Consider the following 55,224-nt stretch of genomic DNA (forward strand, 5'->3'; position numbering starts at 1 on the left):
GCTTCGGCGGCGCGCGCAGTGTTCATGCGCCCCGCCACCTCGGCCGCGACGGCCGCCAGCGACGGAAAATAACGCACCGGCGCGCCCGCGGCGGCCAGCATCAGGTCGGTGTAAAGACGCTGCAAGGCGTCGATCCACTCGGTGGGCGCGATCTTCTCCAAGACCTCGGCCAGGGTGCCGACGTCGGGCGTCTGGCCTTTGGCCAGTGGGCCGACCAGTTGCGTGAGCCACGGCGGGCAGGCGGTTTCCGCATTCTGCGCCAGGCGCAGCGCCGCCAGCGGCGCGCCACCGGCGGCCGCCAGCCATTCCCGCGCCGGCTCCACGTTCTGGTCGCGCAGCCATTGCAGCGCGGCATCGGGGTCCGGCGCCGGCAGCGGCAGGCGACGGCAGCGCGATACCAACGTCGGCAGCAGGCGGTCGGGCGCGTCGGCCACCAACAGGAACACGGTGTGCGGCGGCGGCTCTTCCAGCACCTTGAGCAAGGCATTGGCCGACACCACATTCAACGCGTGCGCCGGATACAGCAGCGCCACGCGCCAGCCGCCCCGGTGGGTGGCGGTGTTGAACCAGGATTCCAGCGAACGGATCTGGTCGATGCGGATTTCCTTGGATGGCGCCTTCTTGGCGCTGCCGGTGGCCGGCTCGGCGTCCTCCGCGGCATCTGCGGCGTCGGCGCCCTCCTCGACCGCCACGGCCTCGGGCCGGATGCGGCGCAAGTCCGGGTGATTGCCGCTGGCGAACCAGGCGCAGGCGGCGCATTGGCCGCAGGCCAGGCCATCCCGCGGCGTCTCGCACAGCAGGCTGGCGGCGGCGGCCACCGCGAAATCGAGCTTGCCGATGCCGGCCAGGCCGTGCACCAGCCAGGCGTGGGCGAAGCGCTCGCGGTTGCCGAGCCAGGCGCGCGCCGTGTCCATCTGCCACGGCAGGAACTGGGGCGCGCTCATGGCCGTGCCGCCACCAGTTCGCGCAGCCCGCTTTCGAGCTCGGCGCGGATCTCGGGAATCGCGCGGGTCGAATCGATCACGCGGATGCGACCGGGCTCGGCCGCGGCGCGGGCCTGGTAGGCCGCGCGGGTACGCTCGAAGAACGCCGCCCCCTCGCGTTCGAAACGGTCGGGTTCGCGGGCGTCTGCCAGGCGCGCGCGCGCCACTGCCAGCGGCACGTCGAACAGCCAGGTGCGATCGGGCCGGCCCGCCTGCATCCAGGTCTCCAGCGCGGCCACCCGCTCGGCGCCCAGGCCACGGCCACCGCCCTGGTAGGCATAGGTGGCGTCGGTGTAGCGGTCGCACACCACCCAGGCGCCGCGGGCCAGCGCAGGTTCGATCACCTGGTGCAGGTGCTCGCAGCGAGCGGCGAACATCAGCAGGGTCTCGGTGTCCAGGCCCATCGGGTCGGTCAGCACCAGGGCGCGCAGCTTTTCGCCCAGCGGCGTGCCGCCGGGCTCGCGGGTGGATACCACCTCCAGGCCCTGGCCGCGCAGGAACTCGGCAATCCATGCCGTGTGCGTGCTCTTGCCGGCGCCATCCACTCCCTCCAGCGTAATGAAGCGTCCGCGTGAGGTCATTGCTGTTGTCCTTGTGCTGGCGCCGGATCGCCGTCCGGCACGGGGGGAGAGACGGGCTCCAGTTCCGGCGCCGGCGGCTTGCCGGCGGGGGCCGGCCGCGCCGCCGGCGTCTGGCCCAGGATATAACGGGAAACGTTGCGATTGTGCTCGGACAGGCTCACCGAAAACTCGCTGGTGCCATTGCCGCGCGACACGAAAAACAGGAATTTGTGCTGTTCCGGCTGCACCGCCGCCAGCAGCGCCGCGCGGCCGGCCGCCGCGATCGGCGTGGGCGGCAGGCCCGGACGCGTATAGGTATTCCAGGGCGTGTCGGTCTGCAGGTCGCGCTTGCGGATGCGGCCCTGGTAGTTTTCGCCCATGCCGTAGATGACCGTGGGATCGGTCTGCAGCAGCATGCCGAGCTTCAGCCGGTTGGTGAACACGCCCGCCACGCGGCGGCGGTCGGGACCGTGCCCGGTCTCCTTTTCGATGATGGACGCCAGCACCAGCGCTTCGTAGGGCGTGGACAGGGGCAGGTCCGCCTGGCGCTTGGCCCAGGCGTCGTCAAGAATGCGCTGGCCTTCCTGGTAGGCGCGTCGCAACAGGTCGAAATCGGTGCTGCCCGGCGTGAAGATGTAGGTGTCGGGAAAGAACATGCCTTCCGGATGCTTGACGTCCGACCCCAGGCGCGCCATCAGGGCCTCGTCGCTGATATCGCCGAGGGTCTGCTTGACGTCCGGGTTCTCACGCAGCGCCTGGCGGATCTGGCGGAAGGTCCAGCCTTCCAGGAAAGTGATCTGGCGCTGGGTCATGTCGCCGCGCGCCATGCGCTCGAGCAGCAGCCACGGCGTATCGCCGTTGATGGCCTGGTAGCCGCCAGCCTTGATCAGCTTGTCCTGCTCGGACAGGCGCGCCATCCAGACGAAACCGGGTTCCCAAACCGGTACGCCGGCCGCGTTCAGCGCGCGCGCGACGGTTCGCGGACTGCTGCCCGGGTCCACCACGAAATCGATCCTGTCGGCCGACAGGTGCAGGGGCCGATGCATCCAGCTCCATGCCGCGCCCGCCGCCGCGGCGGCGGCCAGCACGATGAGCAGGAGAAACCACAGGACATAAAAACGGAGTCGCTTCTTCATAAGTGTGGGAAGTTTAATGGATCGCGCGCGCCTCCCGCGACAAAACCAGGGTCGGAGCGCATCACGCGCCCCTTTGCCGTGCGGGGGCATGGACCTGCCAGCGGGGGAACACAGCTATCATCAGGCCTTTGATGACGAGTCACGGGCCCACGCAGCCATGCATGCTTTCTTTTCTTCGATCCCGGCGCGCGCCGAAGGTTGCGCGCAATGCGCTCCCCTGGAAGATTTTGCCGTCATCGGCGCCAGCGGCGCCGACGCGCTCACCTTCCTGCACGGCCAACTGACGCAGGACGTCACCGGCCTGCCCGCGGACGCCGCCCGCCTGGCCGGCTACTGCACCGCCAAGGGTCGCCTGCTGGCCACGCTGGTCATGTGGCGCGGCGCCGACGCCGCCGAAGACGCCCCCCGGCTGTACGCCCTGGTTCGCCAGGACTTGGCGGCGGCACTGGTCAAGCGCCTGTCGATGTTCGTCCTGCGCGCCAAGGCCAGGCTCGCCCCCGCCGCCGTCCACGTTGCCGGCGTGCAGGCCGAACCGGCGCAACTGGCCGCGCTGGAAGCGGCCGCCGGCGCGCTGCCGCGCGCGCCCTGGCAGCGCGCCGAACTGCCCTCGGGCACCTGGATCGCCGCGCCCGCGGCAGGCGCCGCGCTGCGCTGGTGGTGGATCGCCACGGACGCGCAACTGGCCGCCGCCGCGCCGCTGGCAGCCGTCCTGGGCCGGGCCGCGGCCGGCCAATGGCACGCCGCCGACCTGGCGGCCGGCATCCCCTGGATCACCAGCCCGACCCAGGACGTCTTCATTCCGCAAACCGTCAACCTCGACCTGATCCAGGGCGTCAGCTTCACCAAGGGCTGTTATCCCGGCCAGGAAGTGGTGGCGCGCAGCCACTACCGCGGCACGGTGAAACGCCGCATGGCCTACGGCACCCTCGCCGGCGCCGACACTGCTGGCCAGGCGCTGGCCGGCCAGGACGTCTTCGACGCCACCCAGCCGGGCGAGCCCGTGGGCCGCATCATCGATGCGGCCCATTCCGACGGCAAGGTGGCGGTGTTGTTCGAAACCACACTGGCCGCCCTGCCGCAAGGCGACCTGCGGCTGGGCGCGGCCGACGGTCCGCGCATCGCCGCCGCCCCGCTGCCCTACGCCATCACGCCCTAGCGCCTCGGCGGTGTCAGACCACGGCGCCGAACAAGGCGCCGACACCGGCTGTCACCGCCATCGCCAGCGCCCCCAACACCGTCACCCGCAGCGCTGCCGGCCCCTTGGGCGCGCCGCCGGCGCCGGCCGCCAGCGCCCCCAGACAGGCCAGACAGGCCACCGACGCGCCGATCACCCAGCCGATCAGCGACGGCATCGGCACCGCCGCCGCCACCGCCAGCGGCAATGCCGCGCCGCCGGCGAACGACGCCGCCGAAGCCAGCGCCGCCTGCACCGGGCGGGCGCGGTTGTGCAGTGAAATGCCGAGTTCGTCGCGCGCGTGGGCATCCAGCGCATCATGGTTGGTCAGTTGCCGCGCGACCTGCTTGGCCAGATCGCGCGACAGCCCCCGCTCGACATAGATCTCGACCAGTTCCTCGAGCTCTTCGCCGGAATTGCGCTTGAGCGAGCGCTGTTCCATGCGCAGGTCGGCCGCCTCGGTATCGGCCTGCGACCGCACCGAGACGTATTCGCCGGCGGCCATCGACAGCGCGCCGGCCACCAGGCCGGCCAGGCCCGATGTCAGTATGGCCTCGTGCGAGGCCTGGGCCGCCGCCACCCCGGTGATGAGACTGGCGGTGGACACGATGCCGTCGTTGGCGCCCAGCACGGCGGCCCGCAGCCAGTTGCTACGGAAAATTCGATGATGTTCTTTGGAAGGCATTGCCCGTGAACCCGTTCAAGGCGCGACAGGGCCTGCGGCGGCGGCCCGCCGCAAGCGGCTCAACGCGGCGCCACGCGCACCGCGGTGAGCAAGCCTATCACGCAAAGGGTGGCCTGTTCGCCTTCATAGGCATGCACTTCGACCTGGCAGATCGACAGGCGCTTGCCCGGCTTGACCACGCGGCCGCTGGCCACATAGCGTTCGCCCTTGGCCGGCGCCAGGAAGTTCATCTTGAACTCCGAGGTCAGCACGTCCTCGCCCGGCTGGAACAGGCTGAAGGCGGCGTAGCCGCCGGCCGAATCGGCGATGGTGGTGGAGATGCCGGCATGCAGAAAGCCATTCTGCTGGCATAGATCCTCGCGATAGGGCAGGACGATGTCCACCCTGCCCGGCTCGACCGCCTCCAGGCGGGCGCCGAGCAACGACATGATGCGCTGCCGCTCGAAGCTCTCCCGGACGCGTCCCGCGGGATCATGACAAGGCGCGGACGTGGCCATGTCAGTCCTGGTCGCGCTTGACCAGGTTGACGATGCTGGAGAAGTCCAGCCGGCCCGAACCGCCCGCGCTGTGCAGCGAATACAGGTTGCGCGCCAGCTCGCCCAGCGGGATCGAGGCACGCGCCGATAGCGCCGCCTCGGCGGCCAGGCCCAGGTCCTTGAGCATCAGGTCGACGCCGAAGCCGCCGGCGTACCCCTTGGAGGCCGGCGCATGCTCCATCACGCCGGGCCACGGGTTGTACAGTTCGGTGGCCCAGTTGCGGCCCGAGCTCTTGGCGATGATGTCCGACAGCACCTTGGGATCGAGGCCGTTGGCCACGCCCAGCGCCAGCGCCTCGGAGGTGCCTGCCATGAGGATGCCGAGCAGCATGTTGTTGCAGATCTTGGCAACCTGGCCAGCGCCCGCGGGCCCGGCGTGGAAGATGTTCTTGCCCATCTTCTCCAGCACCGGACGCGCGCGCTCCAGCGCCGCCGGCTGGCCGCCGACGATGAAGGTCAGCGTGCCCGCGGCCGCGCCGCCGGTGCCGCCCGAGACCGGCGCGTCGATCATGGCGATGCCGCGCACCTCGGCGGCCTGCGCCACCTTGCGGGCCGAGTCCGGCGCGATGGTGCTGCACTCGATCACCAGCGCGCTGGACGGGATCTTGCCCAGCAGGTCCTGGTCCAGGTACAGGCCTTCGACGTGCTTGCTGGCCGGCAACATCGAGATCACCACCTCGGCGCCCTTGACCGCTTCGGCGGCCGAGGCCGCCGACTTGGCGCCCGCATCGGTCAGCACCTTGACCGCCGCCGGCACCAGGTCGAACACCGTCAGGCTGTGGCCGGCCTTGACCAGATTCAATGCCATGGGCGAGCCCATGTTGCCCAAACCGATAAACGCGATACTGCTCATGATGTCCTGTCTCCTGTTGCTATTGCTGTAGGTATGAAATCAGTGTTGCGACGCGATGCCGGCCCGCTCCGCGGCGGACGTCAGCGGCCTTCCTTGCCCAGGTCGTCCAGCGGATGCGGCTGGCCCTCGGGCCAGGGCTCGTCGAAGAACTTCTGCACCCAGGCCTCGGTGGCCATGTCCAGCACCGCGGGGTTCCAGCGCGGCGTCTTGTCCTTGTCGATCAGCAGCGCGCGGATGCCTTCGGCGAAATCGCCATGCGCGGTGCAATGGAGCGCGGCGATGTATTCGGCGCGGAACACATCGTCCAGCGACCGCAGCCGCATGCGCTGTTGCAGCGCGAACGACAGCCGCAGCGAGCCGGGCGAACCGGCCAGCATGGTGGCCGCGGCGCGCGCCAGCCAGGGGTCGGCGTGGTCCTTCAGGGCGGCCACTTCTTCGTAGATGTCATCCAGGCGGTTGCCGCTGCACAGGCTGTTGATCAGGAACGAATGCTGGCGCAGGTTGCCGCCTTCCAGCGGCGTTTGCGGCTCCAGCGCGGCCAGCGCGCGGCGCAACAGGCCGTCGTTGATCGAACGCGGCGCAATCGCATCCTCGGCATCGCCAGCCGCCTGGCCAGCCCAGGGCTGCTCTTCAAGCGAGGCCAGCAGCTTGGGCCAGTCCTCGTGGTTCAGGCGGAAATCGGCCAGGCCGGCAAAAAACGCATCCGCCGCGTTGATCTGCGCGCCAGTCAGCGCCAGGAACACCCCGATGCGGCCCGGCATGCGGTTCAACAGCCAGCTACCGCCCACGTCCGGGAACAGGCCGATGGAAACTTCCGGCATCGCCAGGCGCGAGGCCTCGCTGACCACGCGGTGGCTGGCGCCCATCATCAGGCCGATGCCGCCGCCCATGACGATGCCGTGCCCCCAGCACAGCACCGGCTTGGGGTAGCTGTGGATGCGGTAGTCCAGGCGGTATTCATGCTCGAAAAAACGGCGCGCGTAGGCATTGCCCCAGGCGCCCTTGCCGGCGTTCTCGGTCATGCTGCGGTACAGGCCGTGCAGGTCGCCGCCGGCGCAGAAGGCCTTCTCGCCCGCGCCCTGAAGCACCACCAACGCCACCGCCGGATCGCGCGCCCAGGCGTCCAGGCGCTCGGCCAGCAGATCGACCATCTCCAGCGACAGCCCGTTCAGGGTCTGCGGCGAATTCAGCGTCGCGATCCCGAAGCGCATTCCATTGGCGGCGGCCCTTTCTTCGAACAGCACCGGTGCATTCATCTTATGTCGGCTCCTTTTTCCAACAATTGGCGGGCGATGATCACGCGCATGATCTCGTTGGTCCCCTCCAGAATCTGATGTACGCGAGTATCGCGCACCAGACGCTCCAAGGGATAGTCCCGCAAGTAGCCATAGCCGCCATGGATCTGCTGGGCGTCCAGGCAGATCTGGAAGCCCATGTCGGTGGCAAAGCGCTTGGCCATCGCGCAGTAGGTGGCGGCATCGGGCGCGCCGGCGTCCAGCTTGCAGGCCGCCAGCCGCACCATCTGGCGCGCCGCCACCAGGTGGGTGGCCATGTCCGCCAGCTTGAATTGCAATGCCTGGAATTCCGCCAGGCGGCGGTTGAACTGGCGCCGCTCGTCCATGTAGCGGCGGGCCGCGTCCAGCGCGCCCTGGGCCGCGCCCACCGAGCAGGTGCCGATGTTGATGCGGCCGCCGTCCAGGCCCTTCATGGCGATCTTGAAGCCCTCGCCCTCCTCGCCCAGCAGGTTGCCGGCGGGCACACGCACGTTCTCGAACACAATCGGACGGGTGGACTGGCTGTTCCAGCCCATCTTCTCTTCCTTGCGGCCGTAGCTGATGCCCTCGCTGTCGGCGGGCACGGCAAAGGCGCTGATGCCACCCGCGCCCTCGCCGCCGCTGCGCGCCATCACCACCAGCAGGTCGGTGTCGCCGCCGCCCGAGATGAAGGCCTTGGCGCCGTTGAGCACGTAGTGGTCACCCTGGCGCTGCGCCCGGGTCGACAGCGACGCGGCGTCGGAGCCGGCGCCCGGTTCGGTCAGGCAGTACGATGCCAGCTTCTGGCCGCTGGCCAGCAGCGGCCCCCAGGCCTCGCGCAGGGCCGGCTGGCCCCACTTGCCGACCATCCAGGTGGCCATGTTGTGGATTGTCAGGAACGCGGTGGTCGACGGGTCGACGGCGGCCATCTCCTCGAACACCAGGGTGGCATCCAGGCGCGGCAGCCCCAGGCCGCCGATGTCCTCGCTGGCGTAGATGGCGCAGAAGCCCATCTCGCCGGCGCGCGCGAACGCCTCCTTGGGAAAGATGCCCTCGGCATCCCACCGCGCCGCATGGGGCGCCAGTTCGCCCTCGGCATAGTCGCGCGCGGCCTGCGCGAACGCGCGCTGCTCGTCGGTCAGTTCCAAGTCCACAGCCTGTCTCCTGATGTCATCGGTATTGTCTGTTGGCGTTGCTGCCGTCTCGTGAACGCCAGCCAGGCCATTTTGACATGACGTTGACGTAAACGTAAGTACGCAGCACTGCCAATGTTACGCCGGAAGCCCCAGCGCGATTTGTCCCATTGATGACAATGTGGCGGCCGCCCGCCCCCAGGCCACCGCAGGCCGGCCTGCGCCGGTAGCGGTCGGCCCCTACAACAGCCCGGCCGGCCGCACCCGCCCATTGCGGGCAGTCTTGGCGCGCCGGTGCTCGGCACGGCGACGGCGCGACTCCTTCGGATCGAAACTCAAGCCGCGATAGATCTCGACCCGGTCGCCGTCCGCCAGCGGCGTGCCGGGCTCGACGACCTTGCCGAACACGCCCACGCCCCGCTCCCAGGGCCGGACCACCGGAAAGGCCTGGGCGAAACCGCTGGCGCCGAGCGCATCGGCCACGGTCGAACCGGCCGGCAGGCGCAATTCGCGCAGCCAGACCTGGGCCGGCAAGGCATAACAGACCGACACCCCGATCCGGCCATCGGCGCTGGCCTCATTCGCCATACTTGACCTGCGCGCGCTTGGTGAAGGAATCGATGAAGCTGGTGGCGATGCGGTTGAACACCGGCCCCACCACCATTTCAAGCGCCCGGTTGGAAAAGGCGTATTCCATGGTGAACAACACCTTGCAGGCGTCCTCGGCCAGGGGCTGGAACTCCCAGTGCCCCACCAGACTGGAAAACGGCCCATCGACCAGTTCCAGGTCGATGCGGTCGGGATAGACGTGGCGGTTGCGCGTGGTGAAGCGCTGCTTCATGCCGGCGAAACTGATCAGGATGGACGCCTGCATGCCATGCTCGTCGCGGCTCTGCACCTCGGCGCCGCCACACCACGGCATGAACTCGGGGTACTTCTCCACGTCGGCCACCAGGTCGAACATCTGGGCGGCGCTGTAAGGCACCAGGACGGATCGCTGTACTTTGTGCATCGGCTATCGCAAATGGCTAGAATGATAGGATTTTACCGGCACCGCGCCATCCGGGGGCGCAAGCAAGAACAAACGAAGAACGAATGGGCATATTGGCCCCGACAAGATGAGCATTATCGATAACCGCAAGGCCACGCACGACTACTTCATCGAGGACCGCTACGAAGCCGGCCTGGTTCTCCAGGGCTGGGAGGTCAAGGCGATCCGCGACGGCCGCGTGCAACTCAAGGAAAGCTACGTCATCGTGCGCGACGGCGAACTGTTCCTGCTCGGCATGCACGTCAGTCCCCTGCCCACGGCATCCACCCACATCCATCCCGACGCCATGCGCACGCGCAAGCTGCTGCTCAAGGCCGAGGAAATCAGCAAGCTGATCGGCAAGGTGGAACAACGCGGCTACACGCTGGTGCCGCTGAACCTGCACTACAAGAACGGCCGCATCAAGCTCGATTTCGCGCTGGGCCGTGGCAAGAAGCTGTACGACAAGCGCGACACCGCGCGCGAAAAAGACTGGCAGCGCGAGAAAGAGCGCATCATGAAGCACGACACCCGCGCCTCGCGCAAGGACGCCTGACCCCGGCCGCTCGCCGCGTCCTGGCGGTCGTTCGCGCCGTTCAGGCCGCCGCCGGCAAAGGCGTCGGTTCCAGTGTTGCGCTGCCCGGCCCCGCCACCCGATTGCGCCCGGCCTGCTTGGCCGCGTACAGCATGCGGTCGGCGCGCTCCAGGAAAGCCTGCAGGTTCTCCCCCGGCAGCCAATCGACCACGCCGGCACTGAAGGTATACGTAATCGTGCTGCCGCCATGCGCGCAGGGCGTGCGCCGCACCGAATCGAGCAGCCGATGGGCCGCCTCCATGACCGCGTCGCTGCGCAGGTCGGCGAACAGCACGCAGAACTCCTCGCCTCCGAACCGTCCCACGTGATCGCCGGTGCGCAGCGTGGCGGTGGCCAGCAGCCCGAAGTGGCGCAGCACCGCGTCGCCCGCGGCATGGCCATGGGTGTCGTTGATACGCTTGAAGTGATCGATGTCCAGCAGCATCAGCGTCAACGGACGGCGCATGCGCAACGCCTGGGCGCAGTAGCGCTCGGCCTGCAGCCACCAGGCCTTGCGCGACATCAGTCCGGTCAGGAAATCGGTGCTGGCCTCGTGCTCGCGATCGGCCAGCATGCGGTCATGGATGATCATGATGGTGCCCAGCGTCAGGCATGGCATCGCCAACACGCCCAGCGTCATGAACACGATGTTCCAGGTGGTCGGCTGCAACAGGAAATCGGCCTGCGCCACGCCCGTCGCGAACAGCATCGAACGCAGCGCGCAGGTCAGGCCCGAGATCATCGCCACCGACCAGACGAAGTAATAGCTGTAGCGTGAGCGGTTGGCCGGCAGGCCGCGCGCCACCGCCACCGCCACGGCAAACATGAAGCCCATCTGCAACGTCGACATGGCGACGATACGCGGCGCCACCTGGCTATCCAGGTAGGTGTATCCCACCAGCGCCAGCCAGGCCGCGGCGCATGCCACGCCCATCAAATGCTGCGGCACCCGTTGCCCCAGCAGACGCCGGATACCGGCGTAATAGGCGCACAGCGCCAGGCTGACCAGCATGTTGGGCAGCAGGACCGACAGCCAGCGCGGCGCCTCGGTGGCCTGCAGGCCGAACAGAAAAAACGCCAACAGCGTGAGCAGGTTGGCGCGTATGGTCTCGCGGATGCCGGCCATGCCGCTGCGCGCCAGGGACCCCAGCACGCACAGCGACAACACCCCCGTGAGTACTGCAATCGACAGCAAATGCACGGGAGCGATCATGGACGGTGCGCCTTGCAGCGCGCGGTTCAGCTATTGCGGGTGGATTTGACGATGGTCATGGCCGAGGCGATCATGCCGCCGACATCCGACAGATTGGCCGGCAGGATCAGCGTATTGCCTTCCTTGGCCACGTTGCCGAAGGCCTCGACGTAGCGTTCGGCCACCTTCAGGTTGACCGCCTCGGAGCCGCCCGGCTGGCGCACGGCCTCGGCCACCTGGGTGATGGCCTTGGCCGTGGCCTCGGCAATCGCCAGCACCGCCGCGGCCTCGCCCTGGGCCTGGTTGATCTGGGCCTGCTTCTCGCCTTCGGAGCGGGCGATGGCGGCTTCGCGTTCGCCGGTGGCGATGTTGATCTGCTCCTGGCGGCGGCCTTCCGAGGCCGCGATCAGCGCGCGCTTCTCGCGCTCGGCGGTGATCTGCGCCTGCATCGAACGCAGGATCTCGTTGGGCGGGGTCAGGTCCTTGATCTCATAGCGCAGCACCTTCACGCCCCAGTTCAGCGCCGCCTCGTCCAGCGACGACACGATGGTGCTGTTGATGGCGTCGCGTTCCTCGAAGGTGCGGTCCAGTTCCATCTTGCCGATCACCGAGCGCAGCGTGGTCTGCGCCAGCTGCGTAATGGCCGAGATGTAATTGGACGAACCGTACGACGCGCGCATCGGGTCGGTCACCTGGAAGTACAGCACGCCGTCCACCTGCAGTTGGGTGTTGTCGCGCGTGATGCAGACCTGGCTCGGCACATCCAGCGGAATTTCCTTGAGCGAATGCTTGTACGACACGCGCTCGATGAACGGGATCACGAAGCCGGCGCCCGGCGACAGCACGCGGTCGAACTTGCCCAGCCGCTCGACCACCCAGGCATGCTGCTGGGGAACGATGGCGATCGCCTTGATGACGATCAGGATCGCCAGCGCGACGATGACGAGCAGGACGATAGTGGAAGTGTCCATCATGGTGTAGTGCCTCTTCTGGGGTGAATGCGGTGATGCGCCTGCCCGCGAAAGCCAGGGCGCCTGCTGCGGCCGGCCCCGCCCGCGGCGGGTCCGGGTCCTGCTTGGATCGGCCAGCGCCGCCGCTCAAGGCAGCCGTCGCCGGTCGTTCCCGGGGGAGCCCCCCGCTTCAGCGCGACGCGCCGGCCGCGCCGCCCTTGGGCGTCAGGACCAGGCGCGTGCCGCGCAATTCGGTGATGATGTGTTCGCCGCCATGGGCCGGCTGGCCGGCAGCCAGTTCCGCTTGCCAGTGGGCGCCACGGTACCAGACCCGCGCCGTGCCGTTCCCGGCCCAGGCTTCGACATTGACGGTCTGGCCGATATCCAGGTTGACGTCGGCATTGCGGGCGGCGTTGACCTCGCGCTTTTTCAGCACCCGGGTTTTGCGCAGCACGAGCAGGCCCAGCAACAACACCACGCCGCACGCCACCAGTTGCCATTCAAGGCCTGCCAGCAGCCACGCCGCGATACCGCCGGCGGCCAGGCCCAGGGCCACGAGCAGCAGGTAGAACGTTCCCGTCGCAAGTTCGCCGATGAGCGCCAGCGCGGCCAGCCCAAGCCAGATCCACATAGTTGAGTTTTACCTGAAAGGATGAGTCGGTCAGCGGATTGTACGTATTTCCGTGACGCAACGGTGGCACCCATCGCCCGGTCCGGACAATCAGCCTGGATTATGATGTGCCCTGGCGCTTCGCCCGCCCCGGGTCCGGCGCCCGGCATTCTCAACGCATATACCCCATGACCGCTGCAACATCTCCCGTCCGTCCCGTCCTCATCCTGCACACGGGGGACCCGGACGACACGCTCAAGCGCCAGTTCGGCGGCTATGCCGAACAACTGGCGCAGGCCTCCGGCCTGGCGTCCGACGCCCTTGAAGTCGTCGCCGTGCACGCCGGCGAGCAGCCGCGCGCTCCGGAGCAGTACCGCGCCGCCCTGATCACCGGCTCGCCCGCCATGGTCACCGACCTGGAACCCTGGAGCGAAGCCACTGCCGCCTGGCTGCGCGCGGCCGCCGCGGCTGGCCTGCCGATGTTCGGCATCTGCTACGGCCACCAGTTGCTGGCGCATGCCCTGGGCGGCAAGGTCGGCTACAACCCCGCCGGCCGCGAGGTCGGCACCCAGACGGTCGAACTGCTGCCCGCCGCCAGCGGCGACAAGCTGCTGGCCGGTCTGCCGCCCACCTTCCCGGCCCAGATGCTGCATGCGCAGACGGTGCTGCAGCCGCCGCCCGGCGCCGCCGTGCTGGCGCGTTCCGACCTCGACCCGCACCAGATGCTCCGCATCGGCCGCAACATCTTCTCGACCCAGTTCCACCCCGAATTCGGCCCTGATTTCGTGCGCGCCCACCTCGAACGCTTCGGCCGGCGCTATGCGGCTGAAAATCTCGACGTGCCCGGCTTGTCGGCCAACGTACGCGCCACGCCGGTGTCCGGAGACCTGGTGCGCCGCTTCCTGGACGCCTACACGCCCGCCTGAGGCGGCCGCGCCAGGCAACAACCGGAGTGCGGCGGCGGCCAGTCCTTGAGAACATTCCCGAAAGCGCGCATCTCGGCGCGCCCAGGAGCCCGACATGACCCACGCCGCCCCCTTGAGCAAACAGCACGCCGCCGCCGTCGAACGCGCCTGCCGGGCGCTGGAGGCCGAGCAGCCGCCCGACCTGAACACGCTGGCCGAACAGGCCGGCATGAGCCGCTTCCACTTCCACCGCATCTTCAAGGCGGCCACCGGCATCACGCCCAAGGCCTACGCCAACGCGCTGCGCGCCGACCGCGCCCGCCAGCAGTTGCGCCAGAGCGCCAGCGTCACCGACGCCATGTACGGCGCCGGCTTCAATTCCAGCGGCCGCTTCTACGAGGCCGCCCCGGCCATCCTCGGCATGACGCCCACCGCCTTCCGCAAGGACGGTGCAGGCGTCGAGATCCGCTTCGCCGTGGGCCAGTGCGCGCTGGGCGCCCTGCTGGTCGCCGCCAGCGACACCGGCATCTGCGAAATCGCGCTGCACGAGGATCCCGAACAACTGGTGCGCAACCTGCAGGACCGCTTCAAGGCCGCCCGGCTGATCGGCGCCGACCGCGAATTCGAGCAATGGATGGCGGCGGTGGTCGGTTTCGTGGAAAACCCCTCGGTGGGCCTGCACCTGCCGCTGGACGTGCGCGGTACCGCGTTCCAGCGCCGCGTCTGGGAGGCGCTGCGAGAGATCCCGGTGGGCACCACCGTCACCTACACCGACATCGCCGAACGCATCGGCTCGCCACGCTCGGTGCGCGCGGTGGCGCGCGCTTGCGCCACCAACAACATCGCGCTGGCCATCCCCTGCCATCGCGTGGTGCGCACCGACGGCTCGCTGGCCGGCTACCGCTGGGGCATCGAGCGCAAGCGCGAACTGATCGAGCGCGAGGCCAAGGCGGCCTGACGCCCCCACCCGCTCACGGCGTCGCGCCGCCTGCGCCCGCCCCATCACGGCGGCGCGATAAAAAAGCCCGCGCCATCCCTGGCGCGGGCTTTTTGCGTGCGAACCGGCGATTACTTCGCCAGGCGCTGCCAGGTGTCGACCACCGTGTCCGGGTTCAGCGACATCGACAGGATGCCTTCATCCTTGAGCCACTGCGCAAAGTCCGGATGATCGCTGGGGCCCTGACCGCAGATGCCGACGTACTTGTTGGCTGCCAGGCAAGCCTTGATCGCGCGGCGCAGCATGAATTTGACGGCCTCGTCGCGCTCGTCGAAATCGGCCGCCAGCAGTTCCATGCCGGAGTCGCGGTCCAGGCCCAGGGTCAGCTGGGTCATGTCGTTCGAACCGATCGAGAAGCCGTCGAAGTACTGCAGGAACTCGTCGGCCAGGATGGCGTTGGAGGGCACTTCGCACATCATGATCAGCTTCAGGCCGTTCTCGCCGCGCGCCAGGCCGTGCTTGGCGAGCAGGTTGACCACCTTTTCCGCCTGGCCCAGGGTGCGCACGAACGGCACCATGATCTCGACGTTGGTCAGGCCCATGTCATCGCGCACCTTCTTGAGCGCTTCGCATTCCATGCGGAAGCACTCGGCGAAGTCGTCGGCGATGTAGCGCGAGGCGCCGCGGAAGCCCAGCATCGGGTTCTCTTCCTCGGGCTCGTAGCGCGAACCGCCCACCAGCTTGCGGTACTCGTTGGACTTGAAGTCCGACATGCGCACGATCACGGGCTTCGGGTAGAAGGCCGCCGCGATGGTGGCCACGCCTTCGGCCATCTTCTCGACGAAGAAGGCGCGCGGGCTGGCATGGCCGCGGGCGGCCGATTCCACGGCTTTCTTCAGCTCGCCGTCGACGTTCGGATAGTCCAGCACCGCCTTCGGGTGGATGCCGATGTTGTTGTTGATGATGAATTCCAGGCGCGCCAGGCCGACGCCGCCGTTGGGGATCTGGGCGAAGTCGAACGCCAGCTGGGGGTTGCCCACGTTCATCATGATCTTCAGGTCGATGGCCGGCATCTCGCCACGGCGCACTTCCTCGACCTCGGTCTCGATCAGGCCGTCATAGATGCGGCCTTCGTCGCCCTCGGCGCACGACACGGTCACGGCCTGGCCTTCCTTGAGCACGTCGGTGGCGTTGCCGCAGCCCACCACGGCCGGAATGCCGAGTTCACGCGCGATGATGGCCGCGTGGCAGGTACGGCCGCCGCGGTTGGTCACGATCGCCGAGGCGCGCTTCATGACGGGTTCCCAGTTGGGGTCGGTCATGTCGGTGACCAGCACGTCGCCGGGCTGCACCTTGTCCATGTCGGAGATGTCGCCGACCACCCGCACCGGACCCGAACCGATCTTCTGGCCAATGGCGCGGCCGGTGATCAGGACCTGGCCGGTGGCCTTCAGGCGGTAGCGCTGCTGCACGTCGTTGGCGCCCTGCTGCGACTTCACCGTTTCCGGGCGCGCCTGCAGGATGTAGATCTTGCCGTCGACGCCGTCGCGGCCCCACTCGATGTCCATCGGGCGGCCATAGTGCTTCTCGATGATGACGGCGTAGCGGGCCAGCTCGATGACCTCATCGTCGGTCAGCGAGTAGCGGTTGCGCTCGGACACCGGCACGTCGACCGTGCGCACGGCGCGGCCTTCCGGACGCTCGGGATCGAATTCCATCTTGATCAGCTTGGAACCGATGCGGCGGCCGACGATCGGGTAATGGCCCTGGGCCAGCGTGGGCTTGAAGACGTAGAACTCGTCGGGGTTGACGGCACCCTGCACCACGGTTTCGCCCAGGCCGTACGACGAGGTGATGAACACCACGTCCTGGAAGCCCGATTCGGTGTCGATGGTGAACATCACGCCGGCGCTGCCCTTGTCCGAACGCACCATGCGCTGGATGCCGGCCGACAGGGCCACATCGGCGTGGGCATAGCCCTTGTGCACGCGGTAGGAGATGGCGCGGTCGTTGTAGAGCGAGGCGAACACGTGGCGGATCTTGTCCAGCACGTCGTCGATGCCGACCACGTTCAGGAAGGTTTCCTGCTGGCCGGCGAACGAGGCGTCGGGCAGGTCTTCGGCGGTGGCGGACGAGCGCACGGCGAACGAGCCCTTGCCATCGGCGTCGAGCTTGGCGAAGGCGTCGCGGATCTGCGCTTCGAATTCGGCCGAGAACGGCGCCTCGACGATCCATTGGCGGATCTGCGCGCCGGCGTTGGCCAGTTCGCGCACGTCTTCGGGATTCAGCGTGGTCAGGCGTTCGGCGATGCGCTTATCAAGGCCCGAGGCCTTGAGGAAGTCGCGGAAGGCGTCGGCGGTCGTGGCAAAGCCGCCCGGCACGCGGACACCCGCGCCAGACAGCTGGCTGATCATTTCGCCTAGTGATGCGTTCTTGCCTCCTACCGAGTCCACGTCCGTCATGCGGAGCTGCTCGAACAAAACAACGTACGACATTGAAGTCACCTTTTACAATGGAATGAAAGCGAGTTTGGTCAATGCAGATTCGACGCCGGCTTACCGCCTGGATTTCGCCGATCCGCCTGCGCTGACCAAACTGGCCTTGGACCGCCCTTGGGGTGACTTATAGGGGCCTGATTGTACTCGGAGGAGCACATCCGGCCATCCGCCTGGTTGGAATTTTTACATATGACATCTACCCCGATCGCACGCACGGTATACATCGTTTCAGACAGTACCGGCATCACCGCGGAAACCTTCAGCCAATCGGTGCTTTCCCAGTTCGAGGAAGTCGATTTCAAGCCTGTGCGGCTGCCCTTCGTCGACACCCTGGAAAAAGCCGCCGAAGTGGCCATGCGCATCGACCGCAGCGCCCAGGAAGCCGGCGTGCCGCCGATCGTCTTCAGCACCCTGGTCAATCCCGACATCCTGGCCCGCGTTCGCCAAGCGAACGGCATCTTCCTGGACCTGTTCGGCACCTTCGTCAGCCATATCGAGCAGGCGCTGGGACTCAAATCCAGCCACTCCATCGGCCGCTCGCACATGCAGGCCAATTCCGAAAAGTACCGCAACCGGATCGATGCCATCAATTTCAGCCTGGCCCACGACGACGGCCAGTTCGTCAACCAACTGGATCAGGCCGATGTCATCCTGGTCGGTGTCTCGCGCTGCGGCAAAACGCCCACCAGCCTGTACCTGGCGATGCAGTACGCCATCAAGGCCGCCAACTTCCCGCTGACTCCGGACGACTTCGAGCGCGGTGTCCTGCCCTCGACCATCGCGCCGCACCGCGCCAAGCTGTTCGGCCTGTCGATCCAGCCCGAACGCCTGTCCGAAGTGCGCAACGAGCGCCGCCCCAACAGCCGCTATGCGCAACTGGAGCAATGCCGCTACGAAGTCGCCGAGGCCGAGCGCATGATGCGTCGCGAAGGCATTTCCTGGCTGTCCACCACCACCAAGTCGATCGAGGAGATTTCGACCACCGTGCTGCAGGAAGTCGGCCTGGACCGCGGCTGAAAACGCCAAGGGCGCGCCACTGGCGCGCCCTTGCCTGGCGGAAACCGGGCCGCCCAGCGGCGGTCAGCGACGCAGCTTGACCCGCTCGCGCGAGCCGGCGCCCCAGTACTTCAGCGGCGCCATCTCCTGCTGCGCCAGCGTTTCCGAGTCTTCCAGGCGCATGACCTGGGTGCCGACGCTGGATGAATTACCGCCGACGCCCTCGATGCTCAGGCGCACATAGCGCGTCTGTCCCGGCGCCAGGTCGAAGGTCACGAATTCGTTTTCCCGCATCGTGTCGACGCGGTAGGTGCCGGCCGGACGATTGATGAAAAAGAAGCTGCCGGGCCTGGAACGCCCTACCTTGGCGCCGTTGACCCGCAGGTAAGGCTGGCTCGACAGCACGCCGCCCGGCGCCGGCGGCTGGTAGAAGTAAATCCGGCCGGTATCCGGCACCATGACGGGAATGTTCGCCGCCACGTCCCGGTAACGGGCGCCACCGCATCCCGCCAACATCCCCGCCGCGATTGCGGCGGCGGCCAACATCCTGATCCCGCGCTTCATTCTTCCTGCTCTCCTGTGATGGGTTCACCGGCGCCGCACACTATCGCATCGGACGACCCGCAAGGTTACTGGCGCATGCCGATAGGCAGCGCCACCGGACGGACCAGCTCGACATAGCCGCGCTCGCCCGGCAGATAGAACCCCATCAGTTGGCCAGAAGAGACCACCAGATAGGCTTCGGTTTTCCTGGGCGCCTGGACAGTGAACTGTCCGCCCAAGGGTCGATAAACATCCCCCTGCACGATGGCGCCCACGCGGCGCCATTGCGAAGCGTCCGGCAGCTTCACCGCCGCATCGGCCGGTAACGCAGCGCGCACTTCCCTGGATAGCCGGATCACGTTGGCGGACTCCGCCGCCGCGACCGGCACCAGGCTGGCTGGCTCGGGCTTGCCGGACGCGCAACCCGCCAGCACAGTCAGGCAGAGCCATGGAACCAGCATCGCCCGACCCGCGCGAGAACCCAATGACTGATCAACAGCCTGCGAAGATGCCATGGCTATCTCAAAATATCAAAATGGTAACAAAAAATAATCAGCAGCACAGCTTTCGCGCTGTCGCGCCGGCCCGCTCCCTAGTAGCGTTGACGCCGAAACGGCGTCCGCATCAGGAATGTCGCGAGAGTATATGCGGGGACGGCCCCCCTTAGCGGAGCCACCCGAAAAGGTGGGACGATGTCAGGGCGCGCCGGCCGCCAGCGCCTGGCGGCGCTGTTCGAACAGGCAAATGGCGGCGGCCGCGCCCACGTTGAGCGACTCGACCGCGGCCATGTCATGGGGAATGCGCAGCTTGAGCCGCGCCGCCGCCAGCAGATCGGCCGCCACGCCCTGCCCTTCATGGCCGAAGACCCAGGCGCAGCGTTCGGGCAGGCGCCCGGCGTACAGGTCTTGAGCGCCTTCCAGGGCGGTCGCCACCAGCGGCACGCGCAGGATCGGCAGCAGCGCCGGCAAGTCCACGTGCTCATGGATCGCCAGTGCGAAGTGCGCCCCCTGCCCGCTGCGCAGCACCTTGGACGACCAGGCGGCGGCGGTGCCGGTGGCCAGGAACACGCGCTTGACGCCGGCCGCGGCACAGGTGCGCAGCAAAGTGCCGACATTGCCCGGATCCTGGATGCGATCGAACAGCACGCAATTCTCGTCCACCGCCTCGGGCGGCAATGGCTGCGGCGGCGTCACCACGAAGGCGACCCCCTGCCCGCTCTCGACGCTGGCCAGCGCCTGCATCAGGCGCGCGTCCAGCGCCAGGCAGCGGGAATCAGGCACCGCGGCCGCCAGCGCCGCGATATCGGGCTGCGACAGCCGCTCGACGTCGAAGATGGCCCGGTCTGGCGCGCCGTGATGCTGCAACCATGCCTGGCACAGGTGCACGCCGTCCAGCAGCACGGGCGCGCCGCGCTTACCGGCGGTACCCGCCAGTTTGGCGAGCGCCTTGACGGCGGGGTTGTCGCGGGAGCTGATGTGTTTCATGGAACCAGGCCGAACGCCTTGATGGGCGCGAAACTGCGGCGGTGCTCGGCGCAGGGGCCGTGTTCGCGCAGCATCTGCAGATGCAGGGCGGTGCCATAACCCTTATGCTGGTCGAAGGCGTACTGCGGATACAACGCGTGCAGGCGCAGCAGATCGGCGTCACGCGCGGTCTTGGCCAGTATCGACGCCGCGGAAATCGCCGGCACCAGGGCATCGCCCTTGATCACCGTCTGCACCGTGCAGCCCAGCTTGGGCGCCTGGTTGCCGTCCACCAGCGCCAACTGCGGCGCCAGCGCCAGGCCTTCGACGGCGCGGCGCATCGCCAGCAAGGTGGCGCGCAGGATGTTCAGGCTGTCGATCTCGGCCACACTGGCGCTGGCCACGCACCAGGCCAGCGCATGCGCCTGGATCTCAAGGGCCAGGGCCTCGCGGGTCGCCGCCTTGAGCACCTTGGAATCGGCCAGGCCATCGATGGGACGGGCCGGGTCCAGGATCACGGCGGCCGCGTAGACCGCGCCCGCCAGCGGGCCGCGGCCGGCCTCGTCGACGCCAGCCGTCACCAATGCCGGCTGCGCCGGCGCGGCAAACAGGTCAGGCTGCTCCACCAGCCACCTCCAGGATCGCCTGGGCGGCGAGCGCCGGCGTATCGCGCAGCAGTTCCTGGTGCAGGGCCGTAAAGCGCGCCTCGATGCGCGCCGCCAGGGCGTCGTCGGTCAGGGCCGCCCAGGTGGCCTCGGCCAGCTTCTCCGGCGTCGCGTCGTCCTGCAGCAGTTCCGGCACGGCGAAATCGCGCAGCAGCACATTGGGCAGGCCGACCCACGGCAGATAAGGCCGCTCCTGGCCGGACTTCCAGGCCATGATGCGCCGCATCAGCGGCGACAGCACGTACGAAATCACCATGGGCCGCTTGTACAGCGCGGTTTCCAGCGTGGCGGTACCGCTGGCCACCAGCACCGCGGTACTGGCCTCCATCACCGACCAGGCCACGGGCGACTGGCGCTCTCCGCCCTCGCCGTGCAGATCCTGGGCGGTAACGCAACGCAGTCCGGGCACCGGGTATTTGGCCAGAATCGCCTGGAATTCGGCGCGCCGCTGGTCGTTGACCATCGGCACCACGCATTGCAACGCCGGATCGCGCTTCTGCAGCAACTGCGCGGCTTGCAGGAAGCGCGGCGCCAGCAGGCGAATCTCGGACGAACGGCTACCCGGCAGGATCGCCAGCACGCGGGCGTCGGGATCGATGCCCAGCCGCGCGCGCGCGGCGGCGCGATCGGGCTGCATCGGCACGGCGCCCGCCAGCGGATGGCCGACATAGGTAACCGGAATGCCTTCCTTGCGGTAGATCTCTTCCTCGAACGGGAACAGCACCAGCATGTGCGAGACCGATTCGCGGATCTTGTGGATGCGGTCGTAGCGCCAGGCCCAGATCGACGGACCGACGAAATGCACGGTCGGCGTGCCGGCCTGGCGCAACTGATGCTCCAGACGCAGGTTGAAGTCGGGCGCGTCGATGCCGACGAACACCGATGGCGGCTCGGCCAGCCAGCGGCGCGACACGTCGCGATAGGTGCGCAACAGGCTGGGCAGGCGCTTGAGGGCATCGACGTAGCCGAACACCGTCAGCGCATGCATCGGATGCCAGGTATCGAAATCGCGCGCCTGCATCTGCGGGCCGCCAATGCCTTCGCACAGCACGCCCGGCGCGCGCTGCTGCAGACCGGCAATGATGCGGCCAGCCAGCAGGTCGCCCGAGGGCTCGCCGGCCACCATGCCGATCCGCATGGTCATGGACGGATGATGCCGCGCGAAGCGACGTCGAGGAAATCCAGCAGCGTCTGCAGGTGCTCGGCGACTTCGGGTTCGGCCTGCTGGCGGGCGCGCAGTTCGGCACGCGCGCCATCCAGCGGCAGGCCGCGGCGGTAGATGATCTTGTAGGCGTCACGCAGCGCCGACACCTGGGCCGGCGTGAAGCCGCGGCGCTTCAGGCCTTCGACGTTGATGCCCACCGGGCGGCACGGATTGCCCGCGGCCAGCACGAAGGGCGGCGTATCCTGCATCAGCGAACTGTTGCCGCCGGTCATGCTGTGGGCGCCGATGCGCGAAAACTGGTGTACGCCGGTCAGGCCGCCAACGATGGCCCAGTCGCCCACGTGGACGTGGCCGCCCAGTTGCACCGAATTGGCAAGAATGGTGTTGCTGCCCACGTGGCAATCGTGCGCCACATGCACATAGGCCATGATCCAGTTGTCGTTGCCCAGCGTGGTCACGCCGCCATCCTGCGTCGTGCCGGTATTCAGCGTGACGAACTCGCGCACCGTGTTGCGGTCGCCGATCACCAGGCGGGTGGGCTCGCCGTCGTACTTCTTGTCTTGCGGCATGCCGCCGATCGAGCAATACCGGTAGAACCGGTTGTCGCGCCCGATGGTGGTCACGCCATCGACCATGCAATACGGACCGAGCTCGGTGCCGGCGCCGATTGTCACATCGGGTCCCACGACACAAAACGCGCCGATGACCACGCTGGGATCGATTTTCGCCGCCGGATCGACGACAGCGGTAGGATGGATGTTTCCTGCCATTTACTCTTCCAGGCTGCGGATCGCGCACATGAGCTTGGCCGACGCCACTTCCTGCCCATCCACCGTGGCGCGCGCCTGATATTTGCAGATGCTGCGGCTCAGGCGCTCGGCTTCGACCTCGATGCGCAGCTGGTCGCCCGGCACCACCGGACGGCGGAAGCGCGCGCCGTCGATGCCCACCAGATAGTAAGCCGTCTTGGCCCCTTCGCACTTCAGGCCGCCGTTTTCGTCGGTGAACGAGAACAGCGCCGAGGCCTGCGCCATGGCTTCCACGATCAGCACGCCGGGCATAACCGGATGGTGGGGAAAGTGGCCATTGAAAAACGGTTCATTGATCGAGACGTTCTTGATGGCGACGATGGACTTGCCGGGCACCATTTCGACGACGCGATCAATCAGCAGCATCGGGTAACGATGCGGCAGCCTCTCCATGATCCCCTTGATGTCGAGTTCCATTTTTCTGTGAATTCCTGCGAAATGAAGTAAATCTTGCGGCGCCGGACGCGCCCAGGGCGGCGTGGCCGCGCCCTAGTCTTTTTCCAGTGTCCGCACGCGGCGGCGCAATTGCGCCAACTGTTGTATCACGGCGGCGTTGCGCTGCCATTCACCATGATCCGCGTACGGGTACACCCCGGTATAGCGGCCAGGCTTGGAAATATTGGACGTCACCGCGGTGCCGCCCGAAATGTGCACGTCGTCCGCCAGGGTCAGGTGTCCCGAGAGCATGGCGGCGCCGCCAATGGTGCAGCGTTCGCCGATGGTGGTCGAACCCGCCACGCCCACGCACGCCGCGATGGCGGTGTATGCGCCGATGCGGCAGTTATGGGCCACCATGATCTGGTTGTCCAGCTTGACGCCGTTGCCCACCACGGTATCTTCGAGCGCGCCGCGGTCGATGGTCGTGTTGGCGCCGATTTCGACGTCGTCGCCCACCGTCACCCCGCCCAACTGGGGAATCTTGCCCCAGGCGCCCTGCCCCAGCGACGGGTCCGGCGCGAAACCGAAGCCGTCGGCGCCGAGCACCGCGCCGCTGTGGATGATGGCGCGTGCCCCGACCTTCACGCCTTCGTACAGCGTGACGTGGGCATGCAGGCGGCTGCCGGGGCCCACCGAGGAGCCGGCGCCGATGACGCAACCGGCGCCCAGCACGCTGCCGCGGCCGATGCGCGCGCCCGACTCGATCACGCAATTCGGACCGATGCGCACGTCTTCCTCGATGTGCGCGTCAGGCGCGACCACCGCGGAGGGATGCGTGGCGGCCGGCATGGCCGGACGCCGAGCGGCGTCGAACCACTGGGCCACCCGGGCGTACAGCAGATAGGGATGCTTGCAGGCGACCAGCGTGAAGCGCGGCCGGTCGGCGCCAGCGGCTTCCAGCGCCTCGGCCACGTCGGTCGAGACGATCACCGCCCCGGCCTGGGTGGCGGCGAGCTGGCCCTGGTACTTCGGATTGGCCAGGAAACTGATTTCCTGGCCGCCGGCCGAGGCCAGGGTGCCGATGCCACGGACCCGCAGGGGTTCCGCGTCGGCGGGCGCGCTGATGCGCCAGCCCATGCCCTGCGTATCGGCGGCGCTCAGCAGCGCTTCCAGCGTCGGGGCGCGGGCTAGATCCAGTAGAACCGGCATACGGCGACTGCGGCTTACTTGCCCAGGCTCTGGATCACCTTGTCGGTGATGTCGATGCGCGGGTTGACCGTCACGGCGTCCTGGATGATCAGGTCGTAGTTTTCCTGTTCGGCGATGCGCTTGATGGCCTCGTTGGCCTTCGTCACGATGCTGGAAAACTCTTCGTTGCGACGGCGATTGAAGTCTTCCTGGAATTCACGGCGCTTGCGCTGCAGGTCGGTGTCCAGGTTGGACAGTTCACGCTGGCGCTTGACGCGGTCGGATTCCGACAGCACCGGGGCGTCCTTGTCGAACTTTTCGGCTTGCGAGCGCAGGGTCGAGTTCAGGCGCTGGAGTTCGTCGTCGCGCTTCTTGAATTCGGCTTCGATCTTGCTTTGCGCGGTCTTGGCAGGGCCGGACTCACGCAGGATCCGCTCGGTGTTGACAAAGCCGATCTTGGTGCCTTGAGCCTGAGCGGGTACCGCCGCGACGGAACCGAGAATGAGCGCACCCACCAGGGCAATGGAGCCGCCCAGCTTGCCACGGCGTTTGGCGCGCGGCGTATTCGATGATTTAAGTGCGAAGTCAGACATCATGAAAATCTCACCTTCCAGTAAGGCAAAGCCAAAGTGTGTATTGTGCCACTAAACGAAAGAAGGGCCGGGCCAGGCGACCCTTCCCTTGTTTTCAAGCGTAACGCCGGTGCTCAGAACCCGGTCCCGATCTGGAACTGGAAGCTCTGCTTGTCGTCGCCGGCCTTGGCATTGAGCGGACGGGCGTACGACAGTTGCAGCGGCCCCATCGGCGATTGCCACGACAGACCGATACCCGCCGAGAAACGCCAGCCGCAAGGATCCTCGACCTCGCTGCCCGGCTTGCCGCTGGTGCAGGACAGGCCGCTGCCGGCGCTGACCTGGCCCGCGTCGCTGAAGATGAACCAGCGCAGCGTGCGGTCCTTGGAAGCACCCGGGAAAGGCAGGTACAACTGGGCGTTCGCCACGATGCGGCGCGAGCCGCCCAGGTAGTCGCCCGTGACCGAGTCGCGCGGGCCCAGCGACGAACCTTCGTAGCCGCGCACCGTGCCGATGCCGCCGGCGTACACGTCCTTGATGATCGGGTAGTCCTTGCCGCCATAGCTCTGGCCCCAGTCGACCATGCCGTTCAGCGCCAGGGTGTACGAGCCGCCCAGCGGAATGAAGTACTGCTGCTGGCCCGTGAGCATGTAGTACTTCAGGTCGACCGTCGAGAAGTCGCTCTTCAAGCGGGTGTACGAACCCTTGGTCGGCGCCAGGGCGCTGTCGCGGGTGTCGTTGGACCAGCCGGCGGTGAAGATCACCGAGTTGGTCGAATCGCCGTACTGGTTGACGAAATTGCGGTAGGCCAGCGGCGAATTCGAGAACAGGTCGATCTGGTTGCGCTCGAGGTTGGCGCCCAGGAAGATCCGGTCGTATTCCGAGATCGGCACGCCGAAGTTCATGCCCAGGCCCATGGACTTGACGCGGTAGTCGCCGTCGTTGTTGTTCCAGGGCTCGGTCACGCGATAGTACGCGGACGTGGTGCGGCTGATGCCGTCCTTGGTCCAGTACGGATCGGTATGCGACAACACCACCGCGCGGTTGGTCTTGCTGGTGTTCAGTTGCAGCGTCAGGTTGGTGCCGCTGCCGAACACGTTGTCTTCGCTGATGCCGGCCGACAGGATCGCCTTTTCGGACGAGCCGTAGCCTACCCCGAGGTTGATCATGCCGGTGGGCTTTTCCTTCACGTCGACGTTCACGTCGACCTGGTCGGGAGAACCCGGCACCGGATCGGTCTTGACGTTGACGTCGCTGAAGTAGCCCAGGCGGTCGACGCGGTCGCGCGAAGTCTTGATGTCCTTGGCGTCGTACCAGGCGGCTTCCTGCTGGCGCATTTCGCGGCGCACGACTTCGTCGCGGGTACGCGTGTTGCCGCCGATCTGGATGCGGCGCACATACACGCGGCGGCTAGGATCGACATAGAACGTCAGGTCGGCTTCGTGCTTGGCGCGGTCGAGCTGCGGATTCGGATTGACGTTGGCGAAGGCGTAGCCCAGTTCGCCCAGGTAGTCGGTGATGGCCTTGGCCGAATCGTTGGCCTTGGCGGCCGAGAACGTCTCGTCCGGCTTGACCTGCACCAGGGCGTTGATTTCCTTGTCCAGGCCGAGCAGGTTGCCGGCCAGCTTGACGCTGCGCACCTTGTAGGGCTCGCCCTCGTGGACGGTGATGGTGATGCGGATGTCCTTGCGGTCCGGCGAAATCGTGACCTGCGGCGGCTCGACCGTGAATTCGAGGTAGCCGCGGTCGAGGTAGAACGAACGCAGGCGCTCCAGATCGCCCTCGAGCTTTTCGCGCGAGTACTTGTCGGTATCGGTGTACCAGGTCAGCCAGCCCGGCGTGGTCAGCTTGAATTCGTCGAGCAGGTCGCTTTCGGAGAAAGCCTTGTTGCCGACGAAGCGGATTTCCTGGATGCGGGCCACCGAGCCTTCGAACACGTCGAAGCTCACGCCGACGCGATTGCGCGGCAACGGCGTCACGGTGGAAGTCACCTCGACGCCGTACTTGCCCTTGGACAAGTATTGCTGCTTGAGTTCGTATTCGGCGCGCTCGAGCATCGACCGGTCGAAAATGCGGCCCTCGGCGAAACCGACCTGCCCCAGCGACTTGGTGATGGCCTTGGAATCGAACTCGCGCATGCCGTTGAAATTCACGGACGCGATCGTCGGACGCTCCTGGACCACCACGACCACGACGTTATTGTCGGTCTGGATCTGCACGTCGGTGAAAAAGCCGGTGCCGTACAGGCGGCGGATCGCCTCGGTGGCTTCTTCCTCGGTGAATTTCTCGCCCACCTTGACCGGCAGGTAACCGAAGACGGTGCCGGCATCGGTACGCTGGATCCCCTCAACGCGGATATCCCGCACGACAAAAGGGTCGAAAGCATGAGCCATGCCCGGCAGCAGCAAGGCGGCGATCAGGCTCGGCACTACGCCCGGCAGTACACCCTTTTTGTGATGAAACATCCGGCGAAAAGACATCCTTGAGTATCCTCGGTCGTGCAAATGGCGGGGGATTTTATGCTAATTGGCGCTTATGTGAACAGGCGCGTGAAATCATTGAACAGCGCAAGCCCCATCAGGCTTGCCAATAAACCAATGCCTGCGCGCTGTCCGATATCGATCCACCGTGCGGGAGGCGGACTGCCCCGCACAATTTCGACGAGATAGTACAGCAGATGCCCCCCGTCCAGCATAGGAATAGGCAGCAAATTTAGTACACCCAGGCTGATACTGATCAACGCGATATAAGCGATATACGCAACAATGCCGATCCGGGCGGTCTGCCCGGCATAATCGGCGATGGTGACGGGGCCGCTGACATTGCGCCAGGACACGTCGCCCGTGACCATGCGGCCCATCATGCGCAGCGAAAACAGCGCCGTGTCCCAGGTGCGGACCGTGCCTTGCCACAGGCTGTCGAGCACGCCGTAGCGCACCGTCACCATGGGCACGTCGCCGCCCAGTTGCACGCCCAGGCGGCCGATGACCTGGCCATTGACCGTCTCGGGGCGTGGCGTGGCATTGACCGTAACCTGGGCGCCGTCGCGCGCCAGCGTCAGCGCCAGCGTCTTGCCGGCACTCTCCTGGATCTGCCTGACCAGCGCGCCGGTGTCCGGCGTCGGCTGGCCGTTCACGGCCAGGATCAGGTCGCCCGCGCGCAAGCCGGCCGCCTGCCCTTCGCCGCCCGCGTTGACGACCCGCACCGCGGGCTTGGGCTGGGCCAGGCGGATGCCGGCCGCCGCCAGCGGGTCGCCGCTGGCCGGATCCATGGCATTGGCCGGCAGGACCAGTTCGCGCTGCTGCGCGCCCCCGCCAGGCGTGCCGACCTCGATGCGGGCACGGCCGCCCGTGGCAAGCAGGTCCATCAGGCGCCAGCGCGCGTCCGACCACGACGCCACCTCCTGGCCATCGATGGCCAGGATACGGTCACCCGCGATCAGCCCGGCGCGCGCGGCGGGCGTATCGGCAGCGGGCTGGGCGATCACGGCGACCGGCTCCTGGGTACCGGCCAGGTTCAGGCCGGCGTACAGGAACACCGCAAGGATCAGGTTGAAAATCGGGCCGGCAGCGACAATGGCGATGCGCTTGCCGACGGATTTGTTGTTGAAGGCGGTGGCCGCCTCGGCCGCGCTGGCGCCGGGCGGGGGGTCGTCCTGCATCTTGACGTAGCCGCCCAGGGGCAGCGCCGACAGGGCCCATTCAGTGCCGTGCCGGTCGGTGCGGCGCAGCACCACCTTGCCAAAACCGACCGAGAATCGCAGCACCTTGACACCGCAAAGGCGCGCCACCCAGTAGTGCCCCAACTCATGGAAGATGATCAGGGAGCCAAGCGCCACGGCAAAGGCCAGCAGGGTGAAAAGCATCGGGGTCAGGAAATCCAGGAATCAGCGGCGACGCGGGCCCGGCCGGGCCGGACTGCCGGAGGTTGCCATCCGGGCGGCGTCATGCCAGGCCAAGGTTGCCGGCATAAACACGCGCGGCGGCATCCAGCGCCAGCACATCGTCAAGACTGTTGAGCGTAACAGATGATTGCCCCCCCTGCCACTCCAGGGTCGCCTCGATGACCCGCGCAATCCAGGTGTACCCCAGACGCCCGGCCAGAAAGGCCTCCACCGCCACCTCATTCGCAGCATTCAGGGCAATGCAGGCGCCCTGCCCGGCCCGCAGCGCCGCGAATGCCAGCGCCAGGCACGGAAAACGCGCCAGATCGGGCTGCTCGAAGTCGAGCCGGCCCAGGCGCGCCAGGTCCAGCGCACCCACGCCGCTGTCGATCCGCTCGGGGAATCCCAAGCCGTACGCAATCGGCGTGCGCATGTCGGGCTGCCCCAGTTGCGCCAGGATCGAACCATCGTCGTACTCCACCATGGAGTGGACCACGCTCTGCGGATGCACCACCACCTCGATGCGATCGGCCGGCATGGCGAACAGCCAGTGCGCCTCGATCACCTCCAAGCCCTTGTTGAGCATGGTGGCCGAATCGACCGAAATCTTGCGGCCCATGCTCCAGTTGGGATGGGCGCAGGCCTGCGCGGGGGTTACTTCGTGCAGGTCTTCCAGGTCGCGGCCGCGGAACGGGCCGCCCGAGGCGGTCAGCAGCAGCCGGCGTACCCCGGGGGCCGGCGCATCCGGCGCGCCGGCACGGCCGCCATGCGGCAGGCACTGGAAAATCGCATTGTGTTCGCTATCGATCGGCAGCAATTCGGCACCGTTGTCGCGAATGGCCCGCATGAACAGCGAGCCGGCCGCCACCAGGGCTTCCTTGTTGGCGAGCAGCACCCGCTTGCCCTGCCGCGCCGCCGCCAGGGCGGCTGGCAGGCCGGCAGCGCCGACAATGGCGGCCATGACCGCGTCGCATTGCGGATCGGCCGCCGTATCGGCCAGCGCCTGGGCCCCGACGCGGATCTCTGGCATGGCCCGGCCCGCCGGCCAGGCCGCGACGAACTGCCGGCGCGCTTCGGCGTCGGGCACCACCACCACCGCGGCGCGGCTCGCCAGGGCCTGTTCGGCCAGGCGCTGCATGCGGCTGTAGGCGGACAGGGCATAAACCGCCAGGCGATCAGGATGGCGGGCGATCACATCCAGCGTGCTCTCGCCGATCGAACCCGTCGATCCCAGCACCACGACGCGTTGAAAAGCCGTCAAAACAACACTCCAGACAAAATTAGCGCAAAAGGCGCGACCGGCAGAATCGCGTCGATACGATCGTAGACGCCTCCGTGGCCGGGCAGCAGCGCGCTGGAATCCTTGCGGCCGGCGCGGCGCTTGAGCAGCGATTCGAACAGGTCGCCCACGATGGACAGCACGCCCAGCAGCGCGGCGATCGGCAACGCCAGCCAGAACGACCAGCGCGCCACCAGGGCGTGGCCATAAGTGCCGTCCCACAGGCTCGACAGACCGATCCAGATCACCGCGCCGAGCACACCGGCCACGGCGCCGGCCACCGTCTTGCCCGGGCTGACCCGGGGCGCCAGTTTACGCTTGCCAAACGCCCTGCCGGCAAAATAGGCGGCGATATCGGCGACCCAGACCAAGGCCAGCAGCGACACCACGAACACGGCCCCGTGCGCCATATACCACTGCGCCAGCACCGCCCAGGCGACGAAAGCGGCCGGCACCGAGAACAGCGACCAGGCCAGGCTGGCCGGCGGCGCCTCGGCGCGGCCGCGCACCACCGCTGAGGTGGCCCCGAACACCCACACCACGACCACCAGCGGCGCGGCATAGCGCAGGATCCAGCCGGGATCGGCCAGCCCGCTGCGGTTGCCGGCCAGCCACGCCGACGCCAGCGCCAGCATGGACGCGAACAGCAACACCGGAATGCCGGCCGCCAGCAGCCGCGACGGCGGCTGCGGCAGCGTCAGGCGCAGCCATTCCCAGTTGGCGCAGGCCGCGGCCAACGCCAGCAATGCCATGAACCACCAGGGGTTGGCGCTGATCATCGCGGCGGCCAGGACGGCGAGCAGGATGACGGCGGTAACGATACGCTGGCCCAACATATGACGGTCTCCTCAGGGTCGACTCGGCGCTGCCCCGTACGGCGCGTGGCAGGCGGAATGCCGGACTATTTTCCGCTGCTCTCGTTGAGTTGGGCGCTGGTGCGGCCGAAACGGCGCTCGCGCGTCCGGTACCACTCGAATGCCTGGCGCAATTCATCGGCGCCGAAGTCCGGCCAGAAGCGGTCGGTGAAGTAGAACTCCGCGTACGCCATCTGCCAGATCAGGAAATTGGAAATGCGCTGTTCGCCGCCCGTGCGGATGAACAGGTCGGGCTCGGGCGCCCAGGACATGGAAAGATGCCGCGCCAGGCGCTCTTCGTCGACCCGCTCCGGATGCGCCGCCAGATCGGGCTCGGCCGCCAGCATCGCGCGGGTGGCCTGCAGAATGTCCCAACGGCCGCCGTAATTGGCGGCCACGGTCAGGTGCAGGCGGTCATTGTGGGCGGTGCGGGCCTGGGCCGCGAAGATCAGCTCCTGCAGGCGCGGCTCGAATGCCGACAGGTCGCCGATGACGTGCAGGCGCACGCCCTGCTCTTCCAGCTTGCCCACCTCGCGCTCAAGCGCCTGCACGAACAGGCGCATCAGCAGCGACACTTCCTCTGCGGGCCGGCGCCAGTTCTCGGAGCTGAAGGCGAACAGCGTCAGGTAGCGCACTCCCGCGCGGCCGCAGGCCTCGACCACCCGCCGCACCGCCTGCACACCCTTGGCATGCCCCGCCGTGCGTGGCAGCAGGCGCCGCGTCGCCCACCTGCCGTTGCCGTCCATGATGATGGCCACGTGCTCCGGGATGTCGCGGGTAGCGGGAACCGCCTGGGTAGAACTGGTTGCCATGGGTCTGGGGAGCGCCGTCGACCGGCGTAAAACAGGGAAAACGGGAAAAACCCGCGCCGTCGATCCATCACGACGTCAGCGTACTGCGCGGCAATGGATAAGACGGCGCGAAAGCGAAAAGCCTGCGGCCGGACGCGCGGACGCGCCCGGCACTGCAAGGATTATACGGTCATGATTTCCGCTTCTTTTTGCGTGACCATCTTGTCGATGTCGGCCACGTTGCGGTCGGTCAGCTTCTGGACGTCGTCCTGGGCACGACGCTCGTCGTCCTCGGAGATTTCCTTGTCCTTGACCAGTTTCTTCAGCGAGTCGTTGGCTTCGCGGCGCAGGTTGCGCACCGCCACCTTGGCGTCCTCACCTTCGCTGCGCACCACCTTGGTCAGGTCACGGCGGCGCTCTTCGGTCAGCGCCGGCATCGGCACGCGGATGCTGTCGCCCAGCGACATCGGGTTCAGGCCCAGGTCCGATTCGCGGATGGCCTTCTCGATCGCGGCGGCCATGTGCTTTTCGTAGGGCTGGACGCTGATGGTACGCGCATCGACCAGGTTCACGTTGCCAACCTGGCTGATCGGCACGGGCGAACCGTAGTACTCGACCTGCACGTGGTCCAGGATGCCGGTGTGGGCGCGGCCCGTGCGGATCTTGGCCAGGTTGGTCTTGAGCGTGTCAAGCGACTTGGCCATCCTGGCTTCGGCGGATTTGCGGATTTCTGCGACGCTCATGGATTTTCCTTTTCTTTAAACGTGAACCAACGTGCCTTCGTCTTCGCCGCTGACGACGCGCTTGAGCGCGCCCGACTTATTGATCGAAAACACCTTGATCGGCAGCTTCTGGTCGCGGCACAGGGCGAACGCCGTGGCGTCCATGACTTCCAGGCGGCGGACGATGGCCTCGTCGAAGCTGATGCGCGCATAGCGCGTGGCGGAAGGATCCTTGTTGGGATCCGCGCTGTAGATGCCGTCGACCTTGGTGGCCTTCAGCACAATCTCCGCGCCGATCTCTGCGCCACGCAGGGCGGCGGCCGTGTCGGTCGTGAAGAAGGGGTTGCCGGTGCCCGCGGCGAAGATGACGACCTTGCCTTCTTCGAGGTAACGCAGGGCCTTGGGGCGGATGTACGGTTCGACGACCTGATCGATGTTCAGGGCCGACTGCACGCGGGTGTCGATACCCTTGTGCTTGAGCGCGTCCTGCAGGGCAAGCGCGTTCATGATGGTGGCCATCATGCCCATGTAGTCGGCGGTGGCGCGGTCCATGCCCTGCGCACCCGGGGCGACGCCACGGAAGATGTTGCCACCGCCGATGACGATGGCCAGCTCGACGCCAGTGGCGGCGACTTCGGCGATCTCATCGGTCATGCGGACGATGGTGGCGCGATTGATGCCGAATGCATCGTCGCCCATCAGCGCCTCGCCGGAAAGTTTGAGAAGAACCCGTTTGTATGATCTGCTGCTCATAGGTGATATCCCGAAGAACATTCCGACGAAAGTGTAAGACAAGAAATAGGCCGGACTAGAAAATATCTAGCGCCGGCCTGTAAGGACTACCCTGAGATCAGGCGCGGCCGGCGGCGGCGGCGGCAACCTCAGCGGCGAAGTCGCTGGTCTTCTTCTCGATACCTTCGCCGACGACGAACAGCACGAACTTGGTGATCGAGGCGCCCTTGGCCTTGAGCATCTGTTCGACGGTGTTCTTGTCGTCCTTGACGAAAGGCTGCGACAGCAGCGTGACTTCCTTCAGGAACTTCTGCACCGAGCCTTCGACCATCTTGGCGACGATTTCAGCCGGCTTGCCCGATTCGGCGGCCTTCTGCTCGGCGACCGAGCGTTCGGCGGCGATGTCGGCCGGGTTCACGCCGTCGGCGTTCAGGGCCTTCGGCTTGGTCGCGGCGATGTGCATCGCCAGGTCCTTGCCCACTTCCTCGGCGCCGGCGTATTCCACCAGCACGCCGATCTTGCCGCCGTGCACGTAGCTGGCCAGCGCGTTCGGGGTCTGGATGCGCTCGAAGCGGCGGATCGAGATGTTCTCGCCGATCTTGCCGATCAGGGCGGTGCGGGTCGATTCGATGGTGCCGTCGCCGTAGGGCAGCGCCGACAGGGCGGCCACGTCGGCGGGGTTCTGGGTGGCGACCAGCTCGGCCAGCTTGTTGACGAAGGCGACGAAGTCGTCGTTCTTGGCAACGAAGTCGGTTTCGCAGTTCACTTCGATGACGGCGCCTTGCTTGGCGTCGGCCGAGATGAACAGGCCGATCAGGCCTTCGGCGGTGACGCGGGCGGCAGCCTTGCTGGCCTTGTTGCCCAGCTTGACGCGCAGGATCTCTTCAGCGCGGGCCAGGTCGCCTTCGGCTTCCGTCAGGGCCTTCTTGCACTCCATCATGGGCGCATCGGTCTTTTCGCGCAGTTCCTTGACCAGGGCGGCGGTAATTTCAGCCATGTTAGCTCCAAATTTTGCTAAGACATGCCCCGGCGGGCCGGGGCATTGGTGTGATTCGATGAGACGTCCGCAAGCTGCGGATCAGGAAGGCGGGAGCCCACCTTCGCACTGCCGGCGAGGCAGGGGCACGCCGCATTCCGCGACCGCCCCCAGACACTAACCGCCGGACATGACAGCAGGCTTAGGCCTGGTTGTCCTGCACTTCGACGAACTCTTCCTGGCCTTCGCCGATTTCCTCGACCAGACCGTTCAGGTTCTGCTCGCGGCCTTCCAGCACGGCGTCGGCGATGCCCTTGGCGTACAGCGCGATGGCCTTGGCCGAGTCGTCGTTGCCGGGGATCACGTAGTCGATGCCTTCGGGCGAGTGGTTGGTGTCAACCACGGCAACCACGGGGATGCCCAGGGTCTTGGCTTCGGCGATGGCGATCTTGTGGTAGCCGACGTCGATCACGAACATGGCATCGGGCAGACCGTTCATGTCCTTGATGCCGCCGATCGACTTGTTCAGCTTTTCCAGTTCGCGCTGGAACAGCAGGCCTTCCTTCTTGATCATGCGCTCGGCGCCGCCTTCGGCGACCACGGCTTCCATGTCCTTCAGGCGCTTGACCGAGGTCTTGACCGTCTTGAAGTTGGTCAGCATGCCGCCGAGCCAGCGGGCATCGACGTAGGGCATGCCGCAACGGGCGGCTTCGGCGGCGACCAGCTCGCGGGCGGCGCGCTTGGTGCCGACGAACAGGATGTTGCCACCGCGGGCAGCCAGCTGCTTCACGAACTTGGTGGCTTCCTGGTACTTATCAACCGTCTTTTCCAGGTTGATGATGTGAATCTTGTTGCGATGGCCGAAGATGAAGGGGGCCATCTTGGGGTTCCAGTAGCGGGTCTGGTGACCAAAGTGGACACCCGCTTCCAGCATTTCGCGCATCAAAGACATAACTTTCTCCAAGGGTTGATTTCTTGCGCCGCACCTGCATCAGCCTGTGGCTGACACCCTGGGTGGTGTTGCGCGCGATTTCCCGCACAATGCGGGATGGATAACGATTTTAACCGGGCCGGCCGATCACTGCCGCAATACTCCGACGCTGCCGGGCGATGCCCTTGGCGCCTGCTGCTACGCTGCCGCGATAAACCCAGACGGCCGCCACGACAAGGCGCCTTGCCCCGCCCGCACGCATCGCGCCGTCCGACCCGCCAGGAAATCCCTGGCAGTTTCTTCCAGCGCACCCGGACCTGTTTTGTTGGCAGCGAAATCCAGCTCTCTCGCGCCCTGGTTTCGCAACCATCGCGCGCATCAGTCGCCGGGGGCATTTCTTCAGGAAAGCCAGGTTTTTTAAAAAACCGGGCTTTCCAAGAACTTAAGCCGGCAGCCACCCTGAACCTGCATCGCTGCTCGAAAACATGACCGGGCTTGCGAGCACGCAGCGCCCCGGCCTGGAAGATGTACACGCCCCAACCTTCCCGGCCCGCCGCCCTCGCCCACCTGCCGCGCCGCCCCGCCTCCCGGAACCTGGCGACCAGCCCGAATTCCCACCACAACCTTCGCTTGCGATGAAACTCCAGAACCCGCCACCGATCTCACAAGATGCGGTGCGACCCGACACGCAGGGTCGAACAACCAACCGGGTGGCCAGGATGATTCCATCCCCACCCGCCGGGATCGGCGCTTGCCGCTACCCAGATTGCTCCCCAAAATTTTAGGGAAGCCTATAATTCTACTATTCTTTCAAGCAGACATTCAAGCGAGATTCGTCAGTCATTCCATGGGCACCATTACCAATCCGGCCGACCTGGCCAAGATGCGCGCGGCCTGCCAGGACGCCGCCAAAGTCCTCGATTTCATCACCCCCTACGTCAAGCCTGGCGTCACCACCGGGGAACTGGACCGCCTCTGCCTGGAATACCTGACCGACGAGCTCAAGGTGAAATCCGCCACCGTCGGCTACGCCCCGCCCGGCTATCCGCCCTTCCCGGGCGCCATCTGCACCTCGGTCAACCACCAGGTGTGCCACGGCATCCCCGGCGACAAGGCCCTGAAAAACGGGGACTCCCTCAACATCGACGTCACCATCATCAAGGACGGCTGGTTCGGCGACACCAGCCGCATGTACGCCGTGGGCGAACAGTCGATCCTATCGCGCCGCCTGACCGACATCACCTTCGAATGCATGTGGAAAGGCATCCAGCAGGTAAAAAACGGGGCCACATTGGGTGACGTCGGCAATGCCATCCAGAAGCATGCCGAGGCCAACGGCTTCTCGGTAGTGCGCGAGTTCTGCGGCCACGGCATCGGCCAGCGCTTCCACGAAGACCCGCAAGTGCTGCATTATGGCAAGCCGGGCACCGGGGTGAAATTGGTGACGGGCATGCTGTTCACCATCGAACCGATGATCAACGCCGGCCGCCGCGAGATCCGCCAGTTGTCCGACGGCTGGACGGTCGTGACGCGCGACCACAGCCTGTCGGCGCAATGGGAGCATGCTGTCTGCGTCACCGACACCGGCTACGAGGTCCTGACACTATCGCCCGGCATGCCCAAGCCGCCCGCCTTCATCACCGAACCGATCGTCATTCCCGCCGTCTGACCCCGGCCCGTCCGCCACCATGACCGCCGATATCCTCAGTACCCTGCGCGAACGCATCCAGGAATCCCGGCGCACCGCGGTGGCCCAGTTCCGCGAACACGAACGCCCCGACACGCTGCTGGGCGACCTGCGCCGCATCGTCGACGCGGCGCTGCGCGACCTGGTCAAGCACACCCCCCTGCCGGCCGGCGCCACGCTGGCGGCGGTCGGCGGCTACGGCCGCGGCGAGCTGTACCCGCATTCGGATGTCGACCTGCTGATCCTGCTGCCGCACGTGCCCACCGCCGAAGACGAGTCCGCCATCGAGCGCCTGGTCGCCGCGCTCTGGGACCTGGGCCTGGAACCCGGCCACAGCGTGCGCACCATCGAGGACTGCGAGCGCGAGGCCGACGCCGACATCACGGTCGAGACCGCGCTGCTCGAATCGCGCTGGCTGGCGGGCAGCCGCGCGCTGATGAAGAAGTTCGAAGCCGCCACCCAGTCGCGACTGGATGCGCGCGCGTTCTTTCGCGCCAAGCGCGTCGAGATGCAGCAGCGCCACGCGCGCTACCAGGACACGCCCTACGCGCTCGAACCGAACTGCAAGGAATCGCCCGGCGGCCTGCGCGACCTGCAGGTGATCCTGTGGATGGCGCGCGCGGCCGGTTTTGGCGAAAACTGGCGCGCGGTGGCGCAGGCCGGCCTGTTGACACCGTCCGAGGCGCGCGACCTGCGCAAGGCGGAGCAGGCTTTCAAACGCCTGCGCATCGAATTGCACCTGCTCGCCAACCGGCGCGAGGACCGCGTGCTGTTCGACCTGCAACCGGCCCTGGCCGAGGTCTACGGCATCCACGCCACCGCCACGCGCCGCGGCAGCGAGCTGCTGATGCAGCGCTACTACTGGGCCGCGCGCCTGGTGACGCAGCTCAACGGCATCCTGGTGCAGAACATCGAGGAACGACTGTTCCCGCGCCCGGACAGCGACGCGCGCGACATCGACGACGATTTCCGCAACCTGCGCGACCGCCTCGATATCATTCGCGACGATGGTTTCGAGCGCAATCCCACGCTGCTGCTGCGCGCCTTCCTGGTGATGCAGCAGCACCCCGAGCTGACCGGCATGTCGGCGCGCACGCTGCGCGCCATCTGGCATTCGCGCCACCGCATCGACGCGCAGTTCCGCCGCAATCCGGTCAACCGCAAGCTGTTCCTGCAGATCCTGCAGCAGCCGCGCGGCATCGTGCATGAACTGCGCCGCATGACCATGCTGAACATCCTGCCGCGCTACCTGCCGGTGTTCCGCCGCATCGTCGGCCAGATGCAGCACGACCTGTTCCATGCCTACACGGTGGACCAGCACACGCTGGCGGTGGTGCGCAATCTGCGCCGCTTCACCATGCCGGAGCACGCCCAGGAATACCCGCTGGCCAGCCAGCTGATCGCCGGCCTGGACCGCCATTGGCTGTTGTACGTGGCGGCGCTGTTCCATGACATCGCCAAGGGGCGCGGCGGCGACCACTCCGAACTGGGCGCGCGCGAGGTGCGCAAGTTCGCCCACGATCACGGCATGGAGCCCGAGGACGCCAGGCTGGTCGAATTCCTGGTGCGCCAGCACCTGCTGATGTCGGCCGTGGCGCAAAAGCGCGACCTGTCCGACCCCGCCGTGATCCAGGAGTTCGCCGCCACGGTCAAGGACGAACGCCACCTGACGGCGCTCTACCTGCTGACGGTGGCCGATATCCGCGGCACCAGCCCCAAGGTCTGGAACGCCTGGAAGGGCAAGCTGCTCGAGGACCTGTACAAGCTGACCCTGGCCGCGCTGGGCGGCGCCCATGCCGACGCCCACACGGTGCTGACCGAACGCAAGGAAGAGGCCGCGCGCCTGACGCGCCTGGCCGGCCTGCGCGACGACGCCCGCGAGGCCTTCTGGAATCAGCTCGACGTGGCGTATTTCCTGCGCCACGACGCCTCCGACATCGCCTGGCATACGCGCCATCTGTACCACCAGGTGGCGCCGGACCACGCGGTGGTGCGCGCTCGCCCCACCGAGCAGGGCGAGGGCCTGCAGATCATGGTGTACACCCGCGACGCGCCCGACCTGTTCGTGGCGATCTGCGGGTATTTCGACGCCAAGTCCCTGTCGGTGCAGGACGCCCGCATCCACACCACCCGCCATGGCTGGGCGCTGGACAGCTTCATCGTGCTGTTGCCCGAAGGCGCCAGCGACCTGCGCGCCCAGGCCACGCTGGTCGAACACGAACTGGCCGAGCGCCTGAAGGACGCCAAGGCCGCGGCCCAGGTGCAGCCCAGCCGCGGCGGCTATTACGGCCGCGGGCGCCAGTCGCGCATGTCGCGCGTGTTTCCGATCATGCCGCAGGCGGAATTGCAGCCCGACGAACGCAGCACCTCGTGGCGCCTGTCGGTCACCGCGACCGATCGCCCCGGCCTGCTGCACGCGCTGGCGCGGGTCTTCGCCCAGCACGAGGTGAACCTGCTGATGGCCAAGATCATGACGCTGGGCGACCGGGTGGAAGACGTGTTCATCGTCGACGGCGCGGCGCTGGCGCGCCCCCGCAGCCAGATGCAATTCGAGCGCGACATCCTGGACGCGCTGGCCGGCGACGAAGCCCGGCAACAGGCCGCCTGATCGCTCGCCGCGCCATCGCCAGGGCGCGGCCAACCGCATACAATCCGGGTTTTCGGCTTGGCGATACCGTGCGATGGAGCTAAACGAATACTTGCGGGTGCTGGGGACCAGCTTCTTCTTCGCGCTGGCCACGTTGCTGCCGTTCCTGAACCCACCGGCCATCGCCCCCATCTTCCTGTCGCTCACCGAAGGCGCCTCGTCGTCGACCCGCACGGTGCTGGCCAAGCGCGTCGCCATCAATGTCGGACTGATGCTGATCGTGGCGATGGTGGCGGGCAACGTACTGCTGAGCTTCTTCGGCATCTCGCTGTCGATCGTGCGGGTGGGCGGCGGCATGCTGGTCATCGCCAGCGCCTGGCGCCTGGTCAATTCGCCCGACGCCGACACCGAGCGGGTCGCCCGCATGGCCGAATCGTTCACCCCCGAGATGGCCAGGAGCCGGGCCTTCTATCCGTTGACCTTCCCCATCAGTTGCGGCCCCGGCTCGATCGCCGCGGCCATCACCGTGGGCGTGTCGCTGCGCGACCAGAACCACGTGCTGAGCCTGCTGCGGCTGGGCGGCTCGATCCCCGGCATCTTGGTCGTTTCGCTGACTTTGTACATCTGCCTGCGCTTTGCCGCGCAGATGCTGCACCGGCTGGGCGATAATGGCACCGCCGTGTTCATGCGCATGTCGGCCTTCATCATGCTGTGCCTGGGCGTGCAGATCTTCTGGGAAGGCTCGCGCGAACTGCTGCTGGGAGTCCTGCAGCAGGTCATGCAACCAATTCCGATTCCCAAGGCCTAACGCCTGGCGGCCGCGCCGACCATCCCGCGGGAGCCCCTCCCGCCGAACCCACATCCTGCAACAACCATGACTTCTCGTTCAGAACGCCTGCTCCGCCTGATCGCCCTCTTCTGCTTCGGTGCCGTCGGCATCGCGCTGGTTTCCCAATACGTCTTCGACATGCCGCCATGCGCCTGGTGCGTGCTGCAGCGCCTGATCTACCTGGTGATCGGCGCCATCGCCCTGGTCGGCGGTTTCGGCGGTGGCCGCGTACTGACGCGCATCTGCGCCGGCCTGGCCGGCCTGCTGTCGATCAGCGGCATCGCCGCCGCCTGGTACCAATACACCGTGGCCGCCAAGATGCTGTCCTGCGACCAGACTTTCGCCGATCGCTTCATGACCGGCATCGGCCTGGACGGCGGCGTGCCCTGGCTGTTCGGCATCTATGCCACCTGCATGGACGCGGTGGTGCCGGTGCTGGGCATCGAGTACGCCCTGTGGAGCCTGGCGCTGTTCGTGATCCTGCTGTTCATGGCATTGCCCGCGGCGTTCGGCCGCGGCCGTGGCGCCTGAGCCCCCCTACCTACAGGCCAAACGGCCTGGCGCCACGCGCGAACCGACAAGCGGTCGCGCTTGCGCGTAACGGCCGACATTCCGTTCTGACATCGTGAAATACCTGACCGGCTATCCGGAACCGCTGCTGGCGCAGGCCCGCTCCCTGTTGGACCAAGGGAAGCTCGGGCCCGCGCTGCGCGCCCGCTACCCCGCCGGTGCGCACGGCGTGCGCACCGACAAAGCGCTGTACGACTATGTGGTGGACCTGAAGAACACCTACATCCGCAACGGCGCGCCGCTCAGCAAGATCGCCTTCGACAGCAAGATCCACGTGATCCAGCATGCGCTGGGCCAGCACACCTTTATCTCGCGGGTCCAGGGCGGCAAGCTCAAGGCCAAGCACGAGATCCGCGTGGCCACGCTGTTCAAGACGGTGCCGGAGGAATTCCTGAAGATGATCACGGTGCACGAGCTGGCGCACCTGAAGGAAAAGGACCACAACAAGGCCTTCTACAACCTGTGCCGGTTGATGGAGCCGCAATACCACCAATACGAATTCGACCTGCGGTTGTACCTGACCCATCTGGAAGCCAGCGGCGACAGCCTGTGGTGACGGCGGCCAAAAAAAACCGCTCCCGAGGGAGCGGTTTTTCATGGGGCACGCGCCAATGTCAGGCGTCGTTGGCCGCATAACCCATGTTGAACTGCAGGCCGCTGGCGCCTTCGCCATCGCCCGACTCGCCGCGCGACTGGCCCAGGCGCGCCAGGTATTCCGCGGTAATGTCGCCGGTGATGTATTCGCCGTCGAAGCAGGATGCCTCGAAGCGCGACAGCTTCGGATTGAGGTCGCGCACGGCCTGCTGCATGTCCTGCAGGTCCTGGTAGACCAGGCTGTCGGCGCCGATGGCACGGGCGATTTCCTCGTCGCTGCGGCCGGTGGCGATCAGTTCGCTCTGCGTCGGCATGTCGATGCCGTAGACGTTGGGGAAGCGCACCGGAGGCGCGGCCGAGGCAAAGTACACCTTGTTGGCGCCGGCGGCGCGCGCCATGTCGACGATCTCGCGGCTGGTGGTGCCGCGCACGATGGAGTCGTCCACCAGCAGCACGTTCTTGCCCTTGAATTCCATGCCGATGGCGTTGAGCTTCTGGCGCACGGACTTACGGCGCACGGCCTGGCCGGGCATGATGAAGGTGCGGCCGACATAGCGGTTCTTGATCAGGCCTTCGCGGTAGTCCAGGTTCAGGCGGGCGGCCAGCTGCATGGCGGCCGGACGCGAGGAATCGGGAATCGGCATGACCACATCGATGTCGCCCAGGCGCATGTTGCGCGCGACCTTGTCGGCCAGGTATTCACCCATGCGCAGGCGGGCGTCGTACACCGATACGCCATCGATCAGCGAATCCGGGCGGGCGAAGTAGACGTATTCGAAGATGCAGGGCACCAGCTGCGGATTGTCGGCGCACTGGCGGCTGACGAAACGGCCGTCCAGGTCGACGAACACCGCTTCGCCCGGCTCGACGTCGCGCACGAAGGCAAAGCCGCTGCCTTCCAGGGCTACGGACTCCGAGGCCACCATCCATTCCACGCCTTCGTCGGTTTCCTGGCGGCCGATGCACAGCGGACGGATGCCGTTGGGATCGCGGAACGCCAGCAGGCCGTAGCCGGAAATCTGCGCCACCACGGCGTAGGCGCCGCGCACGCGCTTGTGCACGGCGGCAACCGCGCGGAACATGGCGTCGTCATCGAGCGAGACGCCGCTGGCGGCCGATTGCAGCTCGTGGGCCAGCACGTTCAGCAGCACTTCCGAGTCGGAATTGGTGTTGATGTGGCGGCGGTCGACGCGGTAGAGCGATTCACGCAGCTCGCGCCAGTTGGTCAGGTTGCCGTTGTGGGCGAACATGATGCCGAACGGGGCGTTGACGTAGAACGGCTGGGCCTCTTCCTCGCTGGCGCTGGAGCCGGCGGTGGGATAGCGCACCTGGCCCACGCCCGAGGTGCCCGGCAGGGCACGCATGTTGCGCGTGCGGAATACGTCGCGCACCAGGCCGTGCGCCTTGTACATATTGAACTGGTTGCCTTGCGACGTCGCGATGCCCGCGGCGTCCTGCCCGCGATGCTGCAACAGCAGCAAGCTGTCATAGAGCAGCTGGTTGACCGGCCCGCGCCCGATGACCCCTACGATTCCACACATGGTGAGATTTCCTGGTTGATGTGAAGCTAATCAATACGGCAGCCATGTCGCCAGGGACGGCGGCAGCCACGTCTTGATATGTTTGATGGCCTCGATGGCCGAATGCGAAAACATGGCGTCCTGCCACCACGGCTCCTGCGGCAGCGGCGTGTAGCCGGCGGCGGCGACCAGCGCCAGCACGATCACCAGCCCCCGGGCCAGCCCGAACATGCCCCCCAGGCCGTGATCGGCCGGACTCAGCCCGGTACTGCGAATCAAGGCGGCAAGCGTCATGTTGACCAATCCCACGCCGAGCAGCACGATAATGAAAACCACCGCGTACGAGACACCCATGCGCAGCAGCGTCGTCTCGATATAGGGCTCCAGCCAGGTATAGACCGTGGGGCCCCACCAGATCGCGGCCACGAAGGCCAGCAGATACGCGACCAGCGACAGCACTTCCTTGAGCAGGCCGCGCACCAGGCCCAGCACACCCGATACCACCAGGATGGCCAGCACGACGAAGTCGAAGCCGGTCACTATTGGGCGGCGATGAAACCGTTGTCATAGCCCAGGGTGCGCAACCGCGCCTGGGCCGCCTGCGCCGCCTCGCGCGAGGGGAACGGCCCCACCCGCAGACGGTACTGCTGTTTGCCTCCGATGGAAGCCTGCTCGACGAATGCGTTGGTGACACCGGCCTGGTGCAGCTTGTCGCGGCGCGACTGGGCGTCCTCGGACGTGGTGTAGGCGGCGATCTGCAGCACGAAGTTGCCCTTGGTGGCCTGCGGCTTGGACGCCGGCGCGGCACGGCCCTCGAGCAGGGCCAGGGCGCGTGCGCCATCGTCCGAGCGTTGCTCGGGCTTGGGAGCGGCCGGCTTGGGTTCGGGCTTGGGCTCCGGCTTGGGTTCGGGCTTGGGCGGTTGGGCGCGCGGCGCCGTGGTGGCGGCGACCTGCGGCGGCGTCGCAGCCGGCGCAGTCGTGGCGGGCGGCGTGGCCGTGGCGGGCGGGGCGGTCGTCTGCGACGGCGAGGACGGCGGCGTCGCGGCGGCCGAAGGCTCGGCGGGCGCGCTGCCGGAGGCCGCCGGCACGGCGACTTGCGGTTCGCTCACTTGCGGCTGGAAGGGCGTGTTGCGCTCCGGCACCTTGATGGGAATGTTGTCGGCGACCGGCACCGGCTGGGAATCCAGCACCATGGGCAGGATGATGACAGCGGCCAGCACCAGCGCGATCGCACCGGCCAGCCGGCGCCGGGCGCGCCCGCGCAATTCCGCCGCCTGGACCTCGCTGGGCACCGCCGCTCGCTTGGAGGGCTGCGCCTGGTCGGCGGGATCTTTGCGTTTGAAAAAACCCATGGGAGAGAATTCCTTGCGGCAGGTATGGCGGCGGACCGCCACGACGCTACACCCGGTTTGGCTTGGGCCGCGTTTGCCTATGCCTTGCGACCCAGCGACTGCAAAACCGAGGCCACGGTGAGAAATGATCCGAACACCACGATTCTATCATTCTCCCCTGCCCGTTCGCGCGCTTCGGCAAAGGCCTGGGCGGGATCCGCGCAGGCCGAAACGCCAGGCGCCTCGGCCCCGGCAGCCGCCGCCGGCAGCGCGGCGGCCACCCGCTCGGCCAGGCGCTCGCCGCTGCCGCCGCGCGGCCCCGGCAGCCCGGCGCAGAACCAGTGATCGACGCGACTGCCAAGCTTGGCCAGCACGCCGGCCAGGTCCTTGTCGTTGAGCATGCCGAATACCGCATAGGTATAGGGATGGAAGCCCATGTTGTCCAGATTCTGGGCCAGCACCGCGGCGGCGTGCGGGTTGTGGGCAACGTCCAGGATCACCGTCGGCTGGCCCGGCAGTATCTGGAACCGGCCCGGCAGCGAGGCCTGCAACAGGCCCTGGCGCACCGCCTGCTGCGGCACCGGCAGGCGGTCACGCACCGATTCCAGCGCGGCCAGCGCGGCCGAGGCGTTCAATAGCTGGTTGGCGCCGCGCAGCGCCGGATAGGCCAGCGCGCTGCGGCGCTGCTCGCGCCCGCCGTAGGCCCATTGCTGGCGATCGCCCGAATAGTTGTAGTCGCGCCCGAACAGCCACAGATCGGCGCCGATCTGCCCGACGTAATCGAGCAACGATTGCGGCGGCACCGGATCGGCGCACACGGCCGGTCGGCCAGCGCGGTAGATATGGGCTTTCTCGAAGCCGATCTTCTCGCGCGTGTCGCCCAGGTAGTCGATGTGGTCCAGGTCGACGCTGGTGACGATGGCACAGTCGGCATCGACGATGTTGACCGCATCCAGGCGCCCACCGAGGCCCACTTCCAGCACCACCGCGTCCAGCCTCGACTGCGCGAACAGGCGCAGGATCGCCAGGGTGGTGAACTCGAAATACGTCAGGGAGGTCTCGCCGCGCGCCGCCTCGACGGCGATGAACTGCTCGATCAACGTCTCGTCCGAGGCGATCTGGCCGTTGACACGGGCGCGCTCGTTGAAATCGATGAGGTGCGGCGAGGTGTACAGGCCCACCTTGTAGCCCGCCGCCAGCAGGATGGCTTCGAGCATGGCGCAGGTCGACCCCTTGCCGTTGGTGCCGCCGACCACGAACTTCACGCCGGGCAAGGCCAAGTCCATGCGCGCCGCCACGTCCCGCACACGCTCCAGGCCCATGTCGATCGCGGTGGCGTGGAGGGATTCCAGGTACTGCAGCCAATCGGACAGGGAGGCACCGGCGGCGGGCTTGAGGGCAGAAGGCATGGCGGGATCGAAAAGGTGAACAACCCGGGATTTTAGCAGCGCACGCCCGGTGTTTTCCCTAATCCCCCGGGGCGCGGCAAGGGATATCCGGGAAAAACCGCTTGCCGATGTTTTTTTCATACGTAAAAATGAATTCACATATGAGAATTGAATAAGGAAGAGACATGACACCGCAACGCACCCCGGCCTGGCTGGTCCGCGAAGCCGATGTGCCTGGCTACCACCCGGCCAACCACACCGGCACCCTGAACCGCCGCCTGATCGGCCCGGATACCGTCGGCGCCCGCGGCGTGGAAGTGCTGCTGGGGGTGATCGACAAGGGCAAGGGGGCGTTACCGCACGCCCATCCGGGCATCGAGCAGGTCTGTTACCTGTTGTCCGGCACCGCCCGCGCCCAGGTCCAGGACGAATGGGCCGACATGGGGCCAGGTGATTGCTGCTACTTCCCGCCCGACATTCCCCATGTATTCACCGTCACCAGCGACGAGCCGGCGCGCTTGCTGGTGATCTACACCCCGCCTTACGAAGAATCGCCCGACCGCGTCATCCGCGGTTTCCCGGCGTCCAAGGCCGGCGCCTGAGGCGCCGGCTCCCCCGGCATTCCCGGGCAGTGGCCGCAGAGCCGCGTCCGGTTTCCCACCATCTGGAGACAAACCATGCAACTATCGCGCCTGTTGCGCGCCGCCGTGGTCGGCGGCGCGGCCCTGCTGACCCTGCCCCTGGCCCACGCCACGGACTATCCGAACAAGCCCATCACGCTGATCGTGCCCTTTCCGGCCGGATCGGGCACCGACGCGGTTGGCCGCATCTTCGGCGCCGAACTATCGACCATCCTGGGGCAGCAGATCGTGGTCGAGAACAAGCCCGGCGCCAACGCCACCATCGCCGCCAACTACGTGGCGCGCGCCAAGCCGGACGGCTATACGCTGTTCGTAACCACCAACACCTCGCATTCGGCCGCCCCGTGGCTGATGAAAAATGTCCCCTATGACCCGGTCAAGGACTTCACGCCGATCGCGCGCGGCGGCAACCTGCCGTTCATCCTGGTGGTCAATCCCAAGCGTCCCTGGAAAACGGTGGCCGAGCTGATCGCCGACGCCCGCCAGCATCCGGGCCGCATCACCTACGCCAGCGGCAACAGCACCGGCATCGTGGCCGGCGCCACGCTGGCCAACCGCGCCAAGATCGACATTCTGCACGTGCCCTACAAGGGCACGCCGCAGGGGCTGACCGACGTGGTCGGCGGTCAGGTCGATTTCATGTTCACCGACCTGGCTTCGGGCCTGCCCTTCGTACAGTCGGGACAGTTGCGGGCGCTGGCGGTCTCCACCGCCGCCCGCAGCACCATCGTGCCGGACCTGCCCTCCATGGCGGAATCGGGCGTGCCGGACTTCGACCTGAACTCCTGGAACGGCTACTTCGGCCCGGCCGGCATGCCGCCCGAGGTGGTGGCCAGGCTCAACGCCGCCATCAAGCAGGTGGTCGCCAAACCTGACGTACGCAAGCGCCTGGCCGACCTGGGCTTCGATGCTTTCTCCAGCACGCCGGAAGCGTTCGCCCAATTCGTCAGCGAACAGCGTGACCTGTGGGGCAAGCTGATCCGCGATGCGGGAATCGAACGGCAATGACGATATCCGCCGCCACCGCCGCGCAAGCCGCCGGCCCCCTGGCCGGCGTGCGCATCCTCGACCTCAGTTCGGTCGTGATGGGCCCGTATGCCACCCAGGTGCTGGCCGACCTGGGCGCCGACGTCATCAAGGTGGAGTCGCCCGCCGGTGACAACATGCGCGCCGTCGGTCCGATGCGCAATCCGGGCATGGGACACCTGTACCTGCACCTGAACCGCAACAAGCGCTCGGTGGTGCTGGACCTGAAGACCCCGGCAGGCCGCGAGGCCTGCCTGCGCCTGGCCGAGAGCTGCGACGCCCTGCTCTACAACATCCGCCCCCAGGCCATGGCCCGGCTGGGCCTGTCGTACGAAGCGGTGGCGGCGCGCAGTCCGCGCATCGTCTACCTGGGCGCCTACGGCTTCGGCGAGGCCGGCCCCTATGCAGGCCGCCCCGCCTACGATGACCTGATCCAGGGCCAGACCGGCATCGCTGCGCTCTCGGCGCGGCAAAGTGGCGATGTGCCACGCTACGCGCCGCTGACACTGGCGGACCGCGCGGTCGGCCTGCACGTCGCCATCGGGCTGGTCTCGGCGGTGCTGCATGCGCGCGCCAGCGGCCAGGGCCAGCAGGTTGAAATTCCCATGTTCGAAGGCATGGCCCACCTGGTGCTGGGCGACCACCTGGGCGGCGCCACCTTCGAGCCGCCGCTCGGCCCCACCGGCTACGCGCGGCTGCTGGCGCCGCACCGCCGTCCCTATGCCACCGCCGACGGCTACATCTGCCTGCTGATCTACAACGACAAGCACTGGCGCAACTTCTTCGCCATGATCGGCCAACCCGAGCTGGGACAGGACCCGCGCTTTCATACCCATGGCGCGCGCGCCGCGCACATCGACGAGGTCTACGCCTTCGTCGCCGACGTGATCCGCACCCGTCCCAGCGGCGACTGGCTGCGGGACCTGGCGCAAGCCGACATCCCCGCCTCGCAGCTCTACACGGTGGACGACCTGCTGGGGGACGAACACCTGGCGGCCACCGGCTTCGTGCAGGAGCAGGACCACCCCACCGAAGGCCGCCTGCGCACCCCCGCCCCGCTCGGCCGCTACCAGGGCACACCGACCGCCATCCGGCGCCCGGCTCCGACCCTGGGCCAGCACAGCCGCGAAGTGCTGGCCGAGGCTGGCTACGACGACACGGCCATCGACGCCCTCTTCACCCATCGCATCACCCAGGACGGAACCCCCTGATGGACTTCGAATTCACCCCCGACCAGTTGGCCTTGCGCGACGCCGTGTCGCGCATCTGCGAACGCTATCCCGACGAATACTGGCTGGAACGCGACCGCGAAGGCGGCTTCCCCGAACCGCTGCACGCCGACCTGGCGCGCGACGGCTGGCTCGGCATCGCCATGCCGCAGGAGCACGGCGGCGCCGGCCTGGGCATGACCGAGGCCGCGCTGATGATGCAGACCATCGCCGCCTCGGGCGCCGGTTTCACCGGGGCCTCGGCCGTGCACATGAACATCTTCGGCCTGAACCCGGTGGTGGTGTTCGGCAATGACGCGCAGCGCGCCCGCTGGCTGCCGCCCCTGATCTCGGGGCGCCAGAAAGCCTGCTTTGCCGTCACCGAGCCGGATGCCGGCCTGGATACCACCAAGCTCGGCACCCGCGCCGAGCGCCAGGGCGACGAATACGTGGTGCATGGCCGCAAGATCTGGATCTCGACCGCCCAGGTGGCCGACAAGATGCTGTTGCTGGCCCGCACCACACCCCTGGCGGATGTCGCCAAGCCGACCCAGGGGCTGTCGCTGTTCTATACGGACCTGGACCGCGCCAAGGTCGAGGTGCGCGAGATCGAGAAGATGGGCCGCAAGGCGGTGGATTCGAACATGCTGTTCATCGACGGCCTGCGAATTCCCGTCGCCGACCGCATCGGCGAGGAAGGCCGCGGCTTCGAGTACATCCTGCACGGCCTGAACCCGGAACGCATCCTGATTGCCGCCGAGGCGGTCGGCATCGGCCGCGCCGCCCTCGAACGGGCGGTGCGTTACGCGGGCGAGCGCAAGGTATTCGGCCGCCCCATCGGCCAGAACCAGGGCATCCAGCACCCGCTGGCGCAGGCCTGGATGCAACTGGAGGCGGCCGACCTGATGGTGTTCAAGGCCGCCAGCCAATACGACGCCGGCCAGCCCTGCGGCCCCGCCGCCAACGCCGCCAAGTACCTGGCGGCCGAAGCCGGGTACAACGCCTGCCAGACGGCGGTGATGACGCTGGGCGGAATGGGCTACGCCAAGGAATACCACGTCGAGCGGCTGCTGCGCGAAAGCTTCATTCCCCGCATCGCGCCGGTCAGCCCGCAACTGATCATGTGCTTCATCGCCGAGAAAGTGCTGGGGCTGCCCAAGTCGTACTGAGGCCGCGTCGCGCCCGGATCGGCCCGCACCGGCCCGGGCTCGCCTTCAGGACTGCTGTTCCAGGCCGGTGCAGGCCGATCGCAGGATGCGCGCGTATTCTTCCTGGCACGGCTCGATGCGATAGATCGGACCGCCGACCGAAATGGCGTAGTGCTCGCCCGACAGCGTCACAGGCCAGGCGATGGCGCCGACGTCCGGAATCGACTCGCCGCTGTTCATGAACCAGCCGCGCTGGCGCGATTGGTCGATGTCCGCCAGCACCGCCTCGCGCGTCACCAGCGTGCGCGCGTTGTAGCGCGTCAGTGGCGTGGCCGCCAGCAAGGCATCGCGGGCCGGCTCGTCCATCAGCGACATGAGCGCTTTTCCCAGCGAATTGGCGTGTACGTCCTTGAACTCGCCCGCAACCGGCGCATATCGGATCGTATGGGGCGAGTCCAGCACGTCCAGGTACACCACCCTGCCATCCTGGGTCAGCTTGGCGAAGACGACGGTCTCCCGCGTTGCGTCCCGCAATTCCACCAGGCTGGGATAGACCCGGTCCAGCACCGGGTCGGCGCGGGCGATGCGCTGCGCCATCGCCAGCAGGCGGCCGGTCGGGTAATAGCCCTGGCGGCGGCCGGTTTCATAGAGATAGCCCAGTCCGGTCAGGGTGCGGATCAGCGCCAGGCAGCTCGACACCGGCACATCCAGCAGCCGGGCCAGCTCCGACAACGGCAAGGCGCGCTTCTCCCGGGCATAGGTTTCGATGATTTCTATGACTCGCAACGCCGTCTTGACACTCATTGCCCGATCCAAACTTGTTAGCACATGAAACAACCGCAACCGCCCGGGGCTAAAGTTCCTTGCGGGGCTGCCGTAATCGTAGCTGAGAATTCCCTGAAAACAGCGCGTTCCTCCGAGACGCCCACATCGCCGTTGGAGTGATCATGGCCGTAACCCCCTTAGCCCCCGCGGCGTTCGCCCCGGCACCCGCGCCGGTCGCGACCCTGCCGGCTGCCGCCGATCCGTCGATCTCCGTCGCGCCAGCGGTCGCCAGCAGCAACAGCGGCGGCGCCGACTCCGCCACCTCGGAGCAGTCCACGTCGCAGAAACTGCCCCTGGACAAGGCGCTCGACGAGATCAACGAGCAAATGAAAGCCTGGTCGACCCAACTGCAGTTCGAAGTCGATCCCGACGTGCATCAGGTGGTGGTGTCCGTAATCGACGCGCAATCGGGGGACGTCCTGCGCACCATCCCGAGTGAAGCCGTACTGAAGATCGCCAAAATGATCGTCAACATGCAAGGAAACGGCATCAAAACCACGGCTTGATATGGCACCAATTTTTTTGCTAAGCCCGTTCCGGCGCTACTCGATGACAGAAGCATCGAATTAGGCCCGCCTTATGCCCTTACCCGGCCAATCGCCGGCACCCTATTTTTGACAGAATCGCATCGCTAGGAAGGAATTTCACATGGCCTCTATCACTAACCTCGGTTCGGTTTCCGGCTTGCCCCTGGAAAAGATCCTGTCGGACCTGCAGGCCGCCGAGGACAAGAAGCTCTCGATCTACACCACCCGCGCCCAAAGCTACCAGACCCGCATCGACGCCTATGCGCAGTTGCAAAGCGCGCTGGAAGCGCTGCAGAAGTCGGCCGGCGTGCTGGGCAAGACCGAGACAATGGCCGCCATCAAGGGCAGCGTCACCGGCGGCACCGCCTTGACGGCCACCGTGGCCGCCGAGGGCGCCGTCGCGGGCCAATACACCATCGAAGTGAACAGCCTGGCGCGGGCCCAGAGCCTGCAATCCGGCGCGGTGGCCGACCGTACCGCCAAGCATGGCGACACCGGCTCGTTCGAGATCGAGCTGGCCGACGGCACCAAGCGCACCATCGACCTGAAGGACGACACCTCGCTCAACGGCATCGTCAAGGCCATCAACGCCGACGACAAGTCCGGGTTGCGCGCCACCGTCATCAACGACGGCAACGGCAACAACTTCCTGATGCTGACGGCCAAGGACACCGGCGTCCAGGCCGCGGTCAAGAACATCACCGTCACCGGCGACCAGTCGCTGCAGGACATCCTGTCGTTCAGCACCGCACCCGACGGCACCACCTCGGGCATGACCGACACCAAGGCCGCCGATGCCGAAGTCATCATCAACGGCATCACGGTCAAGAGCGGCTCGAACAACGTTTCCACGGCCATTGACGGCGTCACGCTGAACCTGACCGAAAAGACCGAAGCCGGCAAGCCGATCACGCTCAAGCTGGAAGCCGACACGTCGGTGGCCAGCAAGGCTGTCCAGGACTTCATCAAGACCTACAACGCGCTGCAGACGACCATCAAGAACCTGACCGCGTTCGACGCCAAGGCGGCCACCAACCAGCCGCTGACCGGCGACGGCACCACGCGTTCGATCCAGTCGTCGGTGACCAGCGCCCTGCAGGCGGTGCTGGGAGAAGGCACGGTGCGCTCGCTGGCCGACCTGGGCATCACCACCGACCCGATGACGCGCCAGCTCAAGCTCGACCAGACCAAGCTCGACAAGGCGCTGAGCGAGAACCCGGCCGACGTCACCAAGCTGCTGACCGGCGACAACGGCCTGGCCAAGAATTTCGACACCGCCTTCAAGGACGTGCTGGGCAGCAACGGCTCGCTGAAAACGCGCACCGACGGCCTGGCCAAGACCATGAGCGACCTGGACGCCCAGCAAAAGCGCGCCAAGGCCGCCAGCGATGCCGAAATCGACCAGATGCGCACCCGCTTCGTGGCGCTGGACAAGTTCTACATGCAGATGCAGACCACCGCCAACTACCTGACCCAACAATTTGCGGCGATGAACAAATCGAGCAAATAACCTGTAGAAGATGCATTAATGACTTACGCCGCCCGCCGCCCCACAGGGTCCCAATCCGTCCGCTCCTACGCCGATATCGGCCTGGAAACCCAGGTGTTGGGTGCGAGTCCCGAGCGGCTGATCACCCTGTTGTACCTGGGGGCCCGGGCGGCGATCGGGCAGGCACGCATCCACCTGCAGGAAGGCCGGGTCGCCGAGCGCGGCGCGGCCATCTCGAAAGCGATCAAGATCGTCGATGAAGGCCTGAAGACCGGGTTGAACATGGAGGCCGGCGGCGACATCGCCGCCAACCTCTCCCGGCTCTACGATTACATCGTCCGCACCCTGCTGACGGCGAATCTGAAAGCGGATGCCGAGCAACTCGACATTGCCGACCGCCTGTTGGCGGACCTGGCCGAGGCTTGGCAGACCTCCATCGACCGACCGGCTGGTGTAACGCAGCCCTGATGGCCCAGAAACACCCATCCAGCCAGCCATCGAACGCCCGAGATTTCCATGACGTCCCTTACCCAGTACACCTCCCCTATTCTGGAACACTACCAGGAGATCGCCCTCATCACGGGCGAGATGTTGACGGCCGCCCAGGCCGGTGACTGGGACACGGCCATGGCCCACGGGCAACAATACTGCGAGCTGGTCGAGCGCCTGCGCATCGCAGAGCCAACCGCACCACTGGACGAGGCCGGCCGCGCCATGAAGTACGACCTGCTGGTGCGCATCCTGGAAAACGACGCCATGACGCGCGACCTGGCGCTGCCGCAACTGGCCCGACTGGGCGAACTGCTGGGCCGCATGAAACGCCAGCAGACCCTGCTTTCGGCCTACGGTTACCAGGCGCCTGAAGCATGAGCGTAGGCCCCGCGGCACTCGGCAACGTCCTAGTGCAGCGGTTGGACGCCGTGCTCGGCACGACGATGTCCGCCGCCAGCGCCAACCAGGTCTCCGGCGCGCGGCCGGACGCCGTCAGCCAGCCCGGCAGCCTGGACAGGCCCGGCTCGACCGACGGCTCGAACCGCGACCCCCGCCAGGGCATCCAGACGGGTGGCGGCCGCGGCGATCGCGCCGCCACTGTCATCGACGCCAAGACCGCCGCGGCGCTGGCATTGGCCGCGCGCGGCCTGGTTACCAGCAGCGACACCACCGCCTCGGCCCCCACCACGCTGGGCACCACCGCCCGCGCCATCCTGGCCTTGCTGGCCCAATACCCTGAAAGCGCCCCGGCAGTGCAAGGCCGCGCGCCACTCTGGAGCGCGGACGGCTCCGCCTCCGCGAACGGCGCGCCAGCCCAACCGGGCAGCGGCCAGGCCGCGGCGCCAGCACCGGCCTCGCCTTCCTCCGCCACGACCACGCCCGCCGGCAGCGGCGCCCAAGCCTCCGCCACGCCAGCCCCCGGCAGCGCCGCTGCCAGCGACACCACCACCGAGGGCGCGGCTTCGTCCAGGCCGGGCCGCCCCGCCGGCCCGGGCGCTGCCCCGGCCGGCGCCAAGGACTCGGCGGCCGCGACCCACGCCACCCTGGCCGGGGCCGCGCCGTCGGCCAGGGTGCTGGCGCAAGCCCTGCGCACCGCCCTGCAGACCAGCGGCCTGTTCTACGAATCGCACCTGGCCGACATGGTCTTCGGCCGCAGCAACCCGGCCCAACTGCGGCAGGAACCGCAGGCCCGCCTGGCCCGCGGCAGCGATGCCAGCGAGGCCGACGCCACCCGTCCGCGCGCGCAGGCACAAAGCGACACCGGGCGCGCGGCCGACACGCCCAGCGCATCCGGCGCCAAGACGCCCACGCCGGGCACGCCGGTCAGCGGCATCCACCAGGACCTGACCGTGCTGGTGCGCCAGCAACTCGACGTGCTGGCCAACCAGGCGCTTTCCTGGCAGGGCGAGGCCTGGCCCGGCGCCCCGATGGAATGGGAAGTGGAACGCGACCCCTACGGCGGCGACCCTGATTCGGCGGTCTCCACCTGGGCCACCCGCCTCAAACTCGATCTTCCGCGCCTGGGCCTGGTCGACGCGCGCTTGAACCTGGCCGGCGACCAGCTTGTGTTGCAGGTGGTCGCGCCTCACAGCGCGGCAGAGATCAACGATTCATCGGACCAATTGCGCTCGCGCCTGCTCGCCGCCGGCCTCACGCTCAGCCACCTGGTGGTGAACGTGGTCGATCCGCGTCCCGTCATTCCCACGGACTTCTGATGCGCAACGCCCCATCACCCGACCAGGACCCGAACGCCAACCGTAACGCCGCGGTCGCCATATCCTATGACGACAAGGACGCCGCCCCCCGGGTGGTGGCCAAGGGCTACGGGCAACTGGCCGACACCATCGTGCGCGCGGCCGAGGAAAACGGCCTGTACGTTCACGAATCGCGCGAACTCGTCGGCCTGCTGATGCAAGTGGACCTGGATTCGCATATTCCCCCCCAACTGTACGTGGCGGTGGCAGAATTGCTGGCCTGGCTCTATCGCCTCGAATCGCGCGAGCTTCCAGAAGCCACGCCGCCCGCCTGACCCCTCTTTCTAAGGACGACCATCGTGTTGGATGCCAGCGATCCGGAATTCCTGCTCACGCGGCCGGAAGACATGCGCGCCGCGCTCTTCGAACTGACGCACCCCGACAGCCATATCCTGGTGCGTGACGCCGCAGACCGCGAGATGGCCGTGCTGGTGCTGGGCGCCGACAAGCAGACCCGGCAGTTTTTCTGGCGTCCGCGCGATTATGCCGGCGCCGATTTCGAGCAGACGGACAGCATGGGCCTGCTCAGTGGCACCACCTTCCATTTCCATGCCACGGCCTACGGCGGCGTGCAGATCCGCTTTCGCGTCGCGCGCCCTGAAGTGATTCATTTCGACGATGGCAGCGCGGCCCTGATGTCGCCCTTCCCCGA

General features: G+C 67.0%; 59 protein-coding genes (1 of these 59 only partly in view). 22 read left to right on the plus strand and 37 right to left on the minus strand.

Annotation, left to right across the window (positions count from 1 at the left end; translation table 11 throughout):
• The 3 genes from holB to mltG all read right to left on the minus strand — a co-directional run.
• Positions 1-944, minus strand: a 944-nt coding sequence (gene holB / locus AC6LKG_RS13600; protein ID WP_498165100.1) for a DNA polymerase III subunit delta', incomplete at its 3' end; no start/stop codon positions are given.
• Positions 941-1,564, minus strand: a complete 624-nt coding sequence (gene tmk / locus AC6LKG_RS13605; protein ID WP_498165101.1) for a dTMP kinase — start codon at positions 1,562-1,564, stop codon at positions 941-943. The genes holB and tmk, both read right to left, overlap by 4 nt.
• Positions 1,561-2,679, minus strand: coding sequence for an endolytic transglycosylase MltG (gene mltG / locus AC6LKG_RS13610; protein WP_498165102.1), 1,119 nt, complete (start codon positions 2,677-2,679; stop codon positions 1,561-1,563). Before mltG ends, tmk begins: the two co-directional genes overlap by 4 nt.
• A gap of 157 nt (positions 2,680-2,836) precedes the next feature.
• Between mltG and ygfZ the strand changes: the two genes are divergently transcribed.
• On the plus strand, positions 2,837-3,835 hold the full coding sequence (gene ygfZ, locus AC6LKG_RS13615; RefSeq protein WP_498165104.1) for a CAF17-like 4Fe-4S cluster assembly/insertion protein YgfZ: 999 nt from the start codon (positions 2,837-2,839) through the stop codon (positions 3,833-3,835).
• Between the two features lie 13 nt (positions 3,836-3,848).
• On the opposite strand, the gene AC6LKG_RS13620 is transcribed toward ygfZ, so the two are convergent.
• From AC6LKG_RS13620 to AC6LKG_RS13650, 7 genes are all read right to left on the minus strand, one after another.
• Positions 3,849-4,538, minus strand: coding sequence for a VIT1/CCC1 transporter family protein (locus AC6LKG_RS13620; RefSeq protein WP_498165106.1), 690 nt, complete (start codon positions 4,536-4,538; stop codon positions 3,849-3,851).
• Positions 4,539-4,597: 59 nt separating this feature from the next.
• The gene (locus AC6LKG_RS13625) at positions 4,598-5,035 is read right to left on the minus strand and encodes a PaaI family thioesterase (protein WP_498165108.1); all 438 of its coding nucleotides are present in this window, start codon (positions 5,033-5,035) and stop codon (positions 4,598-4,600) included.
• 1 nt (position 5,036) lies between these two features.
• Positions 5,037-5,927, minus strand: a complete 891-nt coding sequence (gene mmsB / locus AC6LKG_RS13630) for a 3-hydroxyisobutyrate dehydrogenase (protein WP_498165110.1) — start codon at positions 5,925-5,927, stop codon at positions 5,037-5,039.
• An 80-nt stretch (positions 5,928-6,007) separates the two neighbouring features.
• Positions 6,008-7,183 (minus strand): enoyl-CoA hydratase/isomerase family protein, encoded by a 1,176-nt coding sequence (locus AC6LKG_RS13635; protein ID WP_498165112.1) that lies wholly within the window; start codon positions 7,181-7,183, stop codon positions 6,008-6,010.
• The gene (locus tag AC6LKG_RS13640) at positions 7,180-8,334 is read right to left on the minus strand and encodes an acyl-CoA dehydrogenase family protein (RefSeq protein ID WP_049074213.1); all 1,155 of its coding nucleotides are present in this window, start codon (positions 8,332-8,334) and stop codon (positions 7,180-7,182) included. Before AC6LKG_RS13640 ends, AC6LKG_RS13635 begins: the two co-directional genes overlap by 4 nt.
• 219 nt (positions 8,335-8,553) lie before the next feature.
• On the minus strand, positions 8,554-8,901 hold the full coding sequence (locus AC6LKG_RS13645) for an RnfH family protein (RefSeq protein ID WP_498165114.1): 348 nt from the start codon (positions 8,899-8,901) through the stop codon (positions 8,554-8,556).
• Complete coding sequence (locus AC6LKG_RS13650; protein WP_498165116.1) at positions 8,891-9,325, minus strand: type II toxin-antitoxin system RatA family toxin; 435 nt, start codon at positions 9,323-9,325, stop codon at positions 8,891-8,893. Before AC6LKG_RS13650 ends, AC6LKG_RS13645 begins: the two co-directional genes overlap by 11 nt.
• A gap of 106 nt (positions 9,326-9,431) precedes the next feature.
• Here AC6LKG_RS13650 and smpB point away from each other — a divergent pair, with 106 nt between their 5' ends.
• Complete coding sequence (smpB, locus tag AC6LKG_RS13655) at positions 9,432-9,899, plus strand: SsrA-binding protein SmpB (protein ID WP_498165117.1); 468 nt, start codon at positions 9,432-9,434, stop codon at positions 9,897-9,899.
• Positions 9,900-9,939: 40 nt separating this feature from the next.
• Here smpB and AC6LKG_RS13660 read toward each other — a convergent pair whose 3' ends face one another.
• The 3 genes from AC6LKG_RS13660 to AC6LKG_RS13670 all read right to left on the minus strand — a co-directional run bounded on the left by AC6LKG_RS13660 (position 9,940) and on the right by AC6LKG_RS13670 (position 12,690).
• Complete coding sequence (locus AC6LKG_RS13660) at positions 9,940-11,130, minus strand: GGDEF domain-containing protein (protein WP_498165118.1); 1,191 nt, start codon at positions 11,128-11,130, stop codon at positions 9,940-9,942.
• 26 nt (positions 11,131-11,156) lie between these two features.
• Entirely contained in the window at positions 11,157-12,083 is a 927-nt protein-coding gene (locus AC6LKG_RS13665; protein WP_498165119.1) for an SPFH domain-containing protein, read from the minus strand.
• A gap of 166 nt (positions 12,084-12,249) precedes the next feature.
• Positions 12,250-12,690 carry an NfeD family protein gene (locus AC6LKG_RS13670; RefSeq protein ID WP_498165120.1) on the minus strand — a complete coding sequence of 147 codons (441 nt, stop codon included), beginning with the start codon at positions 12,688-12,690 and terminating at the stop codon, positions 12,250-12,252.
• 167 nt (positions 12,691-12,857) lie between these two features.
• On the opposite strand from AC6LKG_RS13670, the gene AC6LKG_RS13675 reads away from it, so the two are divergent.
• Both AC6LKG_RS13675 and AC6LKG_RS13680 read left to right on the plus strand, forming a co-directional pair.
• Positions 12,858-13,595 carry a glutamine amidotransferase gene (locus AC6LKG_RS13675; protein ID WP_498165121.1) on the plus strand — a complete coding sequence of 246 codons (738 nt, stop codon included), beginning with the start codon at positions 12,858-12,860 and terminating at the stop codon, positions 13,593-13,595.
• A gap of 94 nt (positions 13,596-13,689) precedes the next feature.
• Entirely contained in the window at positions 13,690-14,532 is an 843-nt protein-coding gene (locus AC6LKG_RS13680; RefSeq protein WP_498165122.1) for a bifunctional transcriptional activator/DNA repair enzyme AdaA, read from the plus strand.
• A gap of 110 nt (positions 14,533-14,642) precedes the next feature.
• Here AC6LKG_RS13680 and ppsA read toward each other — a convergent pair whose 3' ends face one another.
• Positions 14,643-17,006 (minus strand): phosphoenolpyruvate synthase, encoded by a 2,364-nt coding sequence (gene ppsA / locus AC6LKG_RS13685; protein ID WP_498165124.1) that lies wholly within the window; start codon positions 17,004-17,006, stop codon positions 14,643-14,645.
• 192 nt (positions 17,007-17,198) lie between these two features.
• Here ppsA and ppsR point away from each other — a divergent pair, with 192 nt between their 5' ends.
• Positions 17,199-18,026, plus strand: a complete 828-nt coding sequence (ppsR, locus tag AC6LKG_RS13690; RefSeq protein WP_498165126.1) for a posphoenolpyruvate synthetase regulatory kinase/phosphorylase PpsR — start codon at positions 17,199-17,201, stop codon at positions 18,024-18,026.
• Between the two features lie 63 nt (positions 18,027-18,089).
• On the opposite strand, the gene AC6LKG_RS13695 is transcribed toward ppsR, so the two are convergent.
• The 18 genes from AC6LKG_RS13695 to rpsB all read right to left on the minus strand — a co-directional run bounded on the left by AC6LKG_RS13695 (position 18,090) and on the right by rpsB (position 34,977).
• Positions 18,090-18,569, minus strand: coding sequence for a DUF2846 domain-containing protein (locus AC6LKG_RS13695; protein WP_498165128.1), 480 nt, complete (start codon positions 18,567-18,569; stop codon positions 18,090-18,092).
• A 65-nt stretch (positions 18,570-18,634) separates the two neighbouring features.
• Positions 18,635-19,063 carry a hypothetical protein gene (locus tag AC6LKG_RS13700; protein WP_498165129.1) on the minus strand — a complete coding sequence of 143 codons (429 nt, stop codon included), beginning with the start codon at positions 19,061-19,063 and terminating at the stop codon, positions 18,635-18,637.
• A gap of 180 nt (positions 19,064-19,243) precedes the next feature.
• Complete coding sequence (locus AC6LKG_RS13705) at positions 19,244-20,032, minus strand: TrmH family RNA methyltransferase (protein WP_498165131.1); 789 nt, start codon at positions 20,030-20,032, stop codon at positions 19,244-19,246.
• Positions 20,029-20,637: a ribonuclease HII gene (gene rnhB, locus AC6LKG_RS13710; RefSeq protein WP_498165133.1), complete on the minus strand. Its 609-nt coding sequence runs from the start codon at positions 20,635-20,637 to the stop codon at positions 20,029-20,031. The genes AC6LKG_RS13705 and rnhB overlap by 4 nt, the downstream gene beginning before the upstream one ends.
• Entirely contained in the window at positions 20,624-21,820 is a 1,197-nt protein-coding gene (gene lpxB, locus AC6LKG_RS13715; protein ID WP_498165135.1) for a lipid-A-disaccharide synthase, read from the minus strand. Before lpxB ends, rnhB begins: the two co-directional genes overlap by 14 nt.
• Entirely contained in the window at positions 21,817-22,611 is a 795-nt protein-coding gene (gene lpxA / locus AC6LKG_RS13720) for an acyl-ACP--UDP-N-acetylglucosamine O-acyltransferase (RefSeq protein WP_498165137.1), read from the minus strand. The genes lpxB and lpxA overlap by 4 nt, the downstream gene beginning before the upstream one ends.
• Positions 22,612-23,067: a 3-hydroxyacyl-ACP dehydratase FabZ gene (fabZ, locus tag AC6LKG_RS13725; protein ID WP_006385190.1), complete on the minus strand. Its 456-nt coding sequence runs from the start codon at positions 23,065-23,067 to the stop codon at positions 22,612-22,614. It lies immediately after the preceding gene.
• 72 nt (positions 23,068-23,139) lie between these two features.
• Entirely contained in the window at positions 23,140-24,237 is a 1,098-nt protein-coding gene (gene lpxD, locus AC6LKG_RS13730) for a UDP-3-O-(3-hydroxymyristoyl)glucosamine N-acyltransferase (protein WP_498165139.1), read from the minus strand.
• Positions 24,238-24,251: 14 nt separating this feature from the next.
• The gene (locus AC6LKG_RS13735) at positions 24,252-24,812 is read right to left on the minus strand and encodes an OmpH/Skp family outer membrane protein (protein ID WP_498165140.1); all 561 of its coding nucleotides are present in this window, start codon (positions 24,810-24,812) and stop codon (positions 24,252-24,254) included.
• A 110-nt stretch (positions 24,813-24,922) separates the two neighbouring features.
• Entirely contained in the window at positions 24,923-27,268 is a 2,346-nt protein-coding gene (gene bamA, locus AC6LKG_RS13740; RefSeq protein ID WP_498165141.1) for an outer membrane protein assembly factor BamA, read from the minus strand.
• 53 nt (positions 27,269-27,321) lie between these two features.
• Positions 27,322-28,653, minus strand: a complete 1,332-nt coding sequence (gene rseP, locus AC6LKG_RS13745) for an RIP metalloprotease RseP (protein ID WP_498165143.1) — start codon at positions 28,651-28,653, stop codon at positions 27,322-27,324.
• A 79-nt stretch (positions 28,654-28,732) separates the two neighbouring features.
• Positions 28,733-29,932, minus strand: a complete 1,200-nt coding sequence (locus AC6LKG_RS13750; protein ID WP_498165144.1) for a 1-deoxy-D-xylulose-5-phosphate reductoisomerase — start codon at positions 29,930-29,932, stop codon at positions 28,733-28,735.
• A complete protein-coding gene (locus AC6LKG_RS13755; protein WP_498165145.1) occupies positions 29,929-30,786 on the minus strand; it encodes a phosphatidate cytidylyltransferase in 858 nt (285 codons plus the stop codon). The genes AC6LKG_RS13750 and AC6LKG_RS13755 overlap by 4 nt, the downstream gene beginning before the upstream one ends.
• A 65-nt stretch (positions 30,787-30,851) precedes the next feature.
• Positions 30,852-31,616, minus strand: a complete 765-nt coding sequence (gene uppS, locus AC6LKG_RS13760) for a polyprenyl diphosphate synthase (protein ID WP_498165146.1) — start codon at positions 31,614-31,616, stop codon at positions 30,852-30,854.
• A 161-nt stretch (positions 31,617-31,777) separates the two neighbouring features.
• Positions 31,778-32,338 (minus strand): ribosome recycling factor, encoded by a 561-nt coding sequence (gene frr, locus AC6LKG_RS13765; protein WP_498165147.1) that lies wholly within the window; start codon positions 32,336-32,338, stop codon positions 31,778-31,780.
• A 15-nt stretch (positions 32,339-32,353) separates the two neighbouring features.
• Complete coding sequence (gene pyrH / locus AC6LKG_RS13770; RefSeq protein ID WP_006394495.1) at positions 32,354-33,070, minus strand: UMP kinase; 717 nt, start codon at positions 33,068-33,070, stop codon at positions 32,354-32,356.
• A gap of 97 nt (positions 33,071-33,167) precedes the next feature.
• Complete coding sequence (tsf, locus tag AC6LKG_RS13775) at positions 33,168-34,046, minus strand: translation elongation factor Ts (RefSeq protein ID WP_049074268.1); 879 nt, start codon at positions 34,044-34,046, stop codon at positions 33,168-33,170.
• A gap of 181 nt (positions 34,047-34,227) precedes the next feature.
• Positions 34,228-34,977 (minus strand): 30S ribosomal protein S2, encoded by a 750-nt coding sequence (gene rpsB / locus AC6LKG_RS13780; RefSeq protein WP_049074271.1) that lies wholly within the window; start codon positions 34,975-34,977, stop codon positions 34,228-34,230.
• 46 nt (positions 34,978-35,023) lie between these two features.
• Here rpsB and AC6LKG_RS13785 point away from each other — a divergent pair, with 46 nt between their 5' ends.
• The 6 genes from AC6LKG_RS13785 to AC6LKG_RS13810 all read left to right on the plus strand — a co-directional run bounded on the left by AC6LKG_RS13785 (position 35,024) and on the right by AC6LKG_RS13810 (position 41,185).
• On the plus strand, positions 35,024-35,377 hold the full coding sequence (locus AC6LKG_RS13785) for a hypothetical protein (RefSeq protein WP_498165149.1): 354 nt from the start codon (positions 35,024-35,026) through the stop codon (positions 35,375-35,377).
• Positions 35,378-35,803: 426 nt separating this feature from the next.
• Entirely contained in the window at positions 35,804-36,625 is an 822-nt protein-coding gene (map, locus tag AC6LKG_RS13790) for a type I methionyl aminopeptidase (RefSeq protein ID WP_269863468.1), read from the plus strand.
• 19 nt (positions 36,626-36,644) lie between these two features.
• The gene (locus tag AC6LKG_RS13795; RefSeq protein ID WP_498165150.1) at positions 36,645-39,251 is read left to right on the plus strand and encodes a [protein-PII] uridylyltransferase; all 2,607 of its coding nucleotides are present in this window, start codon (positions 36,645-36,647) and stop codon (positions 39,249-39,251) included.
• A 73-nt stretch (positions 39,252-39,324) separates the two neighbouring features.
• Complete coding sequence (locus tag AC6LKG_RS13800) at positions 39,325-40,038, plus strand: MarC family protein (protein WP_498165152.1); 714 nt, start codon at positions 39,325-39,327, stop codon at positions 40,036-40,038.
• 66 nt (positions 40,039-40,104) lie between these two features.
• Positions 40,105-40,590 (plus strand): disulfide bond formation protein B, encoded by a 486-nt coding sequence (locus AC6LKG_RS13805; protein ID WP_498165153.1) that lies wholly within the window; start codon positions 40,105-40,107, stop codon positions 40,588-40,590.
• Between the two features lie 94 nt (positions 40,591-40,684).
• A complete protein-coding gene (locus tag AC6LKG_RS13810; protein ID WP_498165155.1) occupies positions 40,685-41,185 on the plus strand; it encodes a M48 metallopeptidase family protein in 501 nt (166 codons plus the stop codon).
• A gap of 58 nt (positions 41,186-41,243) precedes the next feature.
• Here AC6LKG_RS13810 and purF read toward each other — a convergent pair whose 3' ends face one another.
• From purF to folC, 4 genes are all read right to left on the minus strand, one after another.
• A complete protein-coding gene (gene purF, locus AC6LKG_RS13815) occupies positions 41,244-42,764 on the minus strand; it encodes an amidophosphoribosyltransferase (RefSeq protein WP_498165156.1) in 1,521 nt (506 codons plus the stop codon).
• Between the two features lie 30 nt (positions 42,765-42,794).
• Entirely contained in the window at positions 42,795-43,283 is a 489-nt protein-coding gene (locus AC6LKG_RS13820; RefSeq protein WP_498165158.1) for a CvpA family protein, read from the minus strand.
• On the minus strand, positions 43,283-44,095 hold the full coding sequence (locus tag AC6LKG_RS13825) for an SPOR domain-containing protein (protein ID WP_498165159.1): 813 nt from the start codon (positions 44,093-44,095) through the stop codon (positions 43,283-43,285). Before AC6LKG_RS13825 ends, AC6LKG_RS13820 begins: the two co-directional genes overlap by 1 nt.
• A gap of 77 nt (positions 44,096-44,172) precedes the next feature.
• Positions 44,173-45,483, minus strand: a complete 1,311-nt coding sequence (folC, locus tag AC6LKG_RS13830; RefSeq protein ID WP_498165160.1) for a bifunctional tetrahydrofolate synthase/dihydrofolate synthase — start codon at positions 45,481-45,483, stop codon at positions 44,173-44,175.
• Between the two features lie 164 nt (positions 45,484-45,647).
• Between folC and AC6LKG_RS13835 the strand changes: the two genes are divergently transcribed.
• The 4 genes from AC6LKG_RS13835 to AC6LKG_RS13850 all read left to right on the plus strand — a co-directional run bounded on the left by AC6LKG_RS13835 (position 45,648) and on the right by AC6LKG_RS13850 (position 49,506).
• Positions 45,648-46,064: a cupin domain-containing protein gene (locus tag AC6LKG_RS13835; RefSeq protein ID WP_498165161.1), complete on the plus strand. Its 417-nt coding sequence runs from the start codon at positions 45,648-45,650 to the stop codon at positions 46,062-46,064.
• Positions 46,065-46,139: 75 nt separating this feature from the next.
• Positions 46,140-47,111 (plus strand): Bug family tripartite tricarboxylate transporter substrate binding protein, encoded by a 972-nt coding sequence (locus tag AC6LKG_RS13840; RefSeq protein WP_498165163.1) that lies wholly within the window; start codon positions 46,140-46,142, stop codon positions 47,109-47,111.
• Positions 47,108-48,340 carry a CaiB/BaiF CoA transferase family protein gene (locus AC6LKG_RS13845; protein ID WP_498165165.1) on the plus strand — a complete coding sequence of 411 codons (1,233 nt, stop codon included), beginning with the start codon at positions 47,108-47,110 and terminating at the stop codon, positions 48,338-48,340. Before AC6LKG_RS13840 ends, AC6LKG_RS13845 begins: the two co-directional genes overlap by 4 nt.
• Positions 48,340-49,506: an acyl-CoA dehydrogenase family protein gene (locus tag AC6LKG_RS13850; RefSeq protein WP_498165166.1), complete on the plus strand. Its 1,167-nt coding sequence runs from the start codon at positions 48,340-48,342 to the stop codon at positions 49,504-49,506. The genes AC6LKG_RS13845 and AC6LKG_RS13850 overlap by 1 nt, the downstream gene beginning before the upstream one ends.
• A gap of 45 nt (positions 49,507-49,551) precedes the next feature.
• Here the strand turns inward: AC6LKG_RS13850 and AC6LKG_RS13855 are convergent, their stop codons facing one another.
• On the minus strand, positions 49,552-50,289 hold the full coding sequence (locus AC6LKG_RS13855) for an IclR family transcriptional regulator (protein ID WP_498165168.1): 738 nt from the start codon (positions 50,287-50,289) through the stop codon (positions 49,552-49,554).
• Between the two features lie 143 nt (positions 50,290-50,432).
• On the opposite strand from AC6LKG_RS13855, the gene AC6LKG_RS13860 reads away from it, so the two are divergent.
• The 7 genes from AC6LKG_RS13860 to AC6LKG_RS13890 all read left to right on the plus strand — a co-directional run.
• Positions 50,433-50,816 carry a flagellar protein FlaG gene (locus AC6LKG_RS13860; protein ID WP_498165169.1) on the plus strand — a complete coding sequence of 128 codons (384 nt, stop codon included), beginning with the start codon at positions 50,433-50,435 and terminating at the stop codon, positions 50,814-50,816.
• 142 nt (positions 50,817-50,958) lie between these two features.
• On the plus strand, positions 50,959-52,347 hold the full coding sequence (fliD, locus tag AC6LKG_RS13865; protein WP_498165170.1) for a flagellar filament capping protein FliD: 1,389 nt from the start codon (positions 50,959-50,961) through the stop codon (positions 52,345-52,347).
• Between the two features lie 18 nt (positions 52,348-52,365).
• Complete coding sequence (gene fliS / locus AC6LKG_RS13870; RefSeq protein ID WP_175135895.1) at positions 52,366-52,794, plus strand: flagellar export chaperone FliS; 429 nt, start codon at positions 52,366-52,368, stop codon at positions 52,792-52,794.
• Between the two features lie 48 nt (positions 52,795-52,842).
• Positions 52,843-53,196, plus strand: a complete 354-nt coding sequence (locus tag AC6LKG_RS13875; RefSeq protein WP_049074307.1) for a flagellar protein FliT — start codon at positions 52,843-52,845, stop codon at positions 53,194-53,196.
• Complete coding sequence (gene fliK, locus AC6LKG_RS13880) at positions 53,193-54,533, plus strand: flagellar hook-length control protein FliK (RefSeq protein WP_498165172.1); 1,341 nt, start codon at positions 53,193-53,195, stop codon at positions 54,531-54,533. The genes AC6LKG_RS13875 and fliK overlap by 4 nt, the downstream gene beginning before the upstream one ends.
• Positions 54,533-54,847, plus strand: coding sequence for an EscU/YscU/HrcU family type III secretion system export apparatus switch protein (locus AC6LKG_RS13885; RefSeq protein ID WP_498165173.1), 315 nt, complete (start codon positions 54,533-54,535; stop codon positions 54,845-54,847). Before fliK ends, AC6LKG_RS13885 begins: the two co-directional genes overlap by 1 nt.
• 24 nt (positions 54,848-54,871) lie before the next feature.
• A protein-coding gene (locus AC6LKG_RS13890) for a flagellar brake protein (protein ID WP_498165175.1) crosses the window boundary here: on the plus strand, positions 54,872-55,224 show its 5' portion. The gene runs 445 nt beyond the window's last position; only the first 353 of its 798 coding nucleotides appear in the window; it begins with the start codon at positions 54,872-54,874; its stop codon lies off the right edge, out of view.

It is taken from the genome of Achromobacter sp. 46006, from assembly GCF_059761975.1.

Excerpts from the sequence above, each read along its gene's own strand:
- tmk (WP_498165101.1), bottom strand. The coding sequence starts at position 1,564 with ATGACCTCACGCGGACGCTTCATTACGCTGGAGGGAGTGGATGGCGCC.
- mltG (WP_498165102.1), bottom strand. The coding sequence starts at position 2,679 with ATGAAGAAGCGACTCCGTTTTTATGTCCTGTGGTTTCTCCTGCTCATC.
- ygfZ (WP_498165104.1), top strand. The coding sequence starts at position 2,837 with ATGCATGCTTTCTTTTCTTCGATCCCGGCGCGCGCCGAAGGTTGCGCG.
- AC6LKG_RS13620 (WP_498165106.1), bottom strand. The coding sequence starts at position 4,538 with ATGCCTTCCAAAGAACATCATCGAATTTTCCGTAGCAACTGGCTGCGG.
- AC6LKG_RS13625 (WP_498165108.1), bottom strand. The coding sequence starts at position 5,035 with ATGGCCACGTCCGCGCCTTGTCATGATCCCGCGGGACGCGTCCGGGAG.
- mmsB (WP_498165110.1), bottom strand. The coding sequence starts at position 5,927 with ATGAGCAGTATCGCGTTTATCGGTTTGGGCAACATGGGCTCGCCCATG.
- AC6LKG_RS13635 (WP_498165112.1), bottom strand. The coding sequence starts at position 7,183 with ATGAATGCACCGGTGCTGTTCGAAGAAAGGGCCGCCGCCAATGGAATG.
- AC6LKG_RS13645 (WP_498165114.1), bottom strand. The coding sequence starts at position 8,901 with ATGGCGAATGAGGCCAGCGCCGATGGCCGGATCGGGGTGTCGGTCTGT.
- AC6LKG_RS13650 (WP_498165116.1), bottom strand. The coding sequence starts at position 9,325 with ATGCACAAAGTACAGCGATCCGTCCTGGTGCCTTACAGCGCCGCCCAG.
- smpB (WP_498165117.1), top strand. The coding sequence starts at position 9,432 with ATGAGCATTATCGATAACCGCAAGGCCACGCACGACTACTTCATCGAG.
- AC6LKG_RS13660 (WP_498165118.1), bottom strand. The coding sequence starts at position 11,130 with ATGATCGCTCCCGTGCATTTGCTGTCGATTGCAGTACTCACGGGGGTG.
- AC6LKG_RS13665 (WP_498165119.1), bottom strand. The coding sequence starts at position 12,083 with ATGATGGACACTTCCACTATCGTCCTGCTCGTCATCGTCGCGCTGGCG.
- AC6LKG_RS13670 (WP_498165120.1), bottom strand. The coding sequence starts at position 12,690 with ATGTGGATCTGGCTTGGGCTGGCCGCGCTGGCGCTCATCGGCGAACTT.
- AC6LKG_RS13675 (WP_498165121.1), top strand. The coding sequence starts at position 12,858 with ATGACCGCTGCAACATCTCCCGTCCGTCCCGTCCTCATCCTGCACACG.
- AC6LKG_RS13680 (WP_498165122.1), top strand. The coding sequence starts at position 13,690 with ATGACCCACGCCGCCCCCTTGAGCAAACAGCACGCCGCCGCCGTCGAA.
- ppsA (WP_498165124.1), bottom strand. The coding sequence starts at position 17,006 with ATGTCGTACGTTGTTTTGTTCGAGCAGCTCCGCATGACGGACGTGGAC.
- ppsR (WP_498165126.1), top strand. The coding sequence starts at position 17,199 with ATGACATCTACCCCGATCGCACGCACGGTATACATCGTTTCAGACAGT.
- AC6LKG_RS13695 (WP_498165128.1), bottom strand. The coding sequence starts at position 18,569 with ATGAAGCGCGGGATCAGGATGTTGGCCGCCGCCGCAATCGCGGCGGGG.
- AC6LKG_RS13700 (WP_498165129.1), bottom strand. The coding sequence starts at position 19,063 with ATGGCATCTTCGCAGGCTGTTGATCAGTCATTGGGTTCTCGCGCGGGT.
- AC6LKG_RS13705 (WP_498165131.1), bottom strand. The coding sequence starts at position 20,032 with ATGAAACACATCAGCTCCCGCGACAACCCCGCCGTCAAGGCGCTCGCC.
- lpxB (WP_498165135.1), bottom strand. The coding sequence starts at position 21,820 with ATGACCATGCGGATCGGCATGGTGGCCGGCGAGCCCTCGGGCGACCTG.
- lpxA (WP_498165137.1), bottom strand. The coding sequence starts at position 22,611 with ATGGCAGGAAACATCCATCCTACCGCTGTCGTCGATCCGGCGGCGAAA.
- fabZ (WP_006385190.1), bottom strand. The coding sequence starts at position 23,067 with ATGGAACTCGACATCAAGGGGATCATGGAGAGGCTGCCGCATCGTTAC.
- lpxD (WP_498165139.1), bottom strand. The coding sequence starts at position 24,237 with ATGCCGGTTCTACTGGATCTAGCCCGCGCCCCGACGCTGGAAGCGCTG.
- AC6LKG_RS13735 (WP_498165140.1), bottom strand. The coding sequence starts at position 24,812 with ATGATGTCTGACTTCGCACTTAAATCATCGAATACGCCGCGCGCCAAA.
- bamA (WP_498165141.1), bottom strand. The coding sequence starts at position 27,268 with ATGTCTTTTCGCCGGATGTTTCATCACAAAAAGGGTGTACTGCCGGGC.
- rseP (WP_498165143.1), bottom strand. The coding sequence starts at position 28,653 with ATGCTTTTCACCCTGCTGGCCTTTGCCGTGGCGCTTGGCTCCCTGATC.
- AC6LKG_RS13755 (WP_498165145.1), bottom strand. The coding sequence starts at position 30,786 with ATGTTGGGCCAGCGTATCGTTACCGCCGTCATCCTGCTCGCCGTCCTG.
- uppS (WP_498165146.1), bottom strand. The coding sequence starts at position 31,616 with ATGGCAACCAGTTCTACCCAGGCGGTTCCCGCTACCCGCGACATCCCG.
- frr (WP_498165147.1), bottom strand. The coding sequence starts at position 32,338 with ATGAGCGTCGCAGAAATCCGCAAATCCGCCGAAGCCAGGATGGCCAAG.
- pyrH (WP_006394495.1), bottom strand. The coding sequence starts at position 33,070 with ATGAGCAGCAGATCATACAAACGGGTTCTTCTCAAACTTTCCGGCGAG.
- tsf (WP_049074268.1), bottom strand. The coding sequence starts at position 34,046 with ATGGCTGAAATTACCGCCGCCCTGGTCAAGGAACTGCGCGAAAAGACC.
- rpsB (WP_049074271.1), bottom strand. The coding sequence starts at position 34,977 with ATGTCTTTGATGCGCGAAATGCTGGAAGCGGGTGTCCACTTTGGTCAC.
- map (WP_269863468.1), top strand. The coding sequence starts at position 35,804 with ATGGGCACCATTACCAATCCGGCCGACCTGGCCAAGATGCGCGCGGCC.
- AC6LKG_RS13795 (WP_498165150.1), top strand. The coding sequence starts at position 36,645 with ATGACCGCCGATATCCTCAGTACCCTGCGCGAACGCATCCAGGAATCC.
- AC6LKG_RS13800 (WP_498165152.1), top strand. The coding sequence starts at position 39,325 with ATGGAGCTAAACGAATACTTGCGGGTGCTGGGGACCAGCTTCTTCTTC.
- AC6LKG_RS13805 (WP_498165153.1), top strand. The coding sequence starts at position 40,105 with ATGACTTCTCGTTCAGAACGCCTGCTCCGCCTGATCGCCCTCTTCTGC.
- purF (WP_498165156.1), bottom strand. The coding sequence starts at position 42,764 with ATGTGTGGAATCGTAGGGGTCATCGGGCGCGGGCCGGTCAACCAGCTG.
- AC6LKG_RS13825 (WP_498165159.1), bottom strand. The coding sequence starts at position 44,095 with ATGGGTTTTTTCAAACGCAAAGATCCCGCCGACCAGGCGCAGCCCTCC.
- folC (WP_498165160.1), bottom strand. The coding sequence starts at position 45,483 with ATGCCTTCTGCCCTCAAGCCCGCCGCCGGTGCCTCCCTGTCCGATTGG.
- AC6LKG_RS13835 (WP_498165161.1), top strand. The coding sequence starts at position 45,648 with ATGACACCGCAACGCACCCCGGCCTGGCTGGTCCGCGAAGCCGATGTG.
- AC6LKG_RS13840 (WP_498165163.1), top strand. The coding sequence starts at position 46,140 with ATGCAACTATCGCGCCTGTTGCGCGCCGCCGTGGTCGGCGGCGCGGCC.
- AC6LKG_RS13845 (WP_498165165.1), top strand. The coding sequence starts at position 47,108 with ATGACGATATCCGCCGCCACCGCCGCGCAAGCCGCCGGCCCCCTGGCC.
- AC6LKG_RS13850 (WP_498165166.1), top strand. The coding sequence starts at position 48,340 with ATGGACTTCGAATTCACCCCCGACCAGTTGGCCTTGCGCGACGCCGTG.
- AC6LKG_RS13855 (WP_498165168.1), bottom strand. The coding sequence starts at position 50,289 with ATGAGTGTCAAGACGGCGTTGCGAGTCATAGAAATCATCGAAACCTAT.
- AC6LKG_RS13860 (WP_498165169.1), top strand. The coding sequence starts at position 50,433 with ATGGCCGTAACCCCCTTAGCCCCCGCGGCGTTCGCCCCGGCACCCGCG.
- fliD (WP_498165170.1), top strand. The coding sequence starts at position 50,959 with ATGGCCTCTATCACTAACCTCGGTTCGGTTTCCGGCTTGCCCCTGGAA.
- fliS (WP_175135895.1), top strand. The coding sequence starts at position 52,366 with ATGACTTACGCCGCCCGCCGCCCCACAGGGTCCCAATCCGTCCGCTCC.
- AC6LKG_RS13875 (WP_049074307.1), top strand. The coding sequence starts at position 52,843 with ATGACGTCCCTTACCCAGTACACCTCCCCTATTCTGGAACACTACCAG.
- fliK (WP_498165172.1), top strand. The coding sequence starts at position 53,193 with ATGAGCGTAGGCCCCGCGGCACTCGGCAACGTCCTAGTGCAGCGGTTG.
- AC6LKG_RS13885 (WP_498165173.1), top strand. The coding sequence starts at position 54,533 with ATGCGCAACGCCCCATCACCCGACCAGGACCCGAACGCCAACCGTAAC.